Here is a 53727-nt window from a genome sequence, read left to right as displayed (position 1 = left end):
CGGGCGGCAAGTGCCGTTCGCTTCGTACATTTCATTGAAAAAAGCCCGGGACATACCCACTCCTTGCCGCCGTTGCCGGCAGCTTCATTGCGGTTCATCTGCGTCTTTCAGGGTGCTGCCTTGCTGGGGTAAGTGGGAGCTGTGTCTCGCGTTAACCTCGGTTTCGGTAGATTGCCTGTGCGTTGAGTACAACCAGTCTGTGCAATAAAAGTGCCGAATACGCCAGGCGGTTCTGGCGATGCAGGAAATGTGAGGGGCGCACCCGATGTGTGCTGCCTGGCCGCAAGGGCCGGCGCATCAAAAAAGGGCGCTTTTGATCCGGGCGCGGGTTTTGAACCGAAATGGGGCGCAGGCCGGTGCCCGGCGGGACAAAAAGGAAATAGTCCGGGTGCATGACTTGGGGGGAAGGGGGCATGCATCGAGTGCCGCGCGGGCGGCACCCGATTGAACACACGCTGAATATCGCGAGGCGAGCGCCTTCAGGCCCTCAGAGGCAGGCGTAGACCACCAGCTCCACCAGCATTTCTTCCCGGGCGAGGCCCGCCACCACGACGGCAGCGCGGTTGGGGTAGGGTGCCTGGAAATACTCAGCGTACACGGCATTTACAGTTGCCAGATAGCGGCGGTCAGTCACGTAGATCAGTACCTGGGTCACGGCATCCAGCGAGCTGTCAGCGGCTTCCAGGGTGTGGCGCAGGTTGTCCAGTGTCTGGCGGGCCTGTGCCTCGATGCCGCCGGCAACCACCTGGCCCTGCGTATCGATTGGGATCTGGGCCGTGTACAACGTACCGTTGCCGACGACCGCCCATTCCAGTGGCGCCCTGGAGGCGAACAGCTCGGTCTTTATTGCATGCTTCATGGGTTGTTTCCTCAGTGGCAAGGGTGTTCAGTCGGCGTCGCTGCCGCCGCCTGCACCGTGGCGGCGTGAGGCATCGGTGCTCTCGACAAGGATGTGTTCGGCCAGCTGCCTGAGCCTTTGCCAGGTATGTTCGTTGACGGTAAAACCTTGCTGCAGTGAGCGTTGCGGGTCGGTTATCGCCTGGGCGGTCTGGCCTGCTCGGGTGAACAGCACCGTTACGTCTTGCGCGGCCGCTTCAATGCCCCGGGGCCGGGCTTCACTGCTCAGTTCCGGGCGCGGCATGCCGGCGGTAAAATCGGCCAGGTGGTATTGGCGGGCGTCCTCCCAGCGGGCTTGCACGTGCAGCCCCTGCACAGCTGCCCGGCTCAGGTAGCCCAGCAACAGCAAACGGTTGTGGCAGTGGCGGATGCGCAGTTCGGCCTGACCACAGCGCATGGCCTTGGCGGCCGCCAGTTCCACCACCGTCGCGGCGCAGCGCAATACGCTCTGGCCCTTGGCGTCGATCACCAGCAGGGCGTTATCCTCATGGCACAAGGCGTATGGCCGTGCAGCTTCGGCTTGCAGATAAAGCAACGCCTTTTCCAGTACACCGACGCCATCGAGCCCCTGCAGTTGCAACCAGCCCACGAGTTCGGCGGCATCCTCGCAGTCGCCCGGGGCGAAGCCCATGCCTTCGAATGCCTTGCGGCACATCACCTGTAATTCGTTAAGCGATACGCGCATGGTCAAAGCTCCCTTTGCGGCATGACTGCGAAATTCCAGTCGTCTGCGAACGGCTGACCGATGTCGCTGACCAGCGGCGCGCCCTGGAACAGCGTGATACGCACCCAGCGGCTTGACTTGGGGTCGAATTTCCCCGCGCCGAAAAATGCCAGTTTGCAGCGCAGCAGGTGAATCGGCAGCATGTCCCGGGCCAGCAGATTGGCACGGATTTCACCGAAGTTTGTTTTTGCCATGCCCTGCAGGCGGCGTACCGCGCCCTTGAACCTCGGTTGGGCGATCAGGAAGTGAGCGGTCAGCGCCTGAGGCTGCCGTTGCAGGTGCTCCAGCAGCGCGCCATGGCACTGCTGGATATTGCGGGCAATACCCAGCTGCATTTCTTTTTCGGCCCCTGGCTCCTCTGCGCGAATGCCCAGGCGCGGCTCTTCTTTTTCAGCTGAGCGGTACCAGAAGAAGTGCTCCGCATCGGCAGCACTGAAGTCGTAGCGCAACGCCCAGCCATACTGCTGCTCGATGAGCTGGCGCAGTTGCCCAAGGGGCATCTGGGCGTCCAGCTGCCAGCTTTCGTTGACCCCCATGTGCTCGGCCAGGGGCGTGACCTGCTCGGGGTACAGCTCCAGCAGCAGGCTGACCAGAAGCTCCTGGCAGCCCACCCCCGTGTGTAATTGCGCCCAGGCCAGCAGGTGCGGCCAAAGGCCCGCGCCGTCGGCTTGCGTGCCAAGCCAGGTGGCCAGTAAAGCAAGCTCGGCCAAGGTTTGCAGGTTCTGCTCATGCTGGCGCTGGTCTTCGGTCCGGGACTGGCTCAGGTGCAACTGGGCGCGCGCCAGCAATTGCTGCAGGCGTGCCAATTGGTCGGGCTCCGCCGACTGCGCCAGCACCAGGGCCAGGGCCGTTTCCCGCGTACTGATCCAGTGCTCCACCAGTTGAGGGTGGTTGATCAGAAAAGGGGCCATTCCCAGCCCGGTCGCGTTGCCGACCCCCAGGTAGCGTTGTAGCGCCGGGGCCAGTTGCACTGCCCGCTGCGGGGCGAGTGCCCGGGCCATGTGGTTGATCTGCTCGATGCTGAAGTGTCGCAGCAGGTAGACGGTGAACATCTGCGCGCTGAACGGCTGGTTGAAGTCCGGGTTATCTTGCAGGCAACCAAAATCGGCGATGCCGAACTTGCCGTTACCGTAAACCGCTGTGGTGCGATACAGGTAGCCGACTTCAGCCAGTTGTTGTGGATCGGGCTGGCGTCCTTCTGCCAGCGCCGCCAGAAACCGGTCGAAATTGCGCAAGCTACGGTTGGCCCGCGACAACACCAGCACGCGTGCATCGAAGCGACCGGCTTCCTGCAGCGGCACGTTGCGTTGCAGGTCGGCCAGTTGTGCCGAGTCGACATCGCCGGCCACCAGCACGAAGCTGACGTCCCACTGGTCGGCGATGACTCGATCGCTGCGCTTTTCGGGCGGCAGGTAGGCCGAGAAGATCACGCAGTGGTAATGGCCGTTTGGCGTTTCGATGCGGTAGATCGCAGTGCCGAAGCCTTGGCCATCGAGGTCGAAACAGCTGCGCCGGATTTGCCAGCGCTGCTGCATCATCCGCCGCATGCTGCTGCGCACGAAGCTTAGCGGGCTCTGGAAGTGGCTACCCAGCCGGGCCAGGTCCATGACTTGGCTGGCAGGGCGCAACGCGGGTATTGCAGGCACGCTGTTGGGCATTGTTGTTGTACCTGGATGGATCATGTTCAGACGCCTTGTTCACGGGCCATGTGTCGAGCGATGCGCACGGCATCCCACAGCGCTGGCAGGATCACCAGCGACACCGGCACCGCGGTGATGACAATGAAGGATTGCAGGGCCGTCACCCCGCCTGCGCCAATGGTGATCAGTACCACCGCCGCCAGGCCCATGCCGATTGCCCAGAAACCGCGCAACCACTTCTTCGGTTTATCGTTGCTGGACATCGCCAGCGCCACGGTGAAGGCCATAGCGTCGCCATTGGTGGCCACCGAGATGAAACTCAAGAACAGGAACAGCGCGCTGACAAGGCCACCCAGTGGCAGGTTCTGCGTCACTCCCAGCAACAGGTCTTCAGGCTTGGCGCCATGGGCGGTGACGATGCCTGGTGTTTGCAGCTCCAGGCCGATCCCGGTACCGCCCACCACAGTGAACCAGAACATGGTCACCAGCGGTGCGATGATCGACAGCGTCATGATGATCTCGCGGATGGTGCGGCCCCGCGAGATCCGCGCGACATACAGGGCCACCATGGGCGCGTAGCCGATGAACCAGCCCCAGTAGAACACCGTCCACCAGTCCAGCCATTTGGGGTCGGCGCGGAACATCGTCAGGGGGATGAAGTGCTCCACGTGCAGGGCAAAGGCCGCCGGGAAACCGCCGAGGATGAACAGCGTCGGTCCGAATACCACCATGAACAGGGCCAGGCCGATCATCAACCAGACGTTGATCTCGCTGACAAAGCGGATGCCTTTGAGGCCCACCAGGCACGAGACGGTGTACATCGCGGTCACCAGGACAATGGTCAGCGACTGGGTGACGATAGTGTTGGGCAGCCCCCACACAGCGTGCATGGCGCTGCTGATCTGCAGGCCAAGGAAACCGATCGGACCGATGGTGCCGGCCACTACCGCGATGATTGAGGCAGCGTCGGCCAAGGTGCCGATCGGGCCCTTGAGCGCTCGCTGGCCGAACAGGGGGTAAAGCAGGGTGCGCGGCGCCAGCGGAAGGCCTTTATCGTAATGCAGGTGCATCAGCACGATCGCCAGCAGGCTGCCCAGCACGGCCCAGGCCAGGAAGCCCCAGTGCACGAACGATTGCGCCAGTGCCGCGGTGGCCGCCGCTTCGCTGTGCGGTTGCAGGCCGGCGAAGAAGGGCGGCGGGCTGGCAAAGTGCATCAAGGGTTCGGCAGCGGCCCAGAAGGCGCCACCACCTGCCAGCAGGGCGCACATGATCACGGCGATCCAGTTGAAGGTGCTGACGTCCGGGCGCTGGGTGACCCCGCCCAGGCGTACACGCCCGCATCTGGAAAACCCGATGAACAGGCTGACGGCGAAGGTTGCCAGCATCAGCACTTGCCAATAGAGGCCAAAGGCCTTTGTCGACCAGGCGAACAGGGTATTGACCAGCGCCGACACGGTGTCGATGTCGATCAGCGCCGCCAGCAGGAAGGCGCCGAGGAATCCGCCGCTGATCAGGAACAACGGCCAGTCGATATCGCGTGCCATAGGCAGGCCCATGGCCTGGCCGTCGGCCTGCAAGGTGGTTGGGTTTTTCATGAAACCTCCGGAACCTGCGATTCTTTTTATTGTTGATGCTGTCCGTGCAAGGGGTTCAGGCCTGTGCCGTGGTGGCGGTCTCCAGCAAGCGCAACCAGTTCAGCCCCATGATGTTGCCCACGTCGTGCTCGGCAAAGCCGCGGGCGCGCAGGCCCTGGGCAATGTTGCGGAAGTCGCGGCTGTCGCGGAACCACTGCAAGGGCGCCGGCCAGTTGGCGTTGTCCCTGGAGCCTTCGCCGTAGTCCTTGTCCTTGCTCCAGCGGCCGTTGCGCATCCATTCCAGCACCGACAAGGGTTGCGCCTGGCACAGGTCGGTGCCGATGCCGATGTGCTGCACACCCATCAGGTCGGCGGTGCGCGCGACCATGTCGCAGAAACTTTCCAGGCTACAGTCCGAGGCACCCTTGAGGTGGAACGGGTAGGTGCTGAACCCCAGTAGCCCGCCGGACTCTGCAATCCCGCGTAGCACCGCATCGGATTTGTTGCGCTTGGCGGCGTGGAAGCTGGCAGGGTTGGCGTGGGAGATGATCACCGGTCGGCTCGACAGTTCGATGGCCTCAAGCGTGCTTCGCTCGGCGCTGTGAGACATGTCGATGAGCATGCCGACGCGGTTCATTTCGGCGATCACCTGGCGGCCGAAGCGGCTGATGCCGTTGTCCTCGCGCTCATAGCAACCGCTGGCCAGCAGGCTTTGGTTGTTGTAGGTCAGCTGCATGACGAACACCCCGAGCTGGCGGAAAACCTCCACCAGGGCAATGTCGTCCTCGATCGGCGAGCAGTTCTGGAAGCCGAAGAAGATACCCACCCGGCCCTCCTCGTGGGCCAGGCGGATGTCGCTGGCCGTGCGCACCGGGCGGATCAGCTCGGGCCATGTCTCGAAGCGGCGGTTCCACTCGCCCAGGCGTGACAGGGTTTCGCGGGCGTTTTCGTGGTAGGCGATGGTGGCGTGCACCGCGCTCAGGCCACCGGCCTGCATCTGCTGGAATATTTCCTGGCTCCAGTTGGAGTACTGCAGGCCGTCGATCATCAAAAGGTCGTGCATGGCATGTATTCCTTCAGGGCCGCAGGTAGGTGGTCTTGACCACGGTGTAGAAGTCGCGAGCGTATTGCCCCTGTTCCCGGGGGCCGAAACTCGAGGCTTTGCGGCCCCCGAATGGCACGTGGTAGTCGGTCCCGGCGGTGGGCAGATTGACCATCACGCAGCCGGTCTGGGCGCGGCGCTTGAAGTGGCTGGCGTGGCGCAGCGACTGGGTGATGATCCCGGCTGTGAGGCCGTACTCGGTATCATTGAGCGTGGCCAGCGCCTCTTCAAAATCGCGCACGCGGATCACGCAGGCGATGGGGCCGAACACTTCCTCGCGGTTGATGCGCATGTCGTTGCGGCTGTTGATGAACAAGGCCGGGCGCATGTAGTAGCCATCGCAGGCCAATTGCAGGCGCTCGCCGCCTTCTATCAGGGTGGCGCCTTCGGCCTGGGCCAGTTGCAGGTAGGCCAGGTTCTGTTCCAGCTGACGCGCGTCAGCGACCGGGCCGATCTGGACGCCAGCCTCCAGTGCATGGCCGACCTTGAGCTGGCGCATGCGCAGGCGCAGTGCCTCGACGAAGCGGTCGTGGATGCCGTCGCAGACGATCAGCCGTGATGACGCAGTGCATTTCTGCCCAGTGCCAAAGAAGGCCCCGTTGAGCGCGCATTCCACGGCCAGTTCGAGGTCGGCGTCGTCCATGACCACCAAGGCATTTTTGCTACCCATTTCCAGCTGGCAGCGCACCAGGTTACCGGCGGTGGCCACCGCTACGCGTCGGCCCGTCTGCAGAGAACCGGTGAACGTCAGGGCATCGATCTCGGCGGACTCGATCAGGGCCTCGCCGACGTCGGCACCGCTGCCCATCACCAGGTTGAAGGTGCCGCTGGGCAGGCCCTGACGGCTGATGATCTCAGTGAGCGCCCAGGCACTGGCCGGCACCAGGTTGGCCGGCTTGAACACCACGGCGTTGCCGAAGGCCAAGGCCGGGGCGATTTTCCAGGCGGCGGTGGCCATGGGGAAGTTCCATGGGGTAATGATGCCCACCACACCCACCGGTTCGCGATGCACTTCGATGTCCACCCCTGGGCGCACCGAGGCGGCAGTCTCGCCCATCTGGCGCAGCACTTCGGCGGCGTAGTAATGGAAGAACTGGCCACTGCGGTTGACCTCGCCGATGCCTTCGGCCAAGGGTTTGCCTTCTTCTCGCGACAGCAGTTCGCCGAGTTCTTCCTTGCGGGCGATCAGCTCGTCGCCGATGGCCATCAGCACTTGCTGGCGGCTTTCCAGTCCACTGGCGGCCCACAGGGGTTGAGCGGCGCGGGCGGCCTGAATGGCCTGGCGGGCCTGTTCGGCGCTGGCCTGATGGTACTGGCCGATCAGGTCGCCAGTGTCCGAGGGGCTGTAGTTGCCCAAAGTGGCGTGGCCTTCACACCACTGGCCATCGATGTAGTTGTTGTAGGTCTTGTGTGACATGGATGAACGCCTCCGTTTGCATGGCATTCATCATGCGAGCAATATGCAGCAAATAAAAATTAATAAAAAAAATGCTTTGATAAGGAATGCTAACCATGTTGCCCGAGCTGAAAATCGCGCAGTTGCGTTACTTCGTACTGGTCGCCGAACAAAAGAGTTTCCACGCGGCCGCCCGCCAAGCCTTTCGCACCCAGCCTGCGATATCCCTGGCCCTGCGTGAACTGGAGCAGAAGCTGGGGCAGGCACTGGTCGAAAAGGGCGGTGGCCGGGTAGAGCTGACGCCATATGGCGAGCATTGCCTCCCGTTGTTTCGGGGCTTGATTGAGCACCATGACCGTATTGCCCGTGAAGCCATGCTGTTTGCCCGGCATGAAATCGGCCAGGTCAGCATCGCCACCGTGCCTTCTGTGGCCAGCCGAATGCTGCCAGGGCCGCTGGCCCGCTTTGTGGCCGCGCACCCCAATGTTCAGGTCAGCATTCAGGACGGCACGGCCGAACGTGTGCAGCAGTTGCTCGCTCAAGGGCAAGTGGATTTCGGCATCAGCAGCCTGTGGGTGGACGATGACCAGCTCGAATTCGCCCCCATCGTGAATGATCAGGTTGGCGTGGTGTGCCGCAGCGACCACCCGCTGGCGCAGGCGGGGGGGCAGCTGCATTGGGCGCAGTTGCTGGGCGTGCCGATGATCCGCAACGGTACCTCGCAATTACTGGCGGGTACCGAGGCCGAGGGTTTGCTGGCCGATAGCCGGCTGTTCATTTCCAACATGATTTCGTTGATCGCCATGCTGGAGGAGGGGGTAGGGATCAGTACCTTGCCGTACCTCGCTTTTCCGCAGGAGAACGAAAAACTGGCGTTCGTACCCCTTGTGGAGCCCAAGGTAGAACGGCACATCGGCATGCTCACCCGCAAAGGGCGCAGCTTGTCACCTGTGGCGGGGGCACTGATGGCGTTTCTGCAAGTGCAGTTGGCGAAGGCTGGCTGATTCGTTGGCGGTAGGGGCATGGCGCGCCATGGCCGGCACTGAGGTTCGCAAACGCGCGCCGGCTTTCATATAACCGGGCCTGAAGGCACGCTGACACCTGCCAGCGTGGTGAACGAAATATCCTTGGCCGTCAGCAGAAAATCACGCACGTACGGCACCTCCAGCATGTCACTGCGCAGTGCCGCATAGAGGTTTGCCTGCAGGCCGTGTTCGCCAAGGCGCTTGGCGGTTACATAGCCGCGCGAACTGTATTCGTGCACGGCCCAGTTGGGCAGGCAGCAGACGCCGCGCCCGGACGCAACCAGTTGCATCATCATCACGGTCAGTTCTGAAGTGCGTACTTGTGCGGGCTCGACGTCGGCGGGGTCGAGGAAGCGGGTGAAGATGTCCAGGCGGGAGCGTTCGATCGGGTAGGTGATCAGTGTCTGGGTGGCGATATCGGCGGGCTCCAGGTACGGCTTGTGGCGCAGGGCGTGGTGGTTGTCGATGGCCAGCAGCGCCTCGTAGCTGAACAGAGGCACGTAGCTGATACCCGGCAATGTCACCGGGTCGGAGGTGACCACCAGGTCCAGGTCGCCGCGCTCCAGGGCTGGCAGTGGCGCGAAGGAAAAACCGGAGGCGAGGTCCAGTTCCACCTCAGGCCAGGCGCCGCGGAACTCATCCACTGAAGGCATCAGCCACTGGTAGCAGCTGTGGCACTCGATGGCGATGTGCAACCGTCCGGCGCAGCCCCCGGCCAGCTTGCCCAGGTCCCGTTCGGTATTGCGGATCTGAGGCAGCACCTGATCGGCCAGCTGCAGCAGCTTCAGCCCGGCGCTGGTGAAGCGCACCGGCCTGGATTTGCGCACGAACAGTGGCATGCCGATGCGCTCTTCCATATCGCGGAACTGGTGCGACAGGGCTGATTGTGTCAGGTGCAGGCGCTCGGCGGCCTCGTGCAGGCTGTCGGTTTCACGCAGCGCGTGGAGGGTTCGCAGGTGGCGTAAATCGATCATGAGTAAAATGGCGGATCAACGCAGTAATGGCGGGTTTTCTTCACTGCTGCGTGATCCTGACAATTCCTTTGCTGGGTTTTCCGTGAGTGGGGTGAGGCTCAAGCCGCGTGAGGCGCGGCGAGGTTGCAGTACTGCCCCTTGAAATACAGCAGCGGCTGCGTGGCAGCAGTGGCCTGCAGGTTCAACGCTTTGACTTCGCCAATCACGATCAGGTGGTCCCCGGCGGCATGTTCGGCGTGAATTTCGCAATCAAGCCAATGCAGGCTGCCGGCAATGATCGGGTTGCCCAACGGCGATGCTTGCCATTCGACGCCCTGCCACTTGTTGGCGCCGCGCCGGGCAAACTGGTTGGAAATGCCGACCTGCTCACCTGACAGGATGTTGACCGTGAAGCGCCCAGCCTGGCGAATTTTCGGGTAGCTGGCCGAACGGGACATCACACTGAATGACACCAGCGGCGGGCTCATCGATACGCTGTAGAACGACTGGCAGGTGAAGCCGATCGGCTCACCTTCGTGGTGCGATGTAATCACCGTGATGCCGGAGGCGTAGTGCCCGAGTGCCTGGCGAAAAGTCGACGGCTCGATCGCCGTACCGGAAAGCAACATGGTAGGTCCTGTGGCTGCATTCATTTCAGCGTGCGTTAGCGAGTTCCTGACGGACGATGGCTGCGCCTGCACTCAAGGCCTTGAGCTTGCCGCTGGCTACCTGGCGGGGCAGGGGCGCCATGCCGCAGTTGGTGCAAGGGTAGAGCTTGTCGGCATCGACGAATTGCAGTGCCTTGCGCAGGGTGGCGGCGACCTGTTCGGGTGTTTCAATGGCATGGGTGGCCACATCGATGGCGCCGACCATGACTTTCTTGCCGCGAATCAGCTCGAGCAGGTCCATCGGAACATGCGAGTTATGGCATTCCAGCGAAATGATATCGATGCTGGACTGCTGCAGTTTGGGGAAGGCCTGTTCGTATTGCCGCCATTCTGAACCGAGGGTCTTTTTCCAGTCGGTGTTGGCTTTGATGCCATAGCCATAGCATATATGGACGGCCGTTTCGCACTTGAGGCCCTCGATGGCCCTTTCCAGGGTAGCCACGCCCCAGTCATTCACATCGTCAAAGAGAACATTGAATGCCGGTTCGTCGAACTGAATGATGTCCACGCCCGCGGCTTCCAGTTCTCTGGCTTCCTGGTTGAGAATCTTGGCGAACTCCCAGGCCAGTTTCTCGCGGCTTTTGTAGTGGTTGTCATACAGTGTGTCGATCATGGTCATGGGGCCGGGCAGCGCCCACTTTATCGGCTGTGTGGTGTGCTGGCGCAAGAACTTGGCATCTTCGACAAACACCGGCTTTTGTCGAGCGACAGCACCCATAACCGTTGGTACGCTTGCCTCGTAGCGATCACGGATTCTGACGGTTTTCCGTTGCTCGAAATCAACGCCGCTGAGGTGCTCGATAAATGTGGTGACAAAGTGCTGGCGGGTTTGTTCACCGTCACTGACGATGTCGATACCGGCGTGTTGTTGTTCTTGCAAGGCCAGGCGCAAGGCATCCTGTTTGCCTTCGATCAGTTGCGCGTCTTGCAACTTCCACGGGGACCAGAGTGTTTCGGGTTGAGCAAGCCAGGCGGGTTTAGGCAGGCTGCCGGCCGTGGAGGTGGGTAGCAATGTGTTCATGAACAGTGACCTTGTGCTTTGAATGTTCAACGTGCGTATTGAGCGGACCATCGCGCCAGCGTGGCCTGGTAGGGTTTGACAAATTGCTCCTCGGCAAATTTGCCCTGCTCGATCGCCAGGCGGCTGCGCTCTTCCCGGTCGTAGACAATGCGCGTGAGCGAGTAATCCTGGTTTTGCAGGCTGGGCTGGTAGGCCTTGCCTGCGGGAGAATTGGCGTTGTAGATCTCGGGTCGGTAGATTTTCTGAAAGGTGTCCATGGTGCTGATGGTGCTGATCAGTTCAAGGTCGGTGTAGTCAGCCAGCAAGTCGCCGGCAAAATAAAACGCCAACGGGGCGACGCTGTTCGGCGGCATGAAATAGCGCACCTTCAAGCCCATTTTCTTGAAGTATTCATCCGTCAGGGAGTATTCATCCTGCTGGTACTCAACCCCTAGCACAGGGTGCTGATTTTCGGTGCGCAGGTAAGTCCTGCTGCTCGATACGCTCAGGCAGATAACCGGTGGTTTGCTGAAATGCTCCCGGTAGGTTTGCGAGTTGACGAAGCATTTGAACAGGTTGCCATGCAGCTCGCCGAAATGATCGGGTGTGCTGAAGGTCGACCGATGCTTGTTATGCTCCAGTAACAGCACACTGAAGTCGTAATCGCGCACGTACGAAGAGAAGTTGTTGCCTACCATGCCTTCGAGGCGCGTATTGTTTTGGCGGTCGACAATATGGGTTTTCAATATTTCGATCAGCGGCAGTGCATGGCCGTGCTGCGCATTTTCAATATTCATTTCCACCGATATGATGTCCAGCTCTACGCGGTAGCGATCATGTTCGGGGTTGTCCCAGTGCGCCAGCGCATTGAAACGGTTATTGATCATCGTCAAGGTATTGCGCAGGTTTTGCTGGCGGTTTGCACCCCGGGCCAAATTGGCGAAGTTGGTCGTGATGCGGGTGTTTTCGGCGGGGTGATAATGTTCGTCGAACGCAATGCGCTTGACGGTGAATGTTGGCGCTTTATTCATGGTGACGGCTTCCAGATGCCTGAGTGTGAGCAACTCAGTGCTGGTCAGTTGCGTAGGCTGAGTCGTTCACACCGTAATCTTGATGTGTTTGATTGAGGCGTATCCTAGGCGGGGCGCTGCATGAATGATATTGAAGTTATTTCACAGGTTTTTTAGCCCTGTTCATGATGCGTTGCCTGGACGACTGCGGCATCATGGCTGCCTGGCCTTCACCCCACCCAGGAGACAGCGATGATCAAAACCGGCGATCAACTGCCCGACGTTACCCTTTATCAATACAACAGCGACGCAGGCGCCTGCGCGATCGGCCCAATGGCCTTTTCCATTCGCGAGCGTTGCAAGCACAAGAAGGTGCTGATATTCGCGTTGCCGGGCGCGTTCACGCCGACGTGCTCTGAACGTCATGTTCCCGGTTATGTCGCGGCGGCCCCTGCGTTATTCGCGGCTGGCATTGACGAAATCCTGTGCGTCTCGGTGAACGATGCCTTTGTCATGAACGCCTGGGGCAACAGCATGCAGGTCGGGGATGCGGTCAAGATGATCGGCGATGGCAATGGCGAATTCAGCGAGGCGCTGGGCCTGACCCAGGACCTTTCGGCACGCGGTTTGGGGCGGCGCTCGCAGCGGTATGCAATGTTGGTCGATGACCAGGTAGTCCAGTACATCGCGGTTGAAAGCCCCGGCAAGTTCGAGGTCAGTGATGCGGCCAGCCTGCTGGCTGTGTTGCGCTAGCCATACCTTTCAGGCCTTGCCGACAACGGCTGTCAGGGCTGCCAGAACACTTTTCGAACCGGCCGCTAACAACAAGGTATAAACGGTTGAAACTTCACCAACTCAGGGCGCTGGTCGCCATTCATAACGCAGGCAGCATCCTCGAAGCCTCCAAGCTCATGCACATTACTCAGCCCGCGCTGAGCCGTTCGATCAAGGAGCTGGAGCGGGAGGTGGGGTTTACCCTGTTGCAGCGGTCGCACAAAGGCATGGCCCTTACCGAGGAAGGCAAGCGTGTCATCCGCCATGCCAACCTCGTGGTAGAGAGCATACGCCGCCTGCAGATCGAAGCGGCGAGCATTCAGGATGCGGCGCTGGGCGCCGTGTCGATCGGGGTTACGTCGTTGACGGCGATGCTCGATGGCGTCGATGAAAGTATCCTGGCCTTTCGGCGCAAGTACCCGCGGGTGAAGATCACCATCACCGACCTGCGTCCCAGCCAGATCCTGCAGCGCTTGCGCGATGGCAGCCTGGACTTTGCCATTACTTCGCAGCAACCGCTGAGTCGGCTGAGCCTGGACTGGGAGGCGCTGGGCAGTATCAAGGGCAGGGTGATTTGCCACGCCTCGAATCGGCAGAAGTTCAGCCAGTCACTGCGCACCTTGCAATACGCCCCCTGGATCAGCCTGGACGAGTTGTCGGACCAGGCTTCGCAGTTTCACCAACTGTTCGAAGCCAATGGCCTTCGGGTGCCACAGAACACCGTTGAATGCACTTCAGTGATGATGGCGCTAAAGCTGTTGAAGAACACGGAATCGTTGATGACCATCAGCGAGCTGGCGGTGGACCAAGGGTCTACCTACGGTATCGATTGCGAGTTCGTCGCCATGGCGGTGCAGGAGTTGATTCCGGATTACCCCATCAACCTGGTCTGCATTGACCGCCACAGCCTCACGGCGCCTGCCCAGGAGCTGTTCCACAGCTTGCGCGGGCAGGTGCTCAAGCAGACCCGCCCCGTGGGGTCAGAAGTGGTAGTACATGCCTAGCGAGACGTTGCTTGGGTTATCGCCCGTCTGGTCCACCGGGGTCCCGGCGTAGGTGACCGACGAGGCGCGCTGGTTGGCGATCATGCCGAGGCGTCCATAGAGGGCCCAGCGGGGGTTGATGAAATGGTCATAGCCGATCATCACACCCCACGCGTCCTTGTCACGGGCGCTGACCTGGCGTTGCATCACCGCCAGGCGCAGCACGTCCAGTTCGCCCACTGGCGCCATCATGCCGAAAGTGTACAGCGTGGTGCTGGGCGTGCCGGCCTGGTCCACATCCTGACGCTGCCAGGTGAGGCTGGTGGCCAGCGGGCCGAAATCGTAGAACGCCGACAGGCTCTTGAAATCGTTGGCGGTCTGGCGTGAAACGCCGCCGTCGTCCCATGGGTCGCTGTAGTAACGGTTGTAGGAGGTCAGCAATATCACCCGGCTGTTGCGGTACTGCAGCCGGGCGCCACCGCCACGCACGGTGCGCCCAGCGCTGGCGGCATCGTCGAAGCCGAAGCTCAGCGCGGTACCGAGGCTGAAGCCGCTGAAGGTCGGGCTGGTGTAGGCCAGGGTGTGCTTGGGGCGCAGGTCAAGGTAAAAGGCGCCCTTGCCGGCGGCAGGCAGGGCCAGGTAGGTGTAGGGCGAGCCATAGGTGGCCAGGAACGGGTCGGCGTAGGTGGGCGTGGCCATGCCGTAGGTCTTGCCGAACTCGAGCTTGCCCAGGGTGCGCGAGCGCAGGGCGACTGTCGCCAGGCGCAGGGTACCGACGGTGTCCCAGGTGCCCTCCAGGGCCTCGCCATTGAGGTTGAAACCCTCCTCGACGTCAAGCTCCACGACGGTATCGGGGTCAAGCGCCTTGCGTGCGTACAGCCCGAGCTTGTTGGTCCAGGCGCCGCCACCGGCCAGCCTGAAACCCGAGTGGTGCTGTGAGTCGTGATAGCTGGCGAATGCATCCACGGTGCCGTACACCTTGAGCGTGTCATCGAAGCCGTAATCCAGCCCGTAATAACCAAAACCCGGCGCAATCCGCGCGAGCGTCGGAAAACCCTCTGCCTGTGCCTGCGCAGCAAGGCAAGCCCCTTGGATCATCAACAGCAACGATGTAATGCGAGTGTTCATTCACGACTCCAGGCCAGCACGGTGATGGGGTGGCTTTAGCGTCGGTGAACAGAACGTTGCAGCGTGATTGCTTATTCGGTCAGGTCATGCCGTTTGGTTAATCAGGGGCTGGCGCGGCGTGTGGATTGGCGAGCGCATCCGCGTTAGACAGGCTTGGTACCCGCGTCAACGCTGCGCTACGGCTGCTGATCTGTGGGCGTTATTGGGGCCGCGCGCGGAGCGAGGGCGGACTGTGCGCCAGCGCAGGGCAATTTGGCCAACGATCGCGCCGGCTAATTAATCATTGGTTATCCCTATGCCGAAACTGCAAGTGTATTGGGTGCCCGATTGGCTGATATTCGCTGCACGCCGCGATTTGCCAACGGAGACAACAATGATCAGACCGCTACCCACATCGCCGAGCCTGCAAAAAGGTGCGCATTCAGCCGCGCAGGTATCGTCCTCCCGTAAAACCTTGGTCGCCTGCTCGTTGGGCAATGCGCTGGAAATGTACGACTTCACGATCTACAGCTTCTTCGCTGTACTGATCGGCAAGCACTTCTTCCCCTCTGACTCGGCCATGGCCTCGTTGTTGATGTCGCTGGCCACCTTTGGCGTCGGTTTCCTGATGCGCCCGGTCGGGGCGATGGTCATCGGCCGCTATGCTGACCGGCATGGACGCAAGGCCGCTTTGAGCCTGACCATCGGGCTGATGACCCTGGGCACCGCAATGATTGCCTTTGCGCCCACGTATTCACAGATCGGGATTTTCGCCACTTTGCTGCTGGTGACCGGCCGGCTTATCCAGGGCATGTCGGCAGGCGGGGAGGTCGGTACCGCGTCGGTGTTCCTGATGGAATCCAGTGCAGTCGGCAATCGCTGCCAGAGCGTCAGCTGGCAGGCCGCCAGCCAAGGCTATGCCGCCTTGGTGGGGGCCGGCTTTGGCCTGGCCCTCAGCCAGTTGCTCGACCCTTCCGCGCTGGAAAGCTGGGGATGGCGCATACCGTTCATTTTTGGCCTGCTGATCGGGCCGGTCGGTTGGTACATACGCACGCGGTTGCCGGAGACCCATGAGGCCGCACCGGCGCAGAAGGCAGAGCAGGGGCTGGATGCCGAACTGCTCAAACGCATCGCCCAAGGCATCGGCCTGATGGCCAGCTCGACCATTGGCATGTACCTGTTCGTGTTCTACATGCCGACCTACCTGACCACCGCCTTGCATTATCCACCCGGCAGCGCGATGGCGATTGCCTGCATCAGTAGCGGTTGCATGGCCGTCATCTGCCCGTTGGCCGGCAAATTCGCCGACAAGTATCAGCTCAGAAAACGCCTGCTGGTGTGGACGGTCGCCGCGCCGGTGGTGTTGACCCTGCCCGTGTTCTATCTGCTTGGGCACGTGCAGCACATGGGCCTGGCCATGATGGGCGTGGCGATCCTGATCTTGCCGACCTGTATCGGTGCCGGTGCGTTCTTCGCGCTGATCATGGAGGGCTTTCCGAAGGCCAGGCGCTCGTTCGGTACCTCGGTCAGTTACAGCCTGGGGGTGACCCTGTTCGGTGGTTTCTCGCCATTGGTGGCCACCTGGCTGATTGCAGCGCTGGGCACGCCGTTGGCGCCAGCTTACTTCCTGCTGGCCGGCGGCATCGTCAGCCTGGCCTGCCTCAGGTACTTCCCCGAAAACAAAGGATGCGAGTGATATGGGTATTTTGCAGAGCAATCAAACACCGAGCTCAGCTGCCGAGCTGGATGAGTTCGTCATGCTGCGCCGGCAGATCCACGCTGCGCCGGAAATTGGCGGCGACACCCCCGATACCGCGGCCCTGGTAGCCGACAAGCTGCAAGCGTTGGGCTATGAAGTGCATCGCAATGTGGGCGGGCATGGTGTGGTCGGCGTGCTGAAAGTGGGGGACAGCCCGCGCAGCATCGGTTTGCGTGCAGACATGGACGCACTGCCCATGGGCGAAAAAAATGCGTTTGCGCATGCCAGCAAGATCCCCGGCCGCATGCATGCCTGTGGCCATGACGGGCATACCGCGATCCTGCTGGCAGCCGCTGCGCAACTGGCGGCTTCACGCCAGTTCAACGGGACGTTGAACATGATATTCCAGCCCGACGAGGAAGGCCTGGCGGGGGCCAAGGCGATGATCGACGACGGCCTGTTCGAGCGTTTTCCGTGCGACTCGGTGTATGCGCTGCATAACATGCCCGGCCTGCCGGTGGGCACGTGCGTGGTGCAGGCGGGGCCCACCATGGCGTCTTCCGAACGCGTCAGCATTCGGATTACTGGTAAAGGCGGGCACGGTGCGATGCCGGAGCTGTCGGTAGACCCGGTGATGGCGTTGAACAGCCTGATCAGTGGCATCCAGACCATCAAGTCGCGCAACCTGAGCGTCGAGGACTACGCCGTGATCAGCATCGGGATGATCCAGGCCGGCACCGTCTACAACATCATCCCTGACGAGGCCTGCATGTTGCTGAGCGTGCGCACCGACACGGCCCAGACCCAGCAGAAGATCAACAGCCGCATTGACGCCCTGGCCAAGGGGCACGCAGAAAGCTATGGCGTGGAGATTGATGTGCAATTCACCCAACTGGCGCCCGCCTTGTGCAACAGCGATCACGAAAGCGCGTTGCTGCGTGACAGCCTGAGGCCGTTGTTCGCCGACGGCGCGCTGCTGGACAAGATGCCGAAGAAGGTCATGGGCACCGAAGACTTTGCCTACATGTTACAGGCGCGGCCTGGCTGTTACTTCATGCTGGGCAATGGCACGGGCGAGTTCCATGGGTGCTCGGTGCATAACCCCCACTACGATTTCAATGATGCGTTGGTGAAAATTGGCGCTGATTGTTGGGTGAAGTGGGTTCAGGACTATCTGCGTTGACCCCTTTGTCGGGGCTTGCCGGGGCTTGCACAGCTCCGGCAAGTGCCGCCTTTGCCGTGGAGAATGCCCTGCGGTGCAGGGCACCGGCTTCGCCGGTGTTCGCGGGCAAGCCCACGGCTGCAGGCTGGACTGCCTTTTGACCCTGGGGCATCTGCGTCGAAATAGTCTACGCTTCCAGCCGAAGCGCGTCGTGACAGGCTTCATCCCGTTATCGTCGCTCTGGCGATTCACACCGACGGACCAGGCTCGGTCCAAAGAGGGTGCTGCAATGGCGACTATCGACACCGAGAACCTTGCAAAGGGGCTGCAGCAGGTTGAAGCCTGCTGGCAGGCGTATACCTCCTCACAGCGACTTATTGAGGGCCTTGAAGGGTGCGACCTGAGCAGTGCCATTGAAACAGCCAACCGCGATTTCACCAGGTTTCAGAACCAGTGCCAGCTTTTTTATGCCGAAGTGCGCAAGAGGGCCGCGGATGCGGACAAGCTGGAGAGCGACATGGCACGGTATCCCCATTACTTTCAGTGATGCCTGATTGAACGTCGCGCTGTGCCTGGGTTCTGACAAGCAAAGGGTACAGCGAGGACGCTTTCATGAGCATCGAACGCAGCATTCCCGAGCTTGAAGCCTGGTACGCCCAGTACGACGACATCAGTTACCGGCGCGCGTCACCGGATGCCTACCACCATGAACTGCTTCGCACAGCCGAGGCCCTGCGCGACGATGGCGCCATCGACTGGGACGACTGGTTGGCGCTCAAGGCGCTGGCCGATGAGGCGCATATCCGCGCGCTGGAAGATGCCGTGCAGGCCCATGTGAGCGACCCGGACGCATGAAAGCGCTGAAGATTGCCACCTTCAACATCAATGGCATCCGCAGCCGTTTGCCGGCGCTGCTGGCCTGGCTGGAGCGGGAGCAGCCCGACATTGCCTGCCTGCAGGAGCTGAAGGCGGCCGATCAGCAGTTCCCTCGCGCGGAGCTGGAGGCAGCAGGCTATGGCAGCCTTCATCATGGGCAACCGTCATGGAACGGCGTGGCCATTCTGGTGCGGGGCAGCGATCCGCTTGAGGTTCGCCGCGGCTTGCCCGGCCTGGAAGAGGACAGCCAGAGCCGCTATCTGGAAGCTGCGGCACACGGGGTGTTGGTCGCTTGCCTCTACCTGCCGAACGGCAACCCGCAGCCCGGGCCCAAGTTCGATTACAAGCTGCACTGGTTCGAATGCCTGATCCAGCATGCGCGCAGCCTCTATGGAAGTGGCCACCCCACGCTGCTGGCAGGGGATTTCAATGTCGTGCCCACCGACATGGACATCTATAACCCGCGTTCCTGGCTGAAGGATGCACTGCTGCAGCCTGAGTCACGAGCGTGTTACCAACGACTGCTTGATCAGGGCTGGCTCGATGCCATACGCCATTTGTACCCGGACGAGCGTGTCTACACCTTCTGGGACTATTTCCGTAACCACTGGGCCCGCAATGCCGGGTTGCGGATCGATCATCTGTTGCTCAACCTCGAGCTTGCGCCTTATCTGAAGCGGGCGGGTGTCGATGCGTGGGTGCGTAACGAGGCCAAGGCCAGCGACCATGCACCCGTCTGGATCGAGCTGGGCACGCGTCGTGCCCGGTCATAGTCAATTCAGCACATGAACGAGCACCGGGCTGACGCGCTCCGACAGTAGCCGACTTCAGATTGCATTCAGATTCGGCCCCGATAATTCCCTCCGTCGCACCCAGGCGGGGAAATTACATGACTCAGACTCATCAATGGCACAGTTTGCTTCCGTTACCCATCGGTAGCCATGCCGATCATCAGGCGCATCTTTCTCTTCACCTCAGCGGCGATCATGGGCGAGGCGAGCTGGAGCACTTCATACACGAGCGCTTTGCCTGCGTGCACCAGGCGGATGTGCAGCATTACCTGCCGGAACTGCTTGCCTTGCAGGGTAGCCACGGTCGCCTGATTGCGGCGGCGGGCATGCGACCGGCCAGCGAGGGGCCGCTCTTTCTCGAGCGGTACCTGGACGAGCCTCTGGAATCCGCTGTTTCACGGGTAACCGGTGCCTCACCGGATCGCAACTGCATGGTAGAAGTAGGCAACTTGGCCTCACTCAGCGCCGGCAGCGCTCGAATAATGATCATCGCCGTGACGTGGTTGCTGGCGATGCGCGGTTTGGAGTGGGTCGCATTCACGGGCGCCGCGACACTGTTCAACAGTTTCCGGCGACTGGGGCTGGTGCCCACTGTTCTCGCCTCAGCGGATCCTGCGCGCTTGCAGGGCCAACTCGACCAGTGGGGGACCTACTACGACCAGCGACCCCAGGTATTCGCCGGCAACATAGGCTTTGGCTTCGATGCCCTGAAGCAGGCGGGCATGTTCGAGCGGCTTGGGTTTCCCATGTTAGCCCTGGAGACCGGCCATGCGGCATGACCTGTCTGCCTTTCAGGCACTGTTGCGCCAGCACGCGCTGGAACATCCTGACGCCGTGGCCGTCCAGGGCGATGCGCAGCGTTACACCTACCGGCAACTGCTCGACGAAGTCGAATATCGTGCGGGCTGCCTGCGTAGCCAACCACCGGGAACCTTCGCCGTGGTGCTGGATAACGGGCCCGAGGCGCTATTCTGGGATTTGGCGGCGCTGTTCGCCGAACGCGCCAGCGTGACAGTGCCTTCGTTTTTCAGCGCGACCCAGTTCCAGCACTGCTTGCAGCAAAGCGGGGTCACGGCGGTCGTGTGCGAGGCGCAGTGGGCCGAACAGCTCATGGCGCTTGGCTTTGACCTGCAGGCACCCGCTGGCGTCTGGCTGCGTGACAGTTTTATCGCCCCGGCGCTGCCTGAGGGCACTGCCAAGATCACTTACACCTCCGGTAGCACCGGCACGCCCAAAGGCGTGTGCCTGAGTGCTGAAACCCTGCTGCGTGTGGCGCATGAGCTGGAGGCCGCCAGCCGCCCAACCGAGCCGCAGCGATACCTGGCGGTACTGCCACTGGGTGTTCTGCTGGAAAACCTGGGCGTCTACGCCGCGCTCATGGCTGGCGCTTGTGTCCAGCTCTATCCGCAGCAGCAGTTGGGGATGGGAGGCGCGAGCCAGGTCGATTTCAAGCGCCTGCTGGGCGCAATCGCCCTCAGTGGTGCGCAGAGCCTGATCCTTGTGCCGCAACTGCTGATGGGGTTGGTGACAGCGATCGAACGCGGGCTGATGCGGGTCGGCCCTCTGCGTTTGGTGGCGGTAGGCGGCGCTCGGGTATCGCCAAGCCTGCTCGCGCGGGCCGAGGCGGTCGGTTTGCCAGTGTTCGAAGGTTACGGCTTGTCTGAGTGCGCCTCGGTAGTGGCGCTCAACCGCACAGGGGCTGTGCGCCCTGGGAGCGTCGGCAAGCCATTGCCGCATGTGCAGGTGCGCATTGCCGACGATGGCGAAGTTTTGGTGGCCGGCTCGATATTGCTGGGCTACCTGGGAGAGCCGCCGGTAACCGGGCAGTGGTGGGCAACAGGCGATGTAGGGCACCTCGATGAGGAGGGCTACCTCTACCTGGATGGCCGCAAGAAGCATCAGTTCATCACCAGCTTCGGGCGCAATGTCAACCCGGAGTGGGTAGAAGCCGAGCTGAGCCAAAGTGGCGTGATCGCCCAGGCTTTCGTGCATGGCGAGGCCTTGCCACGCAACCTTGCCTTGCTCTGGCCGCTGGATCCCGGCATCAGCGACGAGGCCATCGAACAGGCCGTACAGCAATGCAACGCGCGATTGCCCGATTACGCCAGGGTGCACGCCTGGCGCCGCTTGCCAGTGCCTCTGAGCACGCTTGACGAAACCCTGACTGCCAATGGCCGCCCGCGACGTGAGGCGATCTTGCAGCGTTACCACACCCTATTGTCCGACATCTCGTTGTGAGGTTCACAATGTCCTTTTTCGACACCCTGCAAGTACAAACCGCCCAAGAGCGTCAGGCGCTGTTCGCCGTACCGGTGATCCGCGAAGCGCTGGCCGGCCAGGTCAGCCTCGACAGCTACGTCGCCTTCCTGACCCAGGCCTATTACCACGTGCGCCATACCGTGCCGCTGATGATGGCCTGTGGGGCTCGATTGCCGCTGCGGCTGGAGTGGCTGCGCGGCGCGGTCTGCGAATACATTGAAGAGGAGTACGGCCACGAGCAGTGGATCCTCAACGACATCAAAGCGTGCGGCGGTGACTGGGAGGCCGTGCGCGATGGCCAGCCGGTGCAATCCATCGAGCTGATGGTCGCCTACCTGTACGACCTGATCGCCCGTGGCAACCCGGTCGGGTTGTTCGGCATGGTCAACGTGCTCGAAGGCACCAGCATCGCCCTGGCCACCCAGGCGGCGGGCGTTATCCAGAACACATTGGCGCTGCCAGACCAGGCGTTCAGTTACCTCAGCTCGCACGGAGCGCTCGACCAGGAGCACATGGTGACCTACAAACAGTTGATGGATCGCCTCGACGATGCCGGAGACCAGCAGGCCGTTCTCCACGCGGCCAAGGTCGTCTACCGCTTGTACACCGAAATGTTCCAGGGCTTGCCGCGTGCCGGGCAGCAAGAGGTGCACCATGCGTTTGGCTGAGTCCGCGGTGATCCTCACCGGCGCCAGTGGGGGCATAGGCCTGGAGCTGGCTGAACAGCTCTGCGCTGCCGGTGCCCAGGTGTTGGCCGTCAGTCGGCATATGGGCAAGCTGGCTGGCCTGATGAACCGGTACCCTGATCGTCTGCGCTGGCAGGAGGCCGACCTGCGCAGCCCGTCAGGGCGCGAACATGTCATCGAGCGGGCACGCGAGATGGGGGCTGTCAATGTGCTGATCAACGCGGCTGGCGTGAATCGCTTCGCTTTGCTCGACCAGCTGGATGAGTATGCGCTGGATGAGCTATTGGACATCAACCTGAAGGCCCCCCTGCAGCTGACACGCGCCTGCCTGCCGTTGCTGCGCGCTCAGCCCAAGGCGTTGGTGGTCAATGTCGGGTCGACCTATGGCTCGATCGGCTACCCCGGCTACGCCACCTACTGCGCCAGCAAGTTTGCGCTGCGTGGTTTTTCGGAGGCGCTGCGCCGCGAGTTGGCCGACACCACGGTGAACGTGCTGTATGCCGCCCCCCGGGCGACCCGCACAACGATGAACAGCAGCGCTGCGACTGCGCTCAATCAAGCGCTGAAAGTTGGCATGGACGACCCGGCGGACGTCGCCCGTGCTGTGCTCCAGGCGGTGCAATCCGAGCGCACCGAGCTTTATCTGGGGTGGCCGGAAAAGCTCTTCGTGCGTATCAACGGCATGTTGCCGGGCATGGTCGATCGCGCACTGCGCAAGCAATTGCCAGTCATTCGCCGCTATATCGGTAGCCACTCCAAGGAGTCGAACAAATGAAGCGTCTGTTCATTGCCAGCTTGCTGGCATTTGCACCCTTCACCTGGGCATTGGACCAGGCAGGCAGCCAGCGCCTGAGTGATCTGCAGCAGCGCTGGGCGCAGATTCAGTACCAAATGCCCAAGGACAAGCGTGCCGACGCTTTCGAAAAGCTGGCCGGCGAAGCAACAACGTTTGTTCGTCAGTATCCCGGCACACCTGAACCCTTGATCTGGGAGGGCATCATCAACAGCAGTTGGGCGGGGGCGACGGGTGGCCTCGGTGCACTGGGCAAGGTCAAGGCGGCGAAAGCCAGCCTGGAGCAGGCCATGAAGCTGGACCCCAACGCTCTGCAAGGTTCGGCCTACACCAGCCTGGGCACGCTGTATGATCAGGTGCCCGGCTGGCCTATCGGTTTCGGTGATGCCGAAATGGCCGACAAGATGCTGCGCAAAGCCCTGCAGATCAACCCCAACGGTATCGACAGCAACTATTTCTGGGCTGATCATCTGTATCGGCAAAAGCGCTACCCTGAAGCTGCCGCAGCCCTGCAGAAAGCCTTGCAGGCACCGCCCCGGCCGGGGCGTGAGTTGGCTGACCAGGGCCGGCGTGCCGATATCGATGCTTTACTCAAGGCCATCAAGGACAAACAGGACTGAACATGCGGCTGTTGCTGGTTGAGGATGACATTGCACTGGGGGAAGGGATCTGCGATGGCCTGCGCCAGGAGGGGTACACCCTCGACTGGTTGCGTGACGGTGTCAGTGGCTTGCATGCGCTGCAGCACGAGACCTTCGACCTGCTGATCCTGGACCTTGGATTACCCCGTATGGATGGCATTGAGCTACTCAGGCGATTACGCGCCGGCGGCGACAGCTTGCCGGTGCTGATCCTCACCGCGCGGGATGCCCTCGATGATCGCATTGCCGGCCTGGATTCCGGTGCCGATGACTATCTGGTCAAGCCTTTCGACCTCAACGAGCTCAAGGCACGCTTGCGTGCCTTGCTGCGGCGCAGCGTCGGGCGCGCCAAGGTACTGATCGAGCATGCCGGGGTCAGCCTGGACCCGACCACCCAGCAAGTGCATTACAACGGCGTCGACGTTGTGCTCACCCCCAAGGAGTACGTGCTGTTGCATGAGTTGCTGGCACATCCCGGCAAGGTATTCACGCGTGAGCGCCTCACTCAACTGCTGTATGGCTGGGATGAAGAGCCGGAGAGCAACACGCTGGAGGTGAACATCTACCATCTGCGCAAGAAGCTGTTCAACGGCCTGATTCGCACGGTGCGCGGCATTGGCTATCTGGTCGAGGTCAAGGCATGAGCTCGCTACGCCAGCGTACGCTGTGGCGCGTGATGCTCTTGCTGCTACTGGGCACCGGCCTGCTCGCGCTCTATAACTACCATGACAGCAGCCACGAAATTAACGAGGTGTATGACGCGCACCTGGCCCAGAACGCGCGTTTGCTGCAAGGCGTCATGAGCATGCCGGTACAAGAGGGCTCGCGTGAGGCGCTGTATCAGGCCTTCAACGATGCCTTGGGCAAAGCGGGGCGGCACCAGGTGGGGCACCCTTACGAAAGCAAGCTGGCATTCCAGGTCTGGGGTGAAGGCATGGCGTTGCTGGTGCATACACCCAGTGCGCCGCCCATTGACCCACCACCCACTGCTCCAGGGTTCTACGACTTTTCCAGTGGCGGTGAACAATGGCGCGGGTTCGTTTTGCCGGTGCCGGAAAAGCACTGGCTTATCTGGGTGGGTGAGCGTGATGATGTGCGCTACGACCTGATCGACCGCATCGTTCGCCACACGCTGTTCCCGTTCCTGCTTGGCAGCCTGGCGTTGGCACTGCTGGTGTGGGCTGCGATCGGCTGGGGGCTGCGGCCACTGCAGAACATGGCCAATGTCATCCGCAGGCGCCATGCCGATTCGCTGGAGCCGCTGCAACTGGTACCGCTTCCCACTGAACTGGAGCCCATGCAGGCGGCCATCAATCGCTTGCTGGCGCAGATCGACGATCTGCTGCGGCGTGAGCATCGCTTCATTGCCGATGCTGCCCACGAAATGCGTACGCCTCTTGCCGTACTGCGGCTGCACGCGCAGAACGCGCTGGCCGCCAGCAATGATGCCGAGCGCCAGAAAGCCCTGGGCTTTCTTGTGGGCGGGGTCGATCGGCTGACACGGGTGGTCAACCAATTGCTGACATTGGCCCGCGTCGAGCCAAGACTGGGGCAGCGAGCCAGCACCCGGATCGACCTGGCCGAGGTCGTCACCGAAACCCTGGCTGAACTCACCCCATGGATACTGGACCGTGGCCTGGAACCCTCGCTGGACATTGACGAAGGGGACCACCACCTGCAGATCGACGCCGGCGCGCTGGGCATTGCGCTACAGAACCTGGTGTCCAACGCGGTAGAACACTCACCGCCTGGGGGGCGCATCGCCGTGTCACTGCGGCGTCTGGACAGCAGCATAGAACTGGTCGTCGAGGATGAAGGGACGGGTATCGATGAGGAGAGCCTGTCCCGTGTATTCGAGCGCTTTTACAGCCGAAACAGCCCAAATGGTGCTGGCCTCGGGCTGTCAATCGTCGCGACCATCATCGACCGTATGGGGGGGCAGGTACGCCTTGAAAACAGAGCGGGCAGCGGGCTGGCCGCTACCTTGTCGTTTCCACTGTCTTGAATCACCTTTGCTTCAGATGGATCGCTGATTGACCCGCTCAGACAGCTGCTCGGCGCTTTCCTTGCGCTCTGAATAGCGATCGACCAGGAATGCCTGGCGGTCGCGCAGCAGCACGGTAAACTTCACCAGCTCCTCCATGACATCAACCAGGCGATCGTAGTACGGCGATGGCTTCATCCGCCCGGTGTCGTCGAACTCCAGATAAGCCTTGGGTACCGAAGACTGGTTCGGGATGGTGAACATCCGCATCCAGCGGCCCAGCACGCGCAACTGGTTGACCACGTTGAACGACTGCGATCCGCCGCACACCTGCATCACGGCCAGGGTCTTGCCTTGGGTGGGACGCAATGCCCCCAGCGCCAAGGGAATCCAGTCGATCTGTGCCTTGAACACCGCCGACATCGCCCCATGGCGCTCCGGCGAGCACCACACCTGGCCTTCTGACCACTGCACCAGTTCACGCAGCTCCTGCACCTTGGGATGCTCCACGGGTACATCGTCAGGCAGCGGCAGACCCGACGGGTCGAAGGTGCGGGTTTCGGCACCGAAGTGCTCCAGTAGGCGTGCGGCTTCTTCTACCAGCAAGCGACTGAAGGCGCGTTCTCGGGTAGACCCATACAGCAGCAGGATGCGTGGTTTGTGTTCGCAGGTCGGGGTTGCCGAAGGCGGCAGGTCGAACAGCGTGAGGTCGAGGTTAGGCAGTTGCTCGGACATGTTTTCTTCCTGTTCAAAGCGAGCCGATGCGATCCAGCGCGTGCTTGAGCTGCTCGCGGTCGAGGTGATCGAACGGCAGCGCGAAGAAGGCCTGGCAGCGAGACTCGATGCGGGCCAGTGTGGCCCGGAACGCCGCATCGACCGATGCTTCGTCACCCACGACATCGGAGGGGTCTTCCAGCCCCCAATGCGACTTCAGCGCAGGGCCGAAATACACCGGGCAGGCTTCGCCCGCTGCCTTGTCGCAGACGGTGATGACGATGTCGGGTGGGTTGCCCTCGAACGCATCGTTGCCTTTGCTGCTCAAGCCCTGGGTCGAGATATTGGCCTGCTGCAACGTGCTCAGGCTGCGTGGCAGTACCTGGCCCTTGGGGAAACTGCCAGCGCTGACTGCCTCGAAACCGGGCGGTGCCAGGTGGTTGAACATTGCTTCGGAAAGGATGCTGCGGCAGCTGTTGGCCGTGCACATGAACAGGACTCGCATGGAGGGCTCCTCCGCTGGGGGGGCGAACGTCAGAGGCTCAGGCGCAGTGCCAGAGCAGAAAGGGTGATCAGCAAAACCGGTACCGTGAGCAGCAGGCCGACCTTGAAGTAGTAACCCCAGGTGATGCGCATGCCTTTACGCGCCAGCACATGCAGCCAAAGCAGTGTGGCGAGGCTGCCAATCGGGGTGATCTTCGGGCCGAGGTCGCAGCCAATGACGTTGGCGTAGATCATCGCCTCACGTACCACGCCCTCTGCGCCGCTGGCCTGGATCGACAAGGCGCCGATCAGCACGCTGGGCATGTTGTTCATGACTGAGGACAGCAGCGCGGAGATCAACCCGGTGCCAATGGCCGCGCTCCACAGGCCCTGCTCGGCAAGCCTGTCCAGCAGGTGGGTGAGCATGTCCGTGAGGCCGGCGTTCTTCAGGCCGTACACCACCAGATACATGCCCAGAGAAAAAATCACCACCTGCCACGGCGCTTCCCGCAGCACGCGACGGGTTGAGATGCGGTGACCGCGAGCGGCCACGGCAAAGAGGATTGCGGCACAGACGGCGGCCACCGCACTGATCGGGATGCCCAGAGGTTCCAGTACGAACAGGCCTGCAAGCAACACCAGCAGCACCCACCAACCGACTTTGAAGGTAGCGTGGTCATGAATTGCCTCGCTCGGCGCCTTCAGCGCATCGAGCGCGTACTGCTTGGGGATATCACGACGGAAGTACAGAAACAGCACCAGCAGGGTGGCCGCCACGCTGGCGATATTCACCGGCACCATCACCGATGCGTATTCGGCGAAGCCCAGGCCGAAGTAGTCGGCCGAGACGATATTGACCAGGTTGGAGACCACCAGCGGCAGGCTGGCCGTGTCGGCAATGAAGCCTGCGGCCATGACAAAGGCCAGTGTCGCTGCAGGTGAGAAGCGCAGCGCGAGCAGCATCGACATGACGATGGGGGTGAGGATCAGCGCCGCACCGTCGTTGGCGAACAGCGCCGATACAGCGGCGCCGAGCAGTACGCAGAAGGCGAACAGGCGGTAGCCGCTGCCGTTTGCCCAGCGCGCCACATGCAATGCGGCCCATTCGAAGAAACCTGCCTCATCCAGCAGCAAGCTGATGATGATGACCGCGATGAACGTGGCGGTGGCGTTCCAGACAATGGCCCATACGGCAGGGATGTCATGCAGCGAAACGGCGCCTGTAGCCAGGGCGATGATGGCGCCTAGCGCGGCGCTCCAGCCAACACCGAGCCCTTTGGGCTGCCAGATGACCAGTATGAGGGTGAAGACGAAGACAGCAATGGCGGGCAGCATGAAAATCTCGCTTGGTGATGATCAGCAGCAGACGGAATCACGCACGGGGCGACCGTCCATGTTCTTCAGCCGAAGGGCATTGTCAGCCAGCCATTGCGAATTGGCGTGCAAGGTGACCTGAAGCATTTCGTGAACCCAGGAAGGCAGCTCCGGATTCAGGCGGTAATACACCCATTGGCCCTGACGGCGGTCCAGCAGCATGCCATTGCTGCGCAGTTGTGCCAGATGGCGACTGATCTTGGGTTGGCTGTCGTCCAGCGCGCACATCAGTTCGCAGACGCACAGTTCGCCCAGGCTGGCGATAAGCAGCGTGGCGCGAGCGCGGGTTTCGTCAGAGAGGCTCTTGAAGACATCGGGCGGTGTGATCATGGGGGTGCCTGTACATACGGAAAGCCGAATATACGTATTTCCATATGTTCGAGCAAGCATTCCTGGGCTTGTGCGCTTGCAGCTCACCATGGCCACGCCCTTCGGTCGACAAAAGCAGGGTTTTGGCAGGCTTCAGACGCTGATGGCACTGCAGGGTGTATAGTGCTTGCTCGGGTGACTGTCGTTCAGTGGCTCATAACCGAGAGGCCAACATGTCCCAGACGTACCCCAGCGCGGCCCAAAAAGCCCATGTGCGCATCTGCGAGCAGGTCGAGGCCTTCCTTCAGCATGGCGGCCGCATTCAGCAGGTAGCGATCGGTGTCACCGGCTACGCTGAAGGTGTTTCCAGGGCGCAGTGGAAAAAAGGGCGCACTGCAAAGCCTTGAGGATGTCGGCAGTGCGCCTTTGTGGTGCTCGGCGTCCCAAACATTGACCCATGGCGCCAGGCCGGTCGCACCCGAACCGGCCTGGCGCTTTTGATTCAAGCGGCCCGTTGCTCACCCTTAAGCAGTTTTTTCTGCGCTTGCATGGCGAGCCCCAGCTCGTCCAGTTGGTCTTTCCCCAGCAGCTTTTTCGCGGTAGGGAAGAGCGCTTCCTCCTCTTCCTCGATGTGATGCTCAAGCAGCTCCTTCATCACCTTGACCCGACCGGCGAACTCAAGGGTGCCTGTTTGCGTATGCAGCAGATCAGGGAGCACCAGGGCGTCGACAGTCCGGTGTTCTTCCTTGGCTTCGTAATACATCTTGGCTTCCTCTTTACCACCGGCTTGCTTGATCGCCGGGTAGAGGATGTCCTCCTCCAGAGCAGTGTGGATCTGCAGTTCCTGCCCAATGCGCTGCAGCAGTTCGGCGCGCTTCTTCACGGCACGTTCTGTGGTCGCGCAGAGCTCTTCCAGCAGTTTCTTGACCAACTTATGGTCTTGAATCAGCAAATCGATAGCATTCATGGTGTCACCTCGTCGCGGGCGAATGAACAATGGCTTGCATGGAATTGAGTGACAGTGGGCGGCAGGGTTCAACGTCGATGATGGCTGGCAAAGCGCGCTTCGAGGTCACGGTGCGATTACGCGCTGCCAGAAGCCCCAAGGCCCGCGTATGCAGGCCTCGGCCGCACATTCAAAGGATAGGTTTGCCCCCCGTCACGGCGTACCGCGAACCCGAGATGTAGCTGGCTTCATCGGACCCCAGCAAGACATAGATTGGCGCCACCTCCACAGGTTGTCCCGGCCGCCCCATCGGGTAACCGGAACCGAAGTTCCTCACCGCCTCATCAGGCATGGTGGCCGGGATCAGCGGGGTCCAGATCGGGCCGGGTGCGACGCTGTTGACGCGAATGCCCTGCTTGCCCAGCAATTGCGCAAGGCCTGCAGTGAAATTGGCAATGGCACCTTTGGTCGCGGCATAGGCCAACAGGCTGGGTGACGGGTCGTCCGAGTTGACCGAGCTGGTGTTGATGATCGAACCGCCTTTTGGCATCGAGGGCAAAGCGCGCTGGCAAATGCGGAAAATGGCGGTGATGTTGGTATCGAAGGTCTTCACCCATTCATCGTCGTCAATGTCGTCCAGGCTTTCATGGGCCATCTGGAACGCGGCGTTGTTGACCAGGATATCGATGCGACCAAACTGCGCCACGGTCTTGTCGACGATGTCATGGCAGTGCTGTTTCTGTGCCAGGTCGCCGGGTAGCAGCAGGCACTGGCGGCCAGCCGCTTTGACCCAGCGCGCGGTTTCCTGCGCATCGTCGTGTTCATTCAGATAGGCAATGGCAACGTCAGCGCCTTCTCGGGCATAGGCAATGGCCACCGCACGCCCGATGCCGCTGTCAGCACCGGTTATCAAGGCGATCTTGCCTGCGAGGCGATTGTTGCCGGTGTAGCTCTGCTCACCGCAGTCCGGATAAGGATCCATCTCGCGCTGGGAACCGGGAACGCTTTGCGGTTGGGAAGGGAATGGCGGGGTAGGGTAGTCGCTCATGCTGGAAGCTCCTGCAGGTTTGGAACGCTCATTCCCATTCGAAAGGCGCGCCAGGCCGGTGTTGAAGTGGATCTTCGTGCTGAGCGACGAGCGGTTGATGCACCCATTCCCAGTGAATTTTTACCCACCGCATGGCTCTACCGCTGACGGGGCTTGCTGGCATGGGTGAGGCCCACGTTATCAAGGAGTCTGCGGTGCCTCGAATCATCACGCCTTCCACGCCGGAACATGAGATCGATCAGACGAACGAGAGGATGTTCGGTACGCCCAAGGAGAGGCTGGATTTCTATCGACGCGAAATTCAGTATGAGACCACCATTCTGGCCAACCGTACCGACGCTTATCTTGCGGCCCAGTCGTTCCTGGTGATCGCCTACGTGTCATCGATGGGTAACCTGAACCAAAGCTGGGGCGAAATGTTCACCCTGATGGTCCCGGCTTTTCTCGCACTGCTCGGCGTGCTCAGTACACTGAATGCCTGGCCTGGCATCCGCGCGGCCTTCCGGATTATCGAGCACTGGCAGATGAAGCAGAGCCACTTGCTGCGCAGCGAACCGCTGATGGGGCTGGCCTATGACGAGTCGCCGCTGTTCTGCGAGGCCGAAACCTCTCAGGCGGGGCACCGCAAATCGCTGCTGTTTTCCTTGCGCACGCCCTGGATTTTCCTCTGCTTCTGGGTGTTGCTGGGCAGCTATTCGGTTTTCATCCAGCTGGCGTGATCAGTGCGTGCTGGTCGGCATCATGGGCGACCAGCACGCGCTGAGCAGTAGCAGGGTCAGTCTGCCAGTGCCTTGATCAACTGCTCATTGAAGGCGGGGATATCGTCCGGCTGGCGGCTGGTGATGAGGTTGCCATCGACCACCACTTGTTCATCCACCCACGTACCGCCCGCATTGCGAATATCATCTTGCAAGGTCTTGTAGCTGGTCATTCGCTTGCCTTTGGCCAACCCGCTCGATATCAGCAGCCACGCGCCGTGGCAGATAACCGCCAGTGGCCTGCCAGCCGCATCATGGCTTTTTAGCAGTTTCTGCGCACCGGGGATCAAGCGAATCGTGTCGGAGTTCTGCACACCGCCGGGCAGCACCAAGGCGTCGTAGAGGTCAAGCTGCGCACTGTCGAAAGTCGCATCCACGCTGAACGCGTCGGCGGGTTTGTCATGGTTCCAGCCACGTACCGTGCCTTCTTTCTCGCTCAGGATATCGACCACCGCGCCGCTGTTTTCCAAGGCTTCACGCGGGCCGGTCAGTTCCACCTGTTCAAAGCCATCGGTGACCAGAAAGGCCACGCGCTTGCCGTTCAATTGTGCACTCATCATTTTCTCCTCGTGCTGATAGGCCTTTCATAAGGGCCTGCAAACAGCGAGCAAAGTTCCTGCTCGATGCCTGGCGGTATGGGGAGAACCTGCTAACGGTTGCGCACGGTGTCCAATGCAGGCGACCAGACCGTATGACCGCAACGTGAACACGCCAGGGTGTCATGAGGCTCATGGTAGGCCGGGAAACCACAGCTCACGCAGCAATGCAACCCGGCGCCGGGCGGGGATGTGTACTCCGGGCGATGCTCGACCGGCAGCACTGACAAGCCTGGGCGTGTGTCTTGCTGATCGTAGAAATACAAACTGAGATCGCCATCGGTTTCCAGAAGGCCCAGTCGAACCTGGCCCAGGTGCTCGACACCTTGCTGGCGTAGCTCCATGAACAGCTCATTCGGTGAAATGTTCATGTGACGCAGCGAATGGATTTCGTACATGCCCTCTTTCACTACCGTGACTGGCAGCCCGTCGATCCAGGCTTCGCAGGTTCTGTTTCGCCTCATGAGGTAGACCGTTCCTCGGTAAAGCATGAACAGGGTGAGGAAAACCAAGGCCACCGGAAGCAGCGGTACGTCCTCGTAAAAGGTCACATCGCCGGCCGCTGAGCCCAGGGTGAGAATGACCACGAGCTCGAACCGGGACAGCTGTCTGATCCCGCGCCGGCCACTGAATTTCAGAAAGAAGAACACGGCCAGGAAGGCCGCTGAAACACGCACAGCGACCTCCAGCAGAAAGGTAAAGGGAAAGTCGCCTATCAGCATCCGCTGCAGATCAAACGAAACCATTCGTTCCACCCTTCCTTCTGCCGTTGTCAGATAAAGGGTTGACCGTTCTCGCTCAGGGCTGGTTCATCGACTTGGCCTGCAACTCTCCGCGCGCGTCACCAGGGAATCGGCGTGCCGTCCCACGCCCAGAACGTTCCGCTCTGCGCCGGGCCGTGACGGCTCACAAGCGCCAGGATGCAGGTGGCGGCAAACGCGGGCGAGAACAGTTTGCCTGGCGGCACATTGCCCTGAAAGGGTCGGGAAAGCTGGGTGTCGGTGGTGCCGGGATGCAATGTAAGTACCGTCGACGCGGGGTTCAGTCGCTTCAGCTCGATGCTTGCAGTGCGCAGAAGCTGGTTGAGCGCGGCTTTGCTGGCACGGTAGCTGTACCACCCACCCAGGTGATTGTCGCCGATCGACCCAACCCGCGCCGACAAGGCGACGAAGGCCAACGGTTGCCGACGCAGCAGCGGCAGCAAATGCTTGAGCAGCAGAACAGGGGCGAAACAGTTGGTTGTGAAAGTGCTCAGCAACCCCGCCATGTCTAGCTGGGTCAGTGCTTTTTCAGCCCGCGCCGGGCCTTCTTGCAGCACGCCAAGCGTACTGAAGACCAGGTTCAGTTGGTCGCAGCAGGCGCCCACCTGCGCGGCCAGTGTTTGCAGTGCCTGCTCGGATCGGGCGTCGCAGTCGAGGCGAACCAACCGTCGCGCGTGCTCTGTGAACAAGGTATCCAGCGCAGGGCTGGTGGTGGCGCGTCGCGAAACGGCGAACACCAGCCCGATGTCATCGCGCGCCAGCAACTGCGTGCACAATGCCAGGCCGATCCCTTGGCTGGCCCCGCAGACCAGCACGTTGGCGGGTGTCTGAAGGTCGTTTATCAGGCTCATCGGCGTGTCCTCTTGGCTGGGCGCTGGTGCCTCGTCCTGTGATGCCTGCCAACGTTCTTGCACATGGCAGGGGCGAGCTCACAGCAGGATATAGTCGCTGTACTGCCGTAAGCCGTCATGGGGCCCTTCGATCAAGTGCACGTAACGGCCGTTCACCCAGTCGATCGGCAGGCAATCGTCGACGTCCAGTACCGCATCGGTATGCGGCTTGAGCCAGTCTGCCTGCAGGCTCTGCTTGGCCAGTTGCTTGGCCTCGGCCTTGTCCCTGGCCACCACCAGCAGGTAGCGGTGTGCCTCGCCAAACACCCCGGGCTCGTAGCCGCCCAGGTTGATGAAGAACAACCTGGGATCGTGTGGGCCAGGCGCTACCTGACTGAATTCGAGGCGGTAGTGGTCAATACCGTGGACTTCCATCCACGCGTCGATGTGCAGGCCCGTTCGGCTCCCGAACCAGGCTCGGCGCAGATGTGGGTAAGCTTGTTCAAGTGAGTCCGCCTGCGCGAACAACACATCGTGGACCTCGATATTGGCCCGTGGGTGGCGTCCACCGAGCATGACGACGTACAGCATGAGCAATTCCTTCTATCTCGACTTTCATGGGTGTTCGATAACGGGGCGCGAGGCTTGCAGAAATATGCATGCTGGGCATTAAAAACTATACATGACTCGTCAAATATCTGTACAAGCGTCTACTATTGTATAGTATTTAGCAAAGTGCTCGAGGTCAGAATGGCGCACCCTGCACGTTGGACCTGTCTATGCCTGCTGCTAGCCGCCATGTCGTCGGCGGCAGACTGGCGAGCGGAGCTGCCTGCGGCGCAACGGCTGGGCGCCGGTGATTTCACCTGGTTTGGCCTGCGGCTGTATACCGCCCGGTTATGGGCAGTTGGCCCGGTTCAGGACTGGAACCAACCGTTCGCCCTTGAGCTGCTCTATCACCGTTCATTGTCCAGGGACACGCTGGTCAAGGCCAGCCTTGAGGAAATGCAACGCCTGGGTGGCGGCAGCATGACGGCACAGCAACGCGCGGCATGGACCAGGGCGATAGAGCAGGCATTCGTGGACGTGACGCCTGGTATGCGCATCACGGGCCTATACCTGCCGGGGCAGGGTTGCCGCTTTTACGTCGACGGCAAACTGAGCCATGCGATCGACGATCCGGTGTTCGCCCGGGCCTTCTTCGCCATCTGGCTTGACCCGCGGGCCAGAGATCCCCAATTGCGTCAGCGGCTGCTTGGGCTGGCTGGCGATGACCGAGGAGCCTGAACATGTACAAAGCGCTGTTGCTGGCTGCCTGCCTGCTTCTGGGCAGTTGTGGCAATGTCGGTATCGAGCACTATGCCCAGGAGCAGCCGAAGCTGGACCTGGCGGCGTTCTTCTCGCGCCCGGTTCAGGCGTGGGGGATGTTCCAGAAGCGTTCCGGGGAGGTGGTCAAGCGCTTCCACGTGCGCATCGACAGCCGCCGCGAGGGTGAGCGGCTGATCCTCGACGAACATTTTCTTTATAGCGATGGCACACGCCAGCAACGTACCTGGACGCTGGTGCCGGACGGCCCCGGGCGCTGGCGGGGAACCGCGGGGGACGTGATCGGCGAGGCGCGTGGCGAAGTGGCGGGCAACGCGCTGCGATGGCGTTATCAACTGGACCTGCCGGTCGATGGGCGGCACTGGCAGGTAGACCTGGACGACTGGATGTACCTCATGGATGACGACACCCTGATCAACCGCTCGAGCATGAGCAAGCTGGGCGTTGAGATTGGCCAGATCACCTTGTTCTTCCGCCGCCTGCCAGAGGGCACACCATGAACCTGATTGCGCTGACCCAGCTGGTTTCGACCGGCGAAGCCAAGGAACTTGAACTGCTGTCGCTAGAAGGGGGCTTCTACCTCCTGCGCGCCCTGACCGACGCCGGCCCTGTGACATTGAGCGATGCCCAGGGGCAGCCCGTGCGCGTGCGCTCCACGACCGAACTGCGGCAGTTGCTGGTCGACCTGCCGCCGGTGCCATGCATGCTGGTGCAGCAGGTGGTGCACGATGAGATGTGCGGACAACGCGACGGCCCCATCGCGCCGCTGCGCGTACCGGTAACGCTCACCAGCCAGTGGTAGCCCGGACGATGCGCCTGGGCCTGGTGCTGGGTGACCAACTGTCGTTCGACCTGGCAAGTCTGGCGTCCCTTGACCCTGCTCGCGATGCGGTCCTGATGGCGGAAGTGGAGGGGGAGGCCCGATACGTACCGCATCATCCGCTGAAGATCATTCTCATCTTCAGCGCCATGCGGCATTTTGCCCAGGCCCTGCGTGAACGGGGTTGGCAGGTGCACTATGTCGAGCTGGATGCCGAGGGTAACAGCGGCAGCATCGTGGATGAGTTGCGTCGATGGCAACAAGCCTTGGGCGCCACCCACATTCACTTGACCGAGTGCGGTGAGTGGCGCCTGGAGCAGGCCTTGCGTGATGCCGCACTGCCGCTTGTGTGGTTTCGCGACACGCGTTTTCTGTGCTCCCGTGAAGCCTTCGGGCGCTGGGCTACAGAACGTCGCCAGCTGCGTATGGAGCACTTCTACCGTGGCATGCGCAAGCGAACCGGCCTGCTCATGGAGCCTGACGGCAGCCCGGCAGGTGGGGCCTGGAATTTCGATGGCGACAATCGCAAACCGTTGCCACGGCAGCTGCGTGGCCCGTTCGCTGCGCATTTCGCGCAAGACGACATCACGGCAGCGGTGGTAGCCTTGGTGCGTCAGCGCTTCAGCGACCACTACGGGGGCGTCGACGGTTTCGACTACCCCGTGACCCACGCCGAGGCACAACAGCTGTGGCAGCATTTTCTGGATTTCGGCCTGGCGGCTTTCGGTGACTACCAGGATGCGATGGCCGAAGGCGAGCCGTACCTGTTTCATGCGCGCATCAGTGCGTCGCTCAACATCGGGCTTCTGGATGTGCGTCGTCTGTGCGACGACGTCGACAAAGCCTGGCGCGAGGGGCGGGTGCCGCTCAATGCAGCCGAAGGCTTCATTCGCCAGCTGATCGGCTGGCGTGAGTATGTGCGTGGCATCTATTGGCAGCGCATGCCGGCGTATGCCGGGCTCAATCACCTGAACAACGACCGGGCGCTGCCAGATTTCTACTGGACCGGGCGCACCCGCATGCGCTGCATGGCGCAAGCCATCGGGCAGACCCTGCGGTTGGGCTACGCTCACCATATCCAGCGGTTGATGGTTACCGGCAACTTCGCCTTGCTGGCCGGTATCGTGCCAACCGCGATTTGTGAGTGGTACCTGGCGGTCTACATGGATGCCTTCGAGTGGGTCGAACTGCCCAACACGCTTGGCATGGTGATGCACGCCGATGGCGGCTACCTGGGGTCCAAGCCGTACTGCGCCAGTGGTCGTTATATCCAGCGCATGTCCGATCATTGCAAGGCTTGCAGTTACAGAGTCGACCAGGTGACCGAAGAGGAGGCCTGCCCGTTCAATGCCTTGTATTGGCATTTTCTCATTCGCCATCGCCCCCAGCTCTCGGCTAACCCGCGCCTGGCCCTGGTTTATCGTAGCCTCGATGGCATGCCCGCTGGCCGTCGCGATGCCGTGTGGCAACGTGGCCAGTCATTGCTGGCGCGGCTCGATGCGGGGCAGGCGTTATGAAAAAGAGCCTTCTGCCCAGCAAGGTTTGCGTGGTGTGTGGCCGGCCGTTCACCTGGCGCAAGCGCTGGGCACGCTGTTGGGAGCAGGTGCGTTACTGCTCCGAGCGATGTCGCCGGTCAGCGCCGCGCCGCGATGCGCGCCAGCAGGGGCAGGGCCAACGCCCAAGTCGGCATCAGTAGCAGGCCGGTTTCCAGCGCGCCCAAGGGCAAGGCGACACCTGCCAGCCTTGCGCCGCCTACATAGGCCAGAGGGCCGCCAATCGCCCCCAGCAGTGCGCCGATTCGCCAGTGCCTGCCGGCCCATGCCAGGCTGTGACGCATCCCGCTGGCCAGCACCAACCACAGCAGCGCTAGCCACAGCGGCAGGGGCCAGGCGTCGAAACCAAACACCCCCAGTGCTCCCAGCACGCTGTCGAGCACACAGCCGATAAAGGTGACGCGCACCAGCGCCTTGACCTCGGCATGGATGTCCGGGCACAGGCGCAGGTGCACTGCCACGCCCGGAATCACCAGCAGCAACAACAAGGGCCGCTCGGCCCCCAGCACGCAGACCCACCAGCCGGCTTGCAGCCAGAGGGCATTGGCGATCAGCCAGCGGCTGCGCATCAGGCACTGCCAGGCAAGGGCGCGCGGCGTGCCTGGGGTGCTGCCCAGAGCAGGTGCGCAACACCGATGGCGCGTTCCTCGAAACCGCCTTGGCAGTAGCAGAGGTAAAACTCCCACAAGCGCTGGAACATGTCATCGTAGCCAAGGTCCGTCAGCGCAGTGCGTGCCTGACGCAGGTTTTCGCGCCAGTGTCGCAGGGTGTGGGCGTAGTCCAGGCCAAAATCGTCCATGTGCACAAGGTTCAGGCCAGTGTGCCGGCTGGCGGTGTCGAGCAACACGCTCAGCGAAGGCAGAGCGCCACCGGGGAAGATGTAGCGCTGGATAAAGTCGACCGAGCGCTGCGCTTGGGCATAGCGCTGGTCGCGGATGGTGATCGCCTGCAATAGCATCAGGCCTTCAGGCTTGAGCAGCGAAGCACACTGGCGGAAATACACCGGCAGGTAGCGATGGCCAACCGCTTCGATCATCTCGATGGAAACCAGTTTGTCGAACGTGCCTTGAAGGTCGCGGTAGTCTTCGCGGAGCACTTGCACACGCTGCCCCAACCCCAGGGCCTGAACGCGCTCCAGGGTATGGCTGTACTGCGCCTCGGAGAGCGTCGTGGTGGTGACCCTACAGCCGTAACGGGTGGCTGCGTGGATAGCGAGGCTGCCCCAGCCGCTGCCAATTTCCAGCAGGTGATCGTCAGGTCTCAGTTCGAGCTTCTGGCAGATGCGCTCCAGCTTGTGCAGCTGGGCCTGCTCCAGTGTTTGCTCAGGGTGTTCGAATTGCGCAGCCGAATACATCATGGTGGGGTCCAGCAGCCGCTCGAACAGGGCATTGCCCAGGTCGTAGTGGGCCAGAATGTTGCGCCGGGCTCCACGCTTGTCGTTGCGGTTGAGCCGGTGCAGCAGGCGCAGGGCAGGGCGGCCCAGGCGGGCCAGGCCGCCCTCGAGCGCGTCGAGCACTTCGAGGTTGGCGACGAACAGGCGGGTCACCAGCGCCAGGTCGGGGCTGCGCCAATAGCCGTGAATGTAGGCTTCGCCAGCACCGATCGAGCCATTGCCGGCGATCAGGCTCCAGGTGGCGTCATCGAGGATCTCCACCTCGGCCTGCAACGGGCTGTCGGCATCACCGAAACTCCACTGCTGCCCGTGGCTGAGCAGGCGCAGGTGGCCGTGACGCAGCTTGCCCAACTGGGCGAGCACGGCGCTTCGTGCCAGCCCGCCGAGCAGTGGCGCAAGGCCTGCGAACTTGCTAACGCTCAGGGTGGGATTTGACATCATCAAGGTCCTCGCAAGGTTGGCCGAGTGCCAGGTCACGCTGGCAGGTGGTGTGGTCATGCACGGGGGTGCGTTTGAGTAACAGGCGCAGCGCTTGCCAGTAGATGGCCGAGACAGTGCGCAGGCTCATCCATGGGAAGTTCAGGACATACCGACGTAGCGCTGCTCCGTCCAGTGGCGTGCGGCGCAGGGCGAGATCGGCCTCGAACACCTTTGTGCCGCCTTGCCAGTTCTGCATCTGAATGCGTACATGGTCCGTGTTCAGGAAAAAGCGCAGGCGATAGTCCATGTCCAGCGGCATGAACGGCGACACATGGAAGGCCTTGCCGACGCTGAAGGGGCTGGCAAGGTTGCCTTGCACCGGTAGCACGTAATGAAAGCGTTCACGCCAGGGTGTGTTGCGCACTTCCATCAGGATCGCACTCAGGCGCCCGTCGCGGTCATGGCAGAAATAGAAACTCACCGGGTTGAACGACAGCCCCCAGCAACGCAGTTGCGTGAGCAGCTGTACCCGGCCTTCGGGCAGATGCCCCGTCGCCTGCCCGACCAGCAAGCGTGCAGCCTGGGCCAGCGATTCGCCTTGGCGGGTCAGGGCGGGCAGGTAGTCGGTCTCGCGCCAGCACAACGGCGCCAGGCGCCAGTGTCCCAGCAAGCGTGACAGGCCCATCAGCCAGGATTGTTCGTCCAGGTCCAGGTAGAACATGCCGATCCGGTAGCGGAACGCGTGGACCCGCGGCGTCAGCCGACGGTGGCTGATCCAGCCCAGGCAGAGGCTGCTGTTCACAGGTGCTCTCCGAAGTGCGCGGCCACCTTCAGTGCGCTGACCACCCCGTCTTCATGAAAGCCATTGCCCCAGTAGGCACCACAAAAGTAACTGTGCTGCTGACCCTGCAGTTGCCCTTGGCATGCCTGGGCAGCCGACGCTGCAACGCTGTACTGGGGATGGGCGTACTGGAAGCGGGCGATGACCTGCGCCGGGTCTATCAGTGCGGTTTGGTTGAGGCTCACACAGAAGGTTGTCGGTGCCTGGATACCCTGCAGAATGTTCATGTTGTAGGTCAGCGCGGCGGGCGCCCGCTCAGGGCCGCCCAGGCGGTAGTTCCAACTGGCCCAGGCGCGCTGGCGGCGTGGCAGCAGGCGGGTATCGGTGTGCAGCACCACGTCGTTGCTGGCGTAATCGATGGCGCTGAGTACGGCGCGCTCCTGGTTGCTGGGGCTTTCCAGCAGCGCCAGGGCCTGATCACTGTGACAAGCGAACACCACATTGTCGAAGCGTTCGGTGCCGGCCGCGCTCACGAGGGTCACGCCACCTTCGTCGCGGCTGACGCGGTAAACCTTGCAATTGAGGCGGATGCGCTCAGCAAACGGTCGGCACAGCGGCGCGACATAGCTGCGCGAGCCGCCTTTGATCACCCGCCACTGTGGGCGTTGGTTGACCGACAGCAAGCCGTGGTTGCGACAGAAGCGCACGAAGAACTCAAGCGGGAAGTGGAGCATGTCTGCGCGAGACATCGACCAGATCGCCGACCCCATTGGCACGACGTAATGATCGATGAAGCGTTGCCCATAGCGGTTCGCTTGAAGGTAGTCGCCCAGCGTGGTGCTGGCATCGATACGCTGGTTGTCCAGGTCGGCCAGTGCCTGACGGTTGAAACGCAGAATGTCCCGGATCATCCCCCAGAACCCTGGGGACACCAGGTTGCTGCGTTGGGCGAACAGGGTGTTCAGGTCGTGACCGTTATATTCCAGGCCCGTCATCGGGTCATGCACGGAAAAACTCATCTCGGTCGGCTGTGAAGGGACCTTGAGCTGGTCGAGCAAGCGGATGAAGTTCGGGTACGTCCAGTCGTTGAAGACGATGAAACCGGTATCTATCGCATGCTGCTGGCCTTTCCAGACCACATCAAGGGTGTGGGTGTGGCCCCCGACCCATTGCTCGGCCTCGAAAACCGTGACTTCGTGCTGGCGTGACAGCAAATGGGCGCAGGTCAGCCCCGCGATGCCACTGCCGATGATTGCTATACGCATGGATCATCATTCCTGTTCATGACGGGCGAGGCGTTGGCCCAGCGCCAGGCGCAGGCGCGCGGGCAGCGCCCCGAGCAGGCGCAACACCCAGGTGAAAAGACCGGGGAAGTTGATTTCCAGGGGGCGGCGGGGCAGGCGCCTGGCGATATGCCGGGCGGCACGCTGCGCAGACCACAGCTGTGGCATGGGGAAATCGTTGCGACGGGTCAGTGGCGTGTCCACGAAGCCTGGGCTCACCAGGGTGACCGCGATGCCTTCGCGTGCCAGGTCGATTCGCTGTGACTCCACCAGATAGCGCACCGCGGCCTTGGACGCGCCATAGGCGCCGGCGCGGGGCAAGGCCAGCCAGGTTACCGAACTGCCCATCACCACCAGGTGGGGGCGCTGGCCTGCGCGCAGCAAGGGCAGTGCTGCCGCCAGGCAGTAGCTGACGCCCAGCAGGTTGGTGCGCATGACGCGCTCGACCAGCGCCGGATCGAAATGCCCAGGCTCCAGGTATTCGCAGGTGCCGGCATTGAGAATGGCCATGTCCAGGCCTCCCCAGGCCTGCTCGATATGCGCAGCGATGCCGGCGACCTGCTCCGGGTTGTCAAGATCGCCAATGGCCAGCAATACCTGCCCAGGAAACCGTTCGGCCAGCGGGGCAAGGCGGTCGGCGTGGCGCCCGCCCAAGGCGACCTGGTGGCCTTGTTCCAGGAGGATTTGCGCGAGCGCGGCACCGATACCGCTGCTGGCGCCGGTCAGCCAACAGCGGCTCATGCCAGCCTGCCTTTGAGCCAGCGGATCGCAGTGCCCATGACGGGAAGGTGTTCATAAAGCAGGGCACCGGCGTCGAAATAGTCCTGGTGAAAATGCACACGGTCGCGCCAATGCAGGCAGCTGCACCCTTGCAACGTGATCGGCTGGCCCCCCGCCAGGCGCGGGTGGCAAAACTGCAGTGTCCAACGCAGGTACCCCTGCCCGGGCTTTACCTCGTCGGCGCTGGTGAAGGCGTAGCGGATATCGGTGGCGTTGGCGTACAACTGCTCGAAGTAGGCGCGCAGGGCCTGCAGCCCCTGTATCTGGTGCAGGGGATCACGGAAGGTGACATCGTCGCTGTACAGTTTATCCAGCGTGTCGAGGCTCGCCCCATCAAGGCGGGCGAAGCGCTCGGCGAACTGCTGTAGGTACGCTGACATACTGGGCTCCAGGAATCCTGTACAACATTGAATTGTTGTACAGGTATAACTGAAGCCTAAGCTTTTATCTATACAAGTCAACGTCCTTGTATAGGTTTTTTGTCAGCGCTTGGCCTGGCCCTGCTGCCGGCGCAGTTCTGCCACTTCAGCCTCCAGCTCGCGAACCCTTTCCTCGGCGAATATCTGCGCTGTGACATCGCGCTGGATGCCGATGTAGTAGGTTAGCTGGTCCGCCTCGTTGTGCACGGGTGTGATGGACAACTCGTTCCAGAACAGGCTGCCGTCCTTGCGGTAGTTGCGCAGCACCTGGCAGCAAGGGCGGCCTTCGCGGATCGCCTCGCGGATAATTGCGATGCCCGGCTGGTCGTGATCCTCGCCCTGAAGAAAACGGCAGTCCTGATAAAGGATATCGTCGGCGCAATAGCCGGTCAGGCGCTCGAAGGCCGGGTTGACGTAGATAAGGATGCTCTCATTGCCTTCCTGCTCGGCGACAACGATGCCATCGTTGGAATGTTCGACCATCAGTTGCAGGAGTTTTGCATTGATCATAGGGCTCACCTACAGGCATTTCGTATGCGATGTGCGCCAAAGGCTTCCGTGCAGTAGCTTTTGGCGCTGTTTGTTGCATGATGAACCAAGGAGGCTCGCCGCAGAAGGTGCATCTGGGTTTAGAATGTATCACCCCTTGAATGACACCTCGTTATGACCGACGCCACCCCACCCGAATTGCTACCCATGCGCGATGTGGTCAGCCTGACCGGCATCAATCCGGTGACCTTGCGTGCCTGGGAGCGGCGTCATGGGTTGATTCGCCCGCAGCGCACCGAGGGCGGCCATCGCTTGTACACGGCCCAGGATGTCCAGCGCATACGTGACATCTTGCGCTGGACCGCCAACGGCCTGCCCATCAGCAAGGTGGGTGACAGGCTCGCCGGCCAGCCTGAGGCGCCTGTGCAGCAGCCCTCGGCCTTTGACGACTGGCGCGCCGCCGTTGCGCGCGCTTCCAGGGCATTCGATGCGCAGGCGCTGGAAGCTATCCATGGGCAGCTGTTCACACTCTTGCCAAAGGCCACGGTGCTGCGGGACGTGCTGATGCCGGTTTGGCATGAGCTGGCTTCAGGCACTGCGCCAGGCCAGCGTAGCCAATGGTTGTTTCTCGATACGTTCTTGCGCGCCCGGCTGCTGCTGCGCTTGCAGATGAACCAGGTCGATGCGCCGCGGGTGCTGCTGGCGGGTACCGAGGGTCAAGCCGAATGCCAGGTGTTGTGCGCCGGGCTGCTGTTGAGCAGCGAGCGACAACGCATCGAAGTGCTCGGCTGCGGGCAGCCGCTGGAAGAGCTCCCGCTGCTGTGTGCGGCGATGCAGCCAGCGGCACTGGTGATCGCGCTGCAGCCACCGGTGAGCCCTGCCTTGGCCAAGCGCCTGCGCTCCCTGCAGATGGACATTGCTTGTCCGCTGGCCTTGACGGGCGAGGGGCTGGCCGGTGTGCAAGCGGCCTTGCACGGGCTGCCGGTGTGCCTGCTGCACGAGCAGGGTGCTGACGTCGCGCGCGTGCTTGACGCCTTGCTCAGGGGGGCGCTGGACGTTTGAGCCTGGCCCTGCGCGATGCTCAGGGTGGTTGGGTCGTTGCTCGGCATGCTTTTGGCCCTTATCGGCGTCGATGAACAAGATCCTCAAGCAGTCGGGGAGCAACACGCCGGTCATCGGCTTCCGTCTGCTACGCCGTTTCCAATGTCCTGTTAGCGGTCTGTGGGCCGGTGATCATTGCGCTGACCGGCACCTGAGGCCTCATTGCTCACGCGGTGTTTTCAGGTTTGGACGGGGCCGCGTGCCACTGCTCCTTGGGCACCCATTTGGGCTGCTCGGGATCGCTCAGGTAGTGAGGCGACATGATTTGCACCCCATACTCGTTGAACACGTCCTGGATATTGGCGTGCAACAGGCTCAAAAGCTGCGCGCGTGGCCTGGGCTCTGACGGGATGGCCTGGGCCACTAATCGATACTCGGGGTAGAAGTCCGACAGTGCCGTCTGGAATACCTGGGGCATGGGCGTTTGCAGCACGCCGTCGGTGCGCCGAGCCGCTTCCAGTAACATCGCCTCGACCTGACGCCACGGGGTGTCGTAGCCAATGGTCACCACGGTGTCGACCACATAGCCTGGCCCTTGCACGATTCTTGAGTAGTTCTTGGTCACCGAGCCGGTAATCATCGAGTTGGGAAGTGTCAGCACCTCGCCAAGCCCGGTGCGAATGGTCGTGGTGAACATGCCCACTTCGGTCACCGTGCCCTCGTAATCACCCACACGTACAAATTCACCGACGCGCAGCGTGCGCGTGTAGGTGAGAATCAGTCCGGCGGCGCCTTGGCCGATGACACTGGTCGCCCCCAGTGAAACCATCAGACCGAGCAACACTGACAACCCCTTGAAGGCATCGGTACCCGAGCCGGGTAGATAGGGGTAGGCCATCACCAGGGCGAAGAGCCAGATCGCCAGCGACGTCAGGCGCATGGTCGGTTGCAAGGTTTCGGCGGTCAGCCATTTCAATGTGCCCGGGCGTGCCATGCGCCTTAGCACACGTTTGGAGAAAGCGCTGATGCCCCGGGCGATGAAGAAGATCGACAATGCAACGGCCAGGCCGGGCATGGCACGCAAAATACCGCTGATCAGGTAGTTGAGCAGCGCCATCAGGTGGATATTGAGGCTTTCCCCCCAAGACCTTGTGTAGGGGAACTGAGACAGCACGAAGCCCAGCCATTGGTAGCAGAACAACAACACGACCAACCAGTACAGCAGCCAGAGTGAGCGGTCGATCAGGTAGTACAGGTTCTGCAGGTCGAACAGTTGCGTGTGGCCGACCTTAAGGCGCTCGGAGTGTTTGCCCATCAGTTTAGGCAGCAGTCCAAGGAGCTTGCGTCGACAGTAGCCTGCGGCCTTTACCAGCATGAAAAAGACCAAGGTTGCTGCAGCGCTGTAGCCTATCGCGGTGAGCAAGAACCGCAGGCTACGCGCCTGGCGGGTTTCCTCGACAACAAGGCGCAGGTTCTCGGCGGCCTGCTCGGCGGCTTCGCCTGTGGTAATGGTATCGGCCGCAGCATCCAGTGGCGTCACGATGAATGCACGGCGCCCGCCCAGCAGCACCAGGTAGCTGTGCAGGATAGGGTCGACGCGAACCTCCAGATCGTTTGTTTCCTGAAGCGTATCCTCGATGACCTTCTTGGCGCGCAGGGCACGCACCGTGGGTGTTTCGCCCAGCAGCGTCGCACGAAAGACCAGCACCGTGCGGTTGATGACGGTCAGCGGCGCGGGTTCGGCAATCACACCCTCTATCTCTGGCCCAGGCTGAGGGGTGTCCGCATGGAGCAGGGGCGAGAACAGCACGTGGATCAGTAGCATTAGCCCAGCAGCCCGCCCGAACCTGCGCTTGTTGCCCATTTAACAGCCCCTGTGCCGGCGTGTGGATTGCTACCAGCATAGTCGGCTTCAGCCAGCATTCAGTGGCTTAGTTCGCGGGCACGAGGATCACGAAGTTCTTCTTCATGTCTTCCACTACGGTCCATTTGCCCTTGGCGCCCGGTTCGATAATGAACGTGTCGCCAGCGGCCAGTGTGACCGGGGCGCAACCCTCAAGCTCAATGACGCAGCATCCACTCAGGACGTGGCAGAACTCCCACACTTTGTAGTCAATGCGCCACGCCCCGGTGCTGGCTTCCCATTCTCCGGAAATGCGACCTTGCTGTTCATCGTGATAGTACTTGGACGTCAGCGTGTGAGGGGTACCTTCCAGGACTTCTTCAAAAAACGGAAGGTCGCGCAGCGGTTGGATATCCAGTTCGCGGAACACGGTCAGTTTCTGGTTCATGGCTGTTTCTCGAGCACGTTGTGAGTAGGGCGATACATTAAATAGGCTTCACCGGTGACGCCCAGCATCGGGTGCGGAACGATCTGGCAGGTTTTAACAATTTGAAAACCATGACGTTCGTAGAAGCGGCGTGCACCATGGTTTTCTGCGTAATCGATCAGGCACAACCCATCAAGGCCCGCGTCGTCAGCGCGCTGCTGGGCGTGGCGAAGAAACTGGGCGCCCAGCCCCTGGCTCCGCCAGGCCTCATCCAGCGCCAGGCTGGATATGTACAAAGTATCGGGTATTTCCATGTCGGAATAAGGCGCGAGGACGGGGTCGGTCTCGACTGGCCTGTCAGGCGTTGCGCGCAAGGCATAGCTATGCATCATGCCGATGACGCGCCCTTCGAAAGTGGCCATCAGGCAGTTCTTGTATGAAAAGTCGCCCTGTTCTCTGGCATAGCGAGACGCACCGACACTCAGCAAGGCTTCTCCAGGTGCGGCGAGCTTGCTCCATATGTAATCGGCCATGCCCTCCGATGTCAGTTGAAAGAAGCGCGCAATATCATGCGCGTCCGAGACTCGAGCGGGTCTGAAGTCGATAGGCATGCACAGTGCTCCCATGGTGCCGGGGGTCAGTATTCAAGGGCTACGCCTTTGGCAGGGAGGCAGGGTAGACGGTTATAGCGGTTCCCATGATGCTCTGCGCGAACACCATCAGCATGGCCTGCGACACGCCTCATGGCCCGACCGATTTCAGGAGCAGGGACGCTCCGCCGGCGCCACCTGCACCGGGGTCATGCGCCAGTGCCCGGGCGGTTGGCAAGCAACTCGGCGACCAAGGCGCTGGTATCGACGATATCCAGTTGCGCCAGGCATCGCACGGGCAGGCGAAAGGGGGCGATGCTGTCGGCCACCAGTACCCGTTCGAACGCGCCGCTGTCGAACAGCTCGCCACCGGTGGTGAACAGGCCGTGGGTGGCCGCAGCCAGTAGGCGGCTGGCTCCGGCCTGCCGGCAGGCCTGGGCAGCGCGCAGCAGCGTCTGCCCCGTACTGATCAGGTCGTCGAACACGATAACGGTGCTGCCTGCCACGTTACCGACCAGGTGTTCGCCGCTCAGGCCTGCCTGTTGGCGGTGTTTTTCCATCATGGCCACCGAGACCGGGCGCGCCAGCAGGTGCGCCAGGACCTGGCGAAACTGCTCCGCACGTTTGACGCCACCCATATCTGGCGACACCACCGTGACCGCCTGCTCACCGAGGAGCGGGGCCAGGCGTTGGGCGAACAGTGGGGTGCATTGCAGGTTCCAGCTCGGGATTCGGTAGGCGTTGTCGAAGGCGCTGGGGTTGTGCACGTCCAGCGCCACAATGCGGTCCACGCCGCAACTTTCCATCAGCCGAGCCACATGGCGGGTGATGATAGCGTCCTGAAACTCCACCTTGCGGTCCTTGCGACCGTAACAGAGGTAAGGCGTGACTGCCGTCACCTGGCGGGCAGCAGCGTCCTTGAGCGCGCCACAGAAGAACAACAACCGGCATAGCTTGTCATGCGCGCTGTGGTGCGCGTCACCATACAGCGAGTGGAAGACGATGACCGATCGACCGTCCACCGATTCGCCAGGCCAGCACTTGTGCTCTCCGTCCTCGTAGTCGCGCTCTTCATGTGCAGACAGTGTCCTGCCCAGGCGTTGCGCCACGGCATTCCCATAGGCCTGGCTGCCTTGCAAGGCGAACAGTAACGGCGGTGTGTCATTCATGCCCTGCGCTCCAGAGGTCGTTCACAGCAACATGAGCTGCATGGCACTGTGCGGTTTGATGAATATCTAGTCGAGCATAGCCAGCGGGCGATCGTTCAACCGTGAATCGCCAGAATACTGGAGTGAACCTTGTACAGGGTTTGCTCGGTAGTACTGCCGACGACCTTGCTCATCCCCTCGTGGTAGAGCGTGCCCATCACCACCACATCGAAGCCTTGCTGGTTCGCGTATTCGCTGACCACGTTACGGGCAGCGCCCCGCACCAGGTGCAGGTGATCTGGCTTGATGCCATAACGGCCGCCGAACGTCGCCATGCGCTCGCGCGCACGACCGGACATTTCCTCGACCAGTTTGTCGGTCCAGGCCACGGGTGCGGCGGCATAGGCGACGAAGCTGGCGCTGGGTTCGTAGGCCTGCAGCAAATGCAGCTGCGCCTTGCAGCGTTGTGCCAGTGCCTGTGCCGATTGCAGGATGTGGTCGTTGAGCTTGTCGATCACCGGGTCGTGCTCGACCAGGTCCACGGCGACCAGTATGCGCGCTGGCAGCTGCGTTTCAGCCTGGGCTACCAGGTGCAGCGGGATCGGGCAGCGGCGTAGCAATTGCCAGTCCAATGGCGTGAGCAGGGCACGGCTCAAGGCGGTTTCGTGCTGGATGTCCTTGATCACCATCCCGACCCGGTGCAGTTGGGCCAGCCGGATCAAGTCCTTGAGCGGGTCTTGGTCGTCCAGTGTCTCGGCGTAGGCGGTAATGCCCAGCTCGCCCAGCGCCTTCACCTGCTCAGCGAGCCAAGCCTTGCGATGCTCGGCGTCCTGCTTGCGGGCGTTTTTGCGTAGCACCTGGTCCAGGGTTGCCAGGCGCGAGGGCAATTGACTGAGCGCCACCAGGTGCAAGGTAGCACCTGTCGCACTGCTCAGCGCTTGAGCACGCGTCAGGGCAGGCGAAGGGTGCAGGTCTGGATGGCAGATCAGCAGCAGTCTTGAGTAAGTATTCATGATGGCCTCCACCGCGGTGGCAGCCTCGATGAAGGCCCACCGGTTCAGGCCAAGCGTGACGCAGTGGGGCTCGATGACCTTGATATTTATCAAGATTGGCTGAATGCGGTGTACTCATGACCGGGTCGCAGAGCTCGGCATGTTTCTCGCTGCGCATCAACACTGTTCGCTGTTGTACAGCTAATCAGCAGTGATGTCGTCCTGCAGGCATTAAAGCTGCTTCGAGTAATCTCTATGTCATTGTAAATAAAGAAAATATTTATTGGCATGGAATGTGTTGATAGAGCATTGAGAGGCGCCGAAACAGGGTGCCGAGCCTATCGATCAGGAGCTCCCATGCCACGTGAAATTCGTTTGAACGCCTTCGAGATGAACTGTGTCGGCCATCAGTCGCCCGGACTCTGGAGGCACCCCAAGGATCGCGCCTGGCAATACAAGGATCTGGAGTACTGGACGGATCTGGCCAAGTTGCTTGAGCGCGGTAAGTTTGACGGCATCTTCATCGCCGACGTGATCGGCATCTACGACGTGCTGGGCGGCAATGGCGATGCGGCCATCCGCCAGGCGACCCAGGTTCCGGTCAATGATCCGCTGGCGCTGATCACCCCAATGGCGCTGGTTACCGAACACCTCGGTTTTGGCCTCACCGCCTCGCTGACGTTCGAGCACCCGTATCCTTTCGCCCGGCGCCTGTCGACCCTGGATCACCTGACCAAGGGGCGCATCGGCTGGAACATCGTTACCTCGTACCTCGACAGCGGCGCGCGCAACCTCGGGCAGAAGGCGCTGAGCGACCACGATGCGCGCTACGACTACGCCGACGAATACCTTGAAGTGCTCTACAAGCTGTTCGAGGGGAGCTGGGAAGAGGGCGCTGTGCTGCGTGATCGCGAGCGCGGCATTTTCAGCGATCCCAGCAAGGTTCATGAGATCCGCCACCAGGGCAAGCACTTCCAGGTGCCCGGCATCCACCTCTGCGAGCCTTCGCCGCAGCGCACGCCGGTGCTCTATCAGGCGGGGGCGTCGAGCCGTGGCAAGGACTTCGCAGCCGGACACGCCGAGTGCGTGTTCGTCGCCGCACCGTCCAAGGTGATCCTGAAGAAAATCGTGGCCGACATCCGCCGTCGCGCTGCCGAGGCCGGGCGTGATCCACGCAAGGTGCTGATTTTCAACCTGCAGACAGTGATCGTCGACGAGACCGACGCCAAGGCTCAGGCCAAGTGGCAGGAGCTCACGTCATATACCAGCTACGAAGGTGCGCTGGCGCTGATCTCGGGATGGACGGGTATCGACTTCGGCCAGTACCGGCCCGACCAGGTGCTCAAGCATATCCATACCAATGCCATTCAGTCGGCAGTGGAAACCTTTTCCACCGCCGACCCCAATAAGCAATGGACGGTGCAGGAACTGGCCGATTGGGTTGGTATTGGCGGCTTCGGCCCGCTGATCGTCGGCAGTGCGCAGACCGTCGCCGACGAGCTGCAGGCCTGGGTCGAGGAAACAGACGTGGACGGCTTCAACCTGGCTTACGTCCTGGCCCACGAAACCTTCCGCGATGTGGTCGAGCTGTTGGTGCCCGAGTTGCAGAAACGCGGTGTGTACAAGACCGAATATCGTTCCGGAACCCTGCGCGAGAAGCTGTTCGGGGATGGCCCGCGACTGCCCGCCAACCATCCTGGCGCCGGCTATCGCGACCTCAGCCAGCAGCGCGAAAACGTCGGTGTCAACCTGGCCGAGCCGGCCTGAATCGGCAGAGGAGTCATCGCATGAGCATTCATGAACGCTATCTGCCGTTGCCCGACGTAGTGGCCGACAGCGCCCTGACGGCGCTGCAGCGTTGGGCCAGAGAACGGCCGACACAAATCGCCCTGCGTCATCGCCGTCTTGGTGTGTGGAAGGCCTGGCGCTGGATCGATGTGCAGCACGAGGTCGAGCGGGTTGCCAACGGCTTGCGCCAGCAGGGGTTCGGCCCCGGGCAGCGCCTGGCATTGAGTGGCGCCTTCGAGCCGAGCCTGCTGATTCTGGCGTTGGCTGCCCACCCGCTTGGCGGCCAGAGTCTGGTGATTGGCCGCGGCAGCCGTGGCGATGAGCTGCAACGGCAACTGCGCCAGGCGCGCCCGACGTTCGCCTTCGTCCAACGCCGTGAAGACGTGTCGCACTGGTTGGGCAGCGGCCTTGCCGAGCTGTGGCCACTGCGTTTGTTTTCCGCCCAGGCCAATGTCGTGAGCAACGGCTTGTGGCAGGTGCAGCCGCTGTCGACGTTATTTGTCGGCGAGGCGCCGGTGGCGCAGCGTCAGGGTTGGGCGCAGGGCGCCGAAGATGACGTGCTGTGGGTCGATGGGGGCACCGAATGGCGTGAGGGACTGGGGCATTTGCTGAGCCGTTGGTTGCACCATGGCGAAAGTCTAGCCTTCCCGGAAACGAGCGAGTCTGCTGGTCGCGACCGTCGCGAAATCGCCCCGACCGGGTTGTTGTTGTCCGCTGCGGGGGTCGAGGCGCTGGCGGGCGAAATCGATGCCCGCCTGGCGCCACCAGACAGTTGGCGACGGCGTCTGTGTGACTGGACGCTGGAGAATCCACACCAGGGCTTGCGTCGCTGGCTGAAGCAGCGGGTGCGGCGTCTGCTCGGCTTCCATCGCTTGCGCCGGATCGAGGTGCCAAGTGCGTCTGCCAGCGTGGCGCTACAAGGCCCGGCACGCTTGTCATGGCTGCACGAATATCTGGAGCGCGCGGCATGAGTGCATTGCTGGAGGTGCGCAACGTGTCGCTGTCGTTCAAGGGCGTGAAGGCGATTTCCGACTTGTCCTTCAGCGTCAGGCGCGGCGAGATCTGCGCCCTGATCGGGCCGAATGGCGCCGGCAAGAGCTCGCTGCTGAACATCCTCAATGGCGTCTACCGGGCCGATGCCGGCCAGCTGTTCTTCGCCACCGAGCCGTTGCGCCGGCCGCACCCGCTGCAGGCGGCGCGGCTGGGGATCGGCCGTACCTTCCAGAACAATGCGCTGTTCAAGAAGATGAGTGTGCTGGACAACCTGCTTACCGGTCTGTCGCGTTTCCAGCGCAGTTTCTTTCTCGAACAGGCACTGGGCCTGCCACGTGCCCGGCGCGAGGCCCGGGCTTTCGCCGAGCGCGCCGAGCAGGTGCTGGAGTTCCTCGAGCTGCAGCCCTGGCGCGACGTTGCCGTGGGCAGCCTGGCCTATGGCCTGCAGAAACGCGTGGAGCTGGGGCGTGCGCTGATCGCGCAGCCGACCCTGCTGCTGCTCGACGAGCCGATGGCGGGGATGAACGCCGAAGAGAAACAGGACATGAGCCGCTTCATCGCCGATATCAACCGTGATCTCGGCACCACGGTGATTCTCATCGAACACGACATTCAGGTGGTCATGGGGCTGTCCAGCCACGTGGTGGTACTGGACTACGGGCGCAAGGTCGGCGATGGCACACCGGCCGAAGTGCAGGCCAATCCCGATGTGATCGCCGCCTACCTGGGAGCGCCATACGGATGAACTTCTTCCTGGAAACCTTGATCGGCGGCTTGCTCGCCGGCACCCTGTATTCGCTGGTGGCCATCGGCTTCGTGCTGATCTACAAGGCCAGCGGCGTGTTCAACTTCGCCCAGGGCGCGATGCTGCTGTTTGCTGCGCTGACCTTCGTCAGCCTGCACGAGCAGGGCCTGCCGTTCGCCCTGGCGTTGGCCCTGACCGTACTGGTGATGATCGTCGGCGCGCTGCTGATCGAGCGCCTGGTGCTGCGGCCCCTGGTCAATCGCTCGCAGATCACCCTGTTCATGGCCACCCTTGGCCTGTCGTTCATCATCGAGGGCCTGGCCCAGGGCTTGATGGGCGCCCAGGTACGCGCGCTGGATCTGGGCATCGAGGACGTCCCGCTGTTCGTCGGCGAACTGATGATCAGCCAGTTCGACCTGGTTGCCTCCGGCGTTTCCGCCTTGTTGGTGGCGGTGCTGGCGCTGCTGTTCAACAAGACCCGCATCGGTGTGGCCTTGCGTGCGGTGGCCGACGATACCCGCGCGGCGCTGTCGCTGGGCATCAACCTCAACCGCATCTGGCAGATCGTCTGGGCCGTGGCCGGAATGGTCGGGCTGGTGGCCGGGCTGCTCTGGGGGGCGCGTCAGGGCGTGCAGTTCTCGCTCTCGCTGGTCGTGCTCAAGGCGCTGCCGGTGCTGATCATCGGCGGCTTCACCTCGATTGGCGGAGCCATCGTCGGCGGGCTGATCGTCGGTGCCGCCGAGAACCTCGCCGAAGCCTACATAGGCCCGCTGATCGGCGGAGGCATCACGCCCTGGTTCGCTTATTTCCTTGCCCTGATCTTCCTATACATCCGTCCGGCCGGCCTGTTCGGCGACCGGACCACCGAACGGGTATGACGCAATGACCGCTACCGTTTCACGCTTGGGCGCCGGCTTCGACGAGGCGCCGCTGACCCTGGTGCGCCGTCGCTGGCCAGTGGGCCTGCCGTTGTTGCTGCTGGTGGCCTTCGTCGGCTTGCCCTGGCTGGGCAACGACTACTGGCTCAACGCGATCCTGATTCCCTTCCTGGTGCTGTCGCTGGCCGGGCTGGGGCTGAACTTGCTCACCGGCTACACCGGGCAGACCTCGGTCGGTGCCGCCGGCTTCATGGCGGTGGGCGCCTTCGCCACCTACGGCCTGCTGCTGCGTGTGCCTGGGCTCCCGTTGCCGCTGGCGCTGATCGGCGGCGGGCTGATTGCCGGCCTGGTCGGCTTGCTGTTCGGCATACCCAGTTCGCGGATCAAGGGTTTCTACCTGATGGTCACCACGCTGGCTGCGCAGTTCTTCCTCGAATGGGTGTTCGCCAAGTTTC

At 61.9% G+C, this 53727-nt stretch carries 62 protein-coding genes (2 of these 62 only partly in view); 28 read left to right on the top strand and 34 right to left on the bottom strand.

Annotated elements, in window-relative coordinates; genetic code table 11:
* From ACTJJN_RS06495 to ACTJJN_RS06465, 7 genes are all read right to left on the bottom strand, one after another.
* A protein-coding gene (locus ACTJJN_RS06495) for a circularly permuted type 2 ATP-grasp protein (protein WP_012052763.1) crosses the window boundary here: on the bottom strand, nucleotides 1–54 show its 5' portion. Its footprint begins 1356 nt before the window's first position; 54 of the gene's 1410 nt are visible here — the first part of the coding sequence; its start codon is at nucleotides 52–54; its stop codon lies beyond the left edge, outside the window.
* A gap of 433 nt (nucleotides 55–487) precedes the next feature.
* Complete coding sequence (locus ACTJJN_RS06490; protein WP_012052761.1) at nucleotides 488–859, bottom strand: RidA family protein; 372 nt, start codon at nucleotides 857–859, stop codon at nucleotides 488–490.
* Between the two features lie 27 nt (nucleotides 860–886).
* A complete protein-coding gene (locus tag ACTJJN_RS06485) occupies nucleotides 887–1582 on the bottom strand; it encodes a DUF3726 domain-containing protein (RefSeq protein ID WP_440781133.1) in 696 nt (231 codons plus the stop codon).
* A gap of 2 nt (nucleotides 1583–1584) precedes the next feature.
* Nucleotides 1585–3279 (bottom strand): hypothetical protein, encoded by a 1695-nt coding sequence (locus ACTJJN_RS06480; RefSeq protein ID WP_012052759.1) that lies wholly within the window; start codon nucleotides 3277–3279, stop codon nucleotides 1585–1587.
* 26 nt (nucleotides 3280–3305) lie between these two features.
* The gene (locus ACTJJN_RS06475) at nucleotides 3306–4856 is read right to left on the bottom strand and encodes a BCCT family transporter (RefSeq protein ID WP_012052758.1); all 1551 of its coding nucleotides are present in this window, start codon (nucleotides 4854–4856) and stop codon (nucleotides 3306–3308) included.
* Between the two features lie 55 nt (nucleotides 4857–4911).
* On the bottom strand, nucleotides 4912–5898 hold the full coding sequence (locus ACTJJN_RS06470) for a dipeptidase (RefSeq protein ID WP_014756329.1): 987 nt from the start codon (nucleotides 5896–5898) through the stop codon (nucleotides 4912–4914).
* Nucleotides 5899–5911: 13 nt separating this feature from the next.
* Complete coding sequence (locus ACTJJN_RS06465) at nucleotides 5912–7354, bottom strand: aldehyde dehydrogenase family protein (protein WP_014756330.1); 1443 nt, start codon at nucleotides 7352–7354, stop codon at nucleotides 5912–5914.
* A 95-nt stretch (nucleotides 7355–7449) separates the two neighbouring features.
* Here ACTJJN_RS06465 and ACTJJN_RS06460 point away from each other — a divergent pair, with 95 nt between their 5' ends.
* On the top strand, nucleotides 7450–8337 hold the full coding sequence (locus ACTJJN_RS06460) for a LysR substrate-binding domain-containing protein (protein WP_012052755.1): 888 nt from the start codon (nucleotides 7450–7452) through the stop codon (nucleotides 8335–8337).
* 65 nt (nucleotides 8338–8402) lie between these two features.
* Here the strand turns inward: ACTJJN_RS06460 and ACTJJN_RS06455 are convergent, their stop codons facing one another.
* The 4 genes from ACTJJN_RS06455 to ACTJJN_RS06440 all read right to left on the bottom strand — a co-directional run bounded on the left by ACTJJN_RS06455 (nucleotide 8403) and on the right by ACTJJN_RS06440 (nucleotide 12010).
* A complete protein-coding gene (locus ACTJJN_RS06455) occupies nucleotides 8403–9332 on the bottom strand; it encodes a LysR family transcriptional regulator (protein WP_012052754.1) in 930 nt (309 codons plus the stop codon).
* A gap of 98 nt (nucleotides 9333–9430) precedes the next feature.
* The gene (locus ACTJJN_RS06450) at nucleotides 9431–9940 is read right to left on the bottom strand and encodes a flavin reductase family protein (protein ID WP_004576490.1); all 510 of its coding nucleotides are present in this window, start codon (nucleotides 9938–9940) and stop codon (nucleotides 9431–9433) included.
* Between the two features lie 25 nt (nucleotides 9941–9965).
* Nucleotides 9966–11000: a methionine synthase gene (locus ACTJJN_RS06445; protein ID WP_440781132.1), complete on the bottom strand. Its 1035-nt coding sequence runs from the start codon at nucleotides 10998–11000 to the stop codon at nucleotides 9966–9968.
* A gap of 26 nt (nucleotides 11001–11026) precedes the next feature.
* Nucleotides 11027–12010, bottom strand: coding sequence for a DUF1852 domain-containing protein (locus ACTJJN_RS06440; protein ID WP_017147694.1), 984 nt, complete (start codon nucleotides 12008–12010; stop codon nucleotides 11027–11029).
* A gap of 231 nt (nucleotides 12011–12241) precedes the next feature.
* Between ACTJJN_RS06440 and ACTJJN_RS06435 the strand changes: the two genes are divergently transcribed.
* Nucleotides 12242–12742 (top strand): peroxiredoxin, encoded by a 501-nt coding sequence (locus tag ACTJJN_RS06435; protein WP_012052751.1) that lies wholly within the window; start codon nucleotides 12242–12244, stop codon nucleotides 12740–12742.
* 86 nt (nucleotides 12743–12828) lie between these two features.
* Nucleotides 12829–13767: a LysR family transcriptional regulator gene (locus ACTJJN_RS06430; RefSeq protein ID WP_004576494.1), complete on the top strand. Its 939-nt coding sequence runs from the start codon at nucleotides 12829–12831 to the stop codon at nucleotides 13765–13767.
* Here ACTJJN_RS06430 and ACTJJN_RS06425 read toward each other — a convergent pair.
* Nucleotides 13744–14874, bottom strand: coding sequence for a porin (locus tag ACTJJN_RS06425; RefSeq protein WP_014756335.1), 1131 nt, complete (start codon nucleotides 14872–14874; stop codon nucleotides 13744–13746). The two genes, ACTJJN_RS06430 and ACTJJN_RS06425, sit on opposite strands and share 24 nt — an antisense overlap.
* 373 nt (nucleotides 14875–15247) lie before the next feature.
* Here ACTJJN_RS06425 and ACTJJN_RS06420 point away from each other — a divergent pair, with 373 nt between their 5' ends.
* From ACTJJN_RS06420 to ACTJJN_RS06365, 12 genes are all read left to right on the top strand, one after another.
* A complete protein-coding gene (locus ACTJJN_RS06420; protein ID WP_017147693.1) occupies nucleotides 15248–16549 on the top strand; it encodes an MFS transporter in 1302 nt (433 codons plus the stop codon).
* Between the two features lies 1 nt (nucleotide 16550).
* Entirely contained in the window at nucleotides 16551–17735 is a 1185-nt protein-coding gene (locus ACTJJN_RS06415) for a M20 aminoacylase family protein (protein ID WP_014756337.1), read from the top strand.
* Nucleotides 17736–18003: 268 nt separating this feature from the next.
* Entirely contained in the window at nucleotides 18004–18261 is a 258-nt protein-coding gene (locus tag ACTJJN_RS06410) for a hypothetical protein (RefSeq protein WP_014756338.1), read from the top strand.
* Between the two features lie 65 nt (nucleotides 18262–18326).
* Entirely contained in the window at nucleotides 18327–18569 is a 243-nt protein-coding gene (locus ACTJJN_RS06405; protein WP_012052746.1) for a hypothetical protein, read from the top strand.
* Nucleotides 18566–19363, top strand: a complete 798-nt coding sequence (gene xth, locus ACTJJN_RS06400; protein ID WP_003254040.1) for an exodeoxyribonuclease III — start codon at nucleotides 18566–18568, stop codon at nucleotides 19361–19363. The genes ACTJJN_RS06405 and xth overlap by 4 nt, the downstream gene beginning before the upstream one ends.
* A gap of 116 nt (nucleotides 19364–19479) precedes the next feature.
* A complete protein-coding gene (locus ACTJJN_RS06395; protein ID WP_012052744.1) occupies nucleotides 19480–20160 on the top strand; it encodes a thermostable hemolysin in 681 nt (226 codons plus the stop codon).
* Nucleotides 20150–21619: an AMP-binding protein gene (locus ACTJJN_RS06390; RefSeq protein WP_012052743.1), complete on the top strand. Its 1470-nt coding sequence runs from the start codon at nucleotides 20150–20152 to the stop codon at nucleotides 21617–21619. Before ACTJJN_RS06395 ends, ACTJJN_RS06390 begins: the two co-directional genes overlap by 11 nt.
* A gap of 8 nt (nucleotides 21620–21627) precedes the next feature.
* Nucleotides 21628–22308 carry a TenA family transcriptional regulator gene (locus ACTJJN_RS06385; RefSeq protein ID WP_003254035.1) on the top strand — a complete coding sequence of 227 codons (681 nt, stop codon included), beginning with the start codon at nucleotides 21628–21630 and terminating at the stop codon, nucleotides 22306–22308.
* Nucleotides 22295–23101, top strand: coding sequence for an SDR family oxidoreductase (locus ACTJJN_RS06380; protein ID WP_012052742.1), 807 nt, complete (start codon nucleotides 22295–22297; stop codon nucleotides 23099–23101). Before ACTJJN_RS06385 ends, ACTJJN_RS06380 begins: the two co-directional genes overlap by 14 nt.
* Nucleotides 23098–23739, top strand: a complete 642-nt coding sequence (locus tag ACTJJN_RS06375) for a hypothetical protein (RefSeq protein ID WP_440781131.1) — start codon at nucleotides 23098–23100, stop codon at nucleotides 23737–23739. The genes ACTJJN_RS06380 and ACTJJN_RS06375 overlap by 4 nt, the downstream gene beginning before the upstream one ends.
* A 2-nt stretch (nucleotides 23740–23741) precedes the next feature.
* Nucleotides 23742–24404 (top strand): response regulator, encoded by a 663-nt coding sequence (locus ACTJJN_RS06370; RefSeq protein ID WP_440781130.1) that lies wholly within the window; start codon nucleotides 23742–23744, stop codon nucleotides 24402–24404.
* Nucleotides 24401–25765, top strand: coding sequence for a sensor histidine kinase (locus tag ACTJJN_RS06365; protein ID WP_012052739.1), 1365 nt, complete (start codon nucleotides 24401–24403; stop codon nucleotides 25763–25765). Before ACTJJN_RS06370 ends, ACTJJN_RS06365 begins: the two co-directional genes overlap by 4 nt.
* A 12-nt stretch (nucleotides 25766–25777) precedes the next feature.
* Here ACTJJN_RS06365 and arsH read toward each other — a convergent pair whose 3' ends face one another.
* From arsH to ACTJJN_RS06345, 4 genes are read right to left on the bottom strand one after another with little or no spacing between them, the layout of a single operon-like run.
* Nucleotides 25778–26479 (bottom strand): arsenical resistance protein ArsH, encoded by a 702-nt coding sequence (arsH, locus tag ACTJJN_RS06360; protein WP_012052738.1) that lies wholly within the window; start codon nucleotides 26477–26479, stop codon nucleotides 25778–25780.
* A gap of 13 nt (nucleotides 26480–26492) precedes the next feature.
* Nucleotides 26493–26963, bottom strand: a complete 471-nt coding sequence (locus tag ACTJJN_RS06355; protein ID WP_012052737.1) for an arsenate reductase ArsC — start codon at nucleotides 26961–26963, stop codon at nucleotides 26493–26495.
* A gap of 29 nt (nucleotides 26964–26992) precedes the next feature.
* Entirely contained in the window at nucleotides 26993–28276 is a 1284-nt protein-coding gene (locus tag ACTJJN_RS06350; RefSeq protein ID WP_012052736.1) for an arsenic transporter, read from the bottom strand.
* Nucleotides 28277–28297: 21 nt separating this feature from the next.
* Nucleotides 28298–28645, bottom strand: coding sequence for a metalloregulator ArsR/SmtB family transcription factor (locus ACTJJN_RS06345; RefSeq protein ID WP_014756342.1), 348 nt, complete (start codon nucleotides 28643–28645; stop codon nucleotides 28298–28300).
* A 212-nt stretch (nucleotides 28646–28857) separates the two neighbouring features.
* Between ACTJJN_RS06345 and ACTJJN_RS06340 the strand changes: the two genes are divergently transcribed.
* Nucleotides 28858–29031 (top strand): hypothetical protein, encoded by a 174-nt coding sequence (locus ACTJJN_RS06340; RefSeq protein ID WP_017147688.1) that lies wholly within the window; start codon nucleotides 28858–28860, stop codon nucleotides 29029–29031.
* Between the two features lie 95 nt (nucleotides 29032–29126).
* Here ACTJJN_RS06340 and ACTJJN_RS06335 read toward each other — a convergent pair whose 3' ends face one another.
* Together ACTJJN_RS06335 and ACTJJN_RS06330 are read right to left on the bottom strand one after the other, a co-directional pair.
* Nucleotides 29127–29591 (bottom strand): hemerythrin domain-containing protein, encoded by a 465-nt coding sequence (locus ACTJJN_RS06335; RefSeq protein ID WP_014756344.1) that lies wholly within the window; start codon nucleotides 29589–29591, stop codon nucleotides 29127–29129.
* A gap of 169 nt (nucleotides 29592–29760) precedes the next feature.
* Entirely contained in the window at nucleotides 29761–30618 is an 858-nt protein-coding gene (locus tag ACTJJN_RS06330; protein WP_017147687.1) for a glucose 1-dehydrogenase, read from the bottom strand.
* Between the two features lie 194 nt (nucleotides 30619–30812).
* On the opposite strand from ACTJJN_RS06330, the gene ACTJJN_RS06325 reads away from it, so the two are divergent.
* Complete coding sequence (locus ACTJJN_RS06325; protein WP_010953640.1) at nucleotides 30813–31337, top strand: hypothetical protein; 525 nt, start codon at nucleotides 30813–30815, stop codon at nucleotides 31335–31337.
* Between the two features lie 56 nt (nucleotides 31338–31393).
* On the opposite strand, the gene ACTJJN_RS06320 is transcribed toward ACTJJN_RS06325, so the two are convergent.
* From ACTJJN_RS06320 to ACTJJN_RS06305, 4 genes are all read right to left on the bottom strand, one after another.
* Entirely contained in the window at nucleotides 31394–31933 is a 540-nt protein-coding gene (locus ACTJJN_RS06320) for a type 1 glutamine amidotransferase domain-containing protein (RefSeq protein WP_012052730.1), read from the bottom strand.
* 92 nt (nucleotides 31934–32025) lie between these two features.
* Entirely contained in the window at nucleotides 32026–32718 is a 693-nt protein-coding gene (locus ACTJJN_RS06315) for a DUF421 domain-containing protein (protein WP_017147685.1), read from the bottom strand.
* 95 nt (nucleotides 32719–32813) lie between these two features.
* The gene (locus ACTJJN_RS06310) at nucleotides 32814–33584 is read right to left on the bottom strand and encodes an SDR family NAD(P)-dependent oxidoreductase (protein ID WP_440781129.1); all 771 of its coding nucleotides are present in this window, start codon (nucleotides 33582–33584) and stop codon (nucleotides 32814–32816) included.
* Between the two features lie 78 nt (nucleotides 33585–33662).
* Nucleotides 33663–34154, bottom strand: coding sequence for a DUF1543 domain-containing protein (locus ACTJJN_RS06305; protein ID WP_014756350.1), 492 nt, complete (start codon nucleotides 34152–34154; stop codon nucleotides 33663–33665).
* Nucleotides 34155–34313: 159 nt separating this feature from the next.
* On the opposite strand from ACTJJN_RS06305, the gene ACTJJN_RS06300 reads away from it, so the two are divergent.
* From ACTJJN_RS06300 to ACTJJN_RS06280, 5 genes are read left to right on the top strand one after another with little or no spacing between them, the layout of a single operon-like run.
* Nucleotides 34314–34850 (top strand): chalcone isomerase family protein, encoded by a 537-nt coding sequence (locus tag ACTJJN_RS06300; RefSeq protein ID WP_012052726.1) that lies wholly within the window; start codon nucleotides 34314–34316, stop codon nucleotides 34848–34850.
* Nucleotides 34851–34852: 2 nt separating this feature from the next.
* On the top strand, nucleotides 34853–35389 hold the full coding sequence (locus ACTJJN_RS06295) for a DUF3833 domain-containing protein (RefSeq protein WP_003254010.1): 537 nt from the start codon (nucleotides 34853–34855) through the stop codon (nucleotides 35387–35389).
* Complete coding sequence (locus tag ACTJJN_RS06290; protein WP_012052724.1) at nucleotides 35386–35691, top strand: DUF6482 family protein; 306 nt, start codon at nucleotides 35386–35388, stop codon at nucleotides 35689–35691. The genes ACTJJN_RS06295 and ACTJJN_RS06290 overlap by 4 nt, the downstream gene beginning before the upstream one ends.
* Before the next feature lie 8 nt (nucleotides 35692–35699).
* Nucleotides 35700–37226, top strand: coding sequence for a cryptochrome/photolyase family protein (locus ACTJJN_RS06285; protein WP_440781128.1), 1527 nt, complete (start codon nucleotides 35700–35702; stop codon nucleotides 37224–37226).
* Entirely contained in the window at nucleotides 37223–37405 is a 183-nt protein-coding gene (locus ACTJJN_RS06280) for a DUF2256 domain-containing protein (RefSeq protein WP_440781127.1), read from the top strand. The genes ACTJJN_RS06285 and ACTJJN_RS06280 overlap by 4 nt, the downstream gene beginning before the upstream one ends.
* Here the strand turns inward: ACTJJN_RS06280 and ACTJJN_RS06275 are convergent.
* The 7 genes from ACTJJN_RS06275 to ACTJJN_RS06245 form a co-directional block, all read right to left on the bottom strand.
* Nucleotides 37343–37831 (bottom strand): DUF2878 domain-containing protein, encoded by a 489-nt coding sequence (locus ACTJJN_RS06275; RefSeq protein ID WP_440781126.1) that lies wholly within the window; start codon nucleotides 37829–37831, stop codon nucleotides 37343–37345. The two genes, ACTJJN_RS06280 and ACTJJN_RS06275, sit on opposite strands and share 63 nt — an antisense overlap.
* Nucleotides 37831–39093, bottom strand: coding sequence for an SAM-dependent methyltransferase (locus ACTJJN_RS06270; RefSeq protein ID WP_161773664.1), 1263 nt, complete (start codon nucleotides 39091–39093; stop codon nucleotides 37831–37833). Before ACTJJN_RS06270 ends, ACTJJN_RS06275 begins: the two co-directional genes overlap by 1 nt.
* Entirely contained in the window at nucleotides 39068–39877 is an 810-nt protein-coding gene (locus tag ACTJJN_RS06265; protein WP_440781125.1) for a DUF1365 domain-containing protein, read from the bottom strand. The genes ACTJJN_RS06270 and ACTJJN_RS06265 overlap by 26 nt, the downstream gene beginning before the upstream one ends.
* Nucleotides 39874–41121, bottom strand: coding sequence for an NAD(P)/FAD-dependent oxidoreductase (locus ACTJJN_RS06260; RefSeq protein WP_440781124.1), 1248 nt, complete (start codon nucleotides 41119–41121; stop codon nucleotides 39874–39876). The genes ACTJJN_RS06265 and ACTJJN_RS06260 overlap by 4 nt, the downstream gene beginning before the upstream one ends.
* A gap of 6 nt (nucleotides 41122–41127) precedes the next feature.
* Entirely contained in the window at nucleotides 41128–41880 is a 753-nt protein-coding gene (locus ACTJJN_RS06255; RefSeq protein WP_440781123.1) for an SDR family NAD(P)-dependent oxidoreductase, read from the bottom strand.
* Nucleotides 41877–42299 (bottom strand): nuclear transport factor 2 family protein, encoded by a 423-nt coding sequence (locus ACTJJN_RS06250; protein ID WP_003254001.1) that lies wholly within the window; start codon nucleotides 42297–42299, stop codon nucleotides 41877–41879. Before ACTJJN_RS06250 ends, ACTJJN_RS06255 begins: the two co-directional genes overlap by 4 nt.
* A 102-nt stretch (nucleotides 42300–42401) precedes the next feature.
* Nucleotides 42402–42848 (bottom strand): PAS domain S-box protein, encoded by a 447-nt coding sequence (locus ACTJJN_RS06245; protein WP_012052718.1) that lies wholly within the window; start codon nucleotides 42846–42848, stop codon nucleotides 42402–42404.
* Nucleotides 42849–43001: 153 nt separating this feature from the next.
* On the opposite strand from ACTJJN_RS06245, the gene ACTJJN_RS06240 reads away from it, so the two are divergent.
* Nucleotides 43002–43889 (top strand): MerR family transcriptional regulator, encoded by an 888-nt coding sequence (locus tag ACTJJN_RS06240; protein ID WP_440781122.1) that lies wholly within the window; start codon nucleotides 43002–43004, stop codon nucleotides 43887–43889.
* Nucleotides 43890–44094: 205 nt separating this feature from the next.
* Here the strand turns inward: ACTJJN_RS06240 and ACTJJN_RS06235 are convergent, their stop codons facing one another.
* The 5 genes from ACTJJN_RS06235 to ACTJJN_RS06215 form a co-directional block, all read right to left on the bottom strand.
* Nucleotides 44095–45732 carry a mechanosensitive ion channel family protein gene (locus ACTJJN_RS06235; RefSeq protein WP_440781121.1) on the bottom strand — a complete coding sequence of 546 codons (1638 nt, stop codon included), beginning with the start codon at nucleotides 45730–45732 and terminating at the stop codon, nucleotides 44095–44097.
* Nucleotides 45733–45799: 67 nt separating this feature from the next.
* Nucleotides 45800–46159 (bottom strand): cupin domain-containing protein, encoded by a 360-nt coding sequence (locus tag ACTJJN_RS06230; RefSeq protein WP_003253997.1) that lies wholly within the window; start codon nucleotides 46157–46159, stop codon nucleotides 45800–45802.
* Nucleotides 46156–46749 (bottom strand): GNAT family N-acetyltransferase, encoded by a 594-nt coding sequence (locus ACTJJN_RS06225; RefSeq protein WP_012052715.1) that lies wholly within the window; start codon nucleotides 46747–46749, stop codon nucleotides 46156–46158. Before ACTJJN_RS06225 ends, ACTJJN_RS06230 begins: the two co-directional genes overlap by 4 nt.
* Before the next feature lie 188 nt (nucleotides 46750–46937).
* Nucleotides 46938–47897: a ribose-phosphate diphosphokinase gene (locus ACTJJN_RS06220; protein ID WP_088512283.1), complete on the bottom strand. Its 960-nt coding sequence runs from the start codon at nucleotides 47895–47897 to the stop codon at nucleotides 46938–46940.
* A gap of 95 nt (nucleotides 47898–47992) precedes the next feature.
* On the bottom strand, nucleotides 47993–48982 hold the full coding sequence (locus ACTJJN_RS06215; RefSeq protein ID WP_088512282.1) for a universal stress protein: 990 nt from the start codon (nucleotides 48980–48982) through the stop codon (nucleotides 47993–47995).
* Nucleotides 48983–49225: 243 nt separating this feature from the next.
* Here ACTJJN_RS06215 and ACTJJN_RS06210 point away from each other — a divergent pair, with 243 nt between their 5' ends.
* The 5 genes in view from ACTJJN_RS06210 to ACTJJN_RS06190 are tightly spaced (at most 20 nt apart) and all read left to right on the top strand, a layout consistent with a single transcriptional unit that may run on beyond the window.
* Nucleotides 49226–50635 (top strand): LLM class flavin-dependent oxidoreductase, encoded by a 1410-nt coding sequence (locus ACTJJN_RS06210; protein ID WP_192907466.1) that lies wholly within the window; start codon nucleotides 49226–49228, stop codon nucleotides 50633–50635.
* 20 nt (nucleotides 50636–50655) lie between these two features.
* Entirely contained in the window at nucleotides 50656–51627 is a 972-nt protein-coding gene (locus tag ACTJJN_RS06205) for an AMP-binding protein (RefSeq protein WP_440781120.1), read from the top strand.
* Nucleotides 51624–52394 (top strand): ABC transporter ATP-binding protein, encoded by a 771-nt coding sequence (locus ACTJJN_RS06200; RefSeq protein ID WP_012052710.1) that lies wholly within the window; start codon nucleotides 51624–51626, stop codon nucleotides 52392–52394. The genes ACTJJN_RS06205 and ACTJJN_RS06200 overlap by 4 nt, the downstream gene beginning before the upstream one ends.
* Nucleotides 52391–53272: a branched-chain amino acid ABC transporter permease gene (locus ACTJJN_RS06195; protein WP_012052709.1), complete on the top strand. Its 882-nt coding sequence runs from the start codon at nucleotides 52391–52393 to the stop codon at nucleotides 53270–53272. The genes ACTJJN_RS06200 and ACTJJN_RS06195 overlap by 4 nt, the downstream gene beginning before the upstream one ends.
* 4 nt (nucleotides 53273–53276) lie before the next feature.
* A protein-coding gene (locus ACTJJN_RS06190) for a branched-chain amino acid ABC transporter permease (protein WP_003253989.1) crosses the window boundary here: on the top strand, nucleotides 53277–53727 show its beginning. 614 nt of this gene lie beyond the right edge of the window; the window shows 451 of its 1065 coding nt (coding positions 1–451); the start codon lies at nucleotides 53277–53279; the stop codon falls past the right edge of the window.

This window comes from Pseudomonas sp. 22515 (genome assembly GCF_052044625.1).
Taxonomy (GTDB): Bacteria; Pseudomonadota; Gammaproteobacteria; order Pseudomonadales; family Pseudomonadaceae; genus Aquipseudomonas; species Aquipseudomonas alloputida.
The sequence above is the reverse complement of the archived record's forward strand: the minus strand, read 5'-3'. Positions and strand labels throughout refer to the sequence as shown.

Bases quoted from the DNA above. Each gene is read 5' to 3' on its own strand.
- ACTJJN_RS06350 (WP_012052736.1), bottom strand. From the start codon at position 28,276: ATGCTGCCCGCCATTGCTGTCTTCGTCTTCACCCTCATACTGGTCATC.
- ACTJJN_RS06320 (WP_012052730.1), bottom strand. From the start codon at position 31,933: ATGAGTGCACAATTGAACGGCAAGCGCGTGGCCTTTCTGGTCACCGAT.
- ACTJJN_RS06330 (WP_017147687.1), bottom strand. From the start codon at position 30,618: ATGAGCGACTACCCTACCCCGCCATTCCCTTCCCAACCGCAAAGCGTT.
- ACTJJN_RS06425 (WP_014756335.1), bottom strand. From the start codon at position 14,874: ATGAACACTCGCATTACATCGTTGCTGTTGATGATCCAAGGGGCTTGC.
- ACTJJN_RS06305 (WP_014756350.1), bottom strand. From the start codon at position 34,154: ATGCTGTACGTCGTCATGCTCGGTGGACGCCACCCACGGGCCAATATC.
- ACTJJN_RS06390 (WP_012052743.1), top strand. From the start codon at position 20,150: ATGCGGCATGACCTGTCTGCCTTTCAGGCACTGTTGCGCCAGCACGCG.
- ACTJJN_RS06255 (WP_440781123.1), bottom strand. From the start codon at position 41,880: ATGAGCCGCTGTTGGCTGACCGGCGCCAGCAGCGGTATCGGTGCCGCG.
- ACTJJN_RS06380 (WP_012052742.1), top strand. From the start codon at position 22,295: ATGCGTTTGGCTGAGTCCGCGGTGATCCTCACCGGCGCCAGTGGGGGC.
- ACTJJN_RS06340 (WP_017147688.1), top strand. From the start codon at position 28,858: ATGTCCCAGACGTACCCCAGCGCGGCCCAAAAAGCCCATGTGCGCATC.
- ACTJJN_RS06365 (WP_012052739.1), top strand. From the start codon at position 24,401: ATGAGCTCGCTACGCCAGCGTACGCTGTGGCGCGTGATGCTCTTGCTG.
- ACTJJN_RS06370 (WP_440781130.1), top strand. From the start codon at position 23,742: ATGCGGCTGTTGCTGGTTGAGGATGACATTGCACTGGGGGAAGGGATC.
- ACTJJN_RS06410 (WP_014756338.1), top strand. From the start codon at position 18,004: ATGGCGACTATCGACACCGAGAACCTTGCAAAGGGGCTGCAGCAGGTT.
- ACTJJN_RS06285 (WP_440781128.1), top strand. From the start codon at position 35,700: ATGCGCCTGGGCCTGGTGCTGGGTGACCAACTGTCGTTCGACCTGGCA.
- ACTJJN_RS06490 (WP_012052761.1), bottom strand. From the start codon at position 859: ATGAAGCATGCAATAAAGACCGAGCTGTTCGCCTCCAGGGCGCCACTG.
- ACTJJN_RS06200 (WP_012052710.1), top strand. From the start codon at position 51,624: ATGAGTGCATTGCTGGAGGTGCGCAACGTGTCGCTGTCGTTCAAGGGC.
- ACTJJN_RS06210 (WP_192907466.1), top strand. From the start codon at position 49,226: ATGCCACGTGAAATTCGTTTGAACGCCTTCGAGATGAACTGTGTCGGC.
- ACTJJN_RS06315 (WP_017147685.1), bottom strand. From the start codon at position 32,718: ATGGTTTCGTTTGATCTGCAGCGGATGCTGATAGGCGACTTTCCCTTT.
- ACTJJN_RS06460 (WP_012052755.1), top strand. From the start codon at position 7,450: ATGTTGCCCGAGCTGAAAATCGCGCAGTTGCGTTACTTCGTACTGGTC.
- ACTJJN_RS06335 (WP_014756344.1), bottom strand. From the start codon at position 29,591: ATGAATGCTATCGATTTGCTGATTCAAGACCATAAGTTGGTCAAGAAA.
- ACTJJN_RS06205 (WP_440781120.1), top strand. From the start codon at position 50,656: ATGAGCATTCATGAACGCTATCTGCCGTTGCCCGACGTAGTGGCCGAC.
- ACTJJN_RS06270 (WP_161773664.1), bottom strand. From the start codon at position 39,093: ATGTCAAATCCCACCCTGAGCGTTAGCAAGTTCGCAGGCCTTGCGCCA.
- ACTJJN_RS06260 (WP_440781124.1), bottom strand. From the start codon at position 41,121: ATGCGTATAGCAATCATCGGCAGTGGCATCGCGGGGCTGACCTGCGCC.
- ACTJJN_RS06290 (WP_012052724.1), top strand. From the start codon at position 35,386: ATGAACCTGATTGCGCTGACCCAGCTGGTTTCGACCGGCGAAGCCAAG.
- ACTJJN_RS06480 (WP_012052759.1), bottom strand. From the start codon at position 3,279: ATGCCCAACAGCGTGCCTGCAATACCCGCGTTGCGCCCTGCCAGCCAA.
- ACTJJN_RS06440 (WP_017147694.1), bottom strand. From the start codon at position 12,010: ATGAATAAAGCGCCAACATTCACCGTCAAGCGCATTGCGTTCGACGAA.
- ACTJJN_RS06415 (WP_014756337.1), top strand. From the start codon at position 16,551: ATGGGTATTTTGCAGAGCAATCAAACACCGAGCTCAGCTGCCGAGCTG.
- ACTJJN_RS06235 (WP_440781121.1), bottom strand. From the start codon at position 45,732: ATGGGCAACAAGCGCAGGTTCGGGCGGGCTGCTGGGCTAATGCTACTG.
- ACTJJN_RS06470 (WP_014756329.1), bottom strand. From the start codon at position 5,898: ATGCACGACCTTTTGATGATCGACGGCCTGCAGTACTCCAACTGGAGC.
- ACTJJN_RS06250 (WP_003254001.1), bottom strand. From the start codon at position 42,299: ATGTCAGCGTACCTACAGCAGTTCGCCGAGCGCTTCGCCCGCCTTGAT.
- ACTJJN_RS06295 (WP_003254010.1), top strand. From the start codon at position 34,853: ATGTACAAAGCGCTGTTGCTGGCTGCCTGCCTGCTTCTGGGCAGTTGT.
- ACTJJN_RS06195 (WP_012052709.1), top strand. From the start codon at position 52,391: ATGAACTTCTTCCTGGAAACCTTGATCGGCGGCTTGCTCGCCGGCACC.
- ACTJJN_RS06240 (WP_440781122.1), top strand. From the start codon at position 43,002: ATGACCGACGCCACCCCACCCGAATTGCTACCCATGCGCGATGTGGTC.
- ACTJJN_RS06395 (WP_012052744.1), top strand. From the start codon at position 19,480: ATGACTCAGACTCATCAATGGCACAGTTTGCTTCCGTTACCCATCGGT.
- ACTJJN_RS06310 (WP_440781129.1), bottom strand. From the start codon at position 33,584: ATGAGCCTGATAAACGACCTTCAGACACCCGCCAACGTGCTGGTCTGC.
- ACTJJN_RS06450 (WP_004576490.1), bottom strand. From the start codon at position 9,940: ATGTTGCTTTCCGGTACGGCGATCGAGCCGTCGACTTTTCGCCAGGCA.
- arsH (WP_012052738.1), bottom strand. From the start codon at position 26,479: ATGTCCGAGCAACTGCCTAACCTCGACCTCACGCTGTTCGACCTGCCG.
- ACTJJN_RS06385 (WP_003254035.1), top strand. From the start codon at position 21,628: ATGTCCTTTTTCGACACCCTGCAAGTACAAACCGCCCAAGAGCGTCAG.
- ACTJJN_RS06355 (WP_012052737.1), bottom strand. From the start codon at position 26,963: ATGCGAGTCCTGTTCATGTGCACGGCCAACAGCTGCCGCAGCATCCTT.
- ACTJJN_RS06420 (WP_017147693.1), top strand. From the start codon at position 15,248: ATGATCAGACCGCTACCCACATCGCCGAGCCTGCAAAAAGGTGCGCAT.
- ACTJJN_RS06280 (WP_440781127.1), top strand. From the start codon at position 37,223: ATGAAAAAGAGCCTTCTGCCCAGCAAGGTTTGCGTGGTGTGTGGCCGG.
- ACTJJN_RS06445 (WP_440781132.1), bottom strand. From the start codon at position 11,000: ATGAACACATTGCTACCCACCTCCACGGCCGGCAGCCTGCCTAAACCC.
- xth (WP_003254040.1), top strand. From the start codon at position 18,566: ATGAAAGCGCTGAAGATTGCCACCTTCAACATCAATGGCATCCGCAGC.
- ACTJJN_RS06225 (WP_012052715.1), bottom strand. From the start codon at position 46,749: ATGCCTATCGACTTCAGACCCGCTCGAGTCTCGGACGCGCATGATATT.
- ACTJJN_RS06300 (WP_012052726.1), top strand. From the start codon at position 34,314: ATGGCGCACCCTGCACGTTGGACCTGTCTATGCCTGCTGCTAGCCGCC.
- ACTJJN_RS06455 (WP_012052754.1), bottom strand. From the start codon at position 9,332: ATGATCGATTTACGCCACCTGCGAACCCTCCACGCGCTGCGTGAAACC.
- ACTJJN_RS06345 (WP_014756342.1), bottom strand. From the start codon at position 28,645: ATGATCACACCGCCCGATGTCTTCAAGAGCCTCTCTGACGAAACCCGC.
- ACTJJN_RS06245 (WP_012052718.1), bottom strand. From the start codon at position 42,848: ATGATCAATGCAAAACTCCTGCAACTGATGGTCGAACATTCCAACGAT.
- ACTJJN_RS06465 (WP_014756330.1), bottom strand. From the start codon at position 7,354: ATGTCACACAAGACCTACAACAACTACATCGATGGCCAGTGGTGTGAA.
- ACTJJN_RS06375 (WP_440781131.1), top strand. From the start codon at position 23,098: ATGAAGCGTCTGTTCATTGCCAGCTTGCTGGCATTTGCACCCTTCACC.
- ACTJJN_RS06475 (WP_012052758.1), bottom strand. From the start codon at position 4,856: ATGAAAAACCCAACCACCTTGCAGGCCGACGGCCAGGCCATGGGCCTG.
- ACTJJN_RS06435 (WP_012052751.1), top strand. From the start codon at position 12,242: ATGATCAAAACCGGCGATCAACTGCCCGACGTTACCCTTTATCAATAC.
- ACTJJN_RS06275 (WP_440781126.1), bottom strand. From the start codon at position 37,831: ATGCGCAGCCGCTGGCTGATCGCCAATGCCCTCTGGCTGCAAGCCGGC.
- ACTJJN_RS06220 (WP_088512283.1), bottom strand. From the start codon at position 47,897: ATGAATGACACACCGCCGTTACTGTTCGCCTTGCAAGGCAGCCAGGCC.
- ACTJJN_RS06485 (WP_440781133.1), bottom strand. From the start codon at position 1,582: ATGCGCGTATCGCTTAACGAATTACAGGTGATGTGCCGCAAGGCATTC.
- ACTJJN_RS06405 (WP_012052746.1), top strand. From the start codon at position 18,327: ATGAGCATCGAACGCAGCATTCCCGAGCTTGAAGCCTGGTACGCCCAG.
- ACTJJN_RS06230 (WP_003253997.1), bottom strand. From the start codon at position 46,159: ATGAACCAGAAACTGACCGTGTTCCGCGAACTGGATATCCAACCGCTG.